Origin of the sequence: Micromonospora sp. NPDC007230 (genome assembly GCF_042869115.1) — a bacterium.
In the GTDB taxonomy this organism is placed as follows: Bacteria; Actinomycetota; Actinomycetes; order Mycobacteriales; family Micromonosporaceae; genus Micromonospora.
The window spans coordinates 1-51,054 of record NZ_JBIAFE010000037.1 but is presented as its reverse complement, the minus strand read 5'-3'; the positions used below and the strand labels follow the sequence as shown (position 1 = coordinate 51,054).

At 72.4% G+C, this 51,054-nt stretch carries 49 protein-coding genes, 1 tRNA gene, 1 rRNA gene and 1 pseudogene; 33 read left to right on the top strand and 19 right to left on the bottom strand.

Features of this window, described 5'->3' with window-relative positions:
* Positions 1-82, top strand: a 5S ribosomal RNA gene (rrf, locus tag ACFYML_RS33545); the annotation flags it as partial.
* A 92-nt stretch (positions 83-174) separates the two neighbouring features.
* Here the strand turns inward: rrf and ACFYML_RS33540 are convergent.
* A complete protein-coding gene (locus ACFYML_RS33540; protein ID WP_387424456.1) occupies positions 175-1,755 on the bottom strand; it encodes a hypothetical protein in 1,581 nt (526 codons plus the stop codon).
* Here ACFYML_RS33540 and ACFYML_RS33535 point away from each other — a divergent pair.
* Positions 1,732-2,439: pseudogene (locus tag ACFYML_RS33535) on the top strand (hypothetical protein); the annotation flags it as partial. The gene ACFYML_RS33540 and the pseudogene ACFYML_RS33535 overlap by 24 nt on opposite strands.
* 446 nt (positions 2,440-2,885) lie before the next feature.
* Entirely contained in the window at positions 2,886-3,905 is a 1,020-nt protein-coding gene (locus ACFYML_RS33530) for an HAD-IIA family hydrolase (RefSeq protein ID WP_387424455.1), read from the top strand.
* Between the two features lie 28 nt (positions 3,906-3,933).
* On the opposite strand, the gene ACFYML_RS33525 is transcribed toward ACFYML_RS33530, so the two are convergent.
* A complete protein-coding gene (locus ACFYML_RS33525; RefSeq protein ID WP_387281245.1) occupies positions 3,934-4,269 on the bottom strand; it encodes an alkyl sulfatase C-terminal domain-containing protein in 336 nt (111 codons plus the stop codon).
* 113 nt (positions 4,270-4,382) lie between these two features.
* Between ACFYML_RS33525 and ACFYML_RS33520 the strand changes: the two genes are divergently transcribed.
* The 5 genes from ACFYML_RS33520 (at position 4,383) to ACFYML_RS33500 (ending at position 11,232) form a co-directional block, all read left to right on the top strand.
* Positions 4,383-4,907: a hypothetical protein gene (locus ACFYML_RS33520; RefSeq protein ID WP_387424454.1), complete on the top strand. Its 525-nt coding sequence runs from the start codon at positions 4,383-4,385 to the stop codon at positions 4,905-4,907.
* Complete coding sequence (locus ACFYML_RS33515) at positions 4,904-5,116, top strand: hypothetical protein (RefSeq protein ID WP_387281247.1); 213 nt, start codon at positions 4,904-4,906, stop codon at positions 5,114-5,116. Before ACFYML_RS33520 ends, ACFYML_RS33515 begins: the two co-directional genes overlap by 4 nt.
* A gap of 23 nt (positions 5,117-5,139) precedes the next feature.
* Complete coding sequence (locus ACFYML_RS33510; RefSeq protein ID WP_387281248.1) at positions 5,140-6,000, top strand: TlyA family RNA methyltransferase; 861 nt, start codon at positions 5,140-5,142, stop codon at positions 5,998-6,000.
* Positions 5,997-6,881, top strand: a complete 885-nt coding sequence (locus ACFYML_RS33505; protein ID WP_073833321.1) for an NAD kinase — start codon at positions 5,997-5,999, stop codon at positions 6,879-6,881. The genes ACFYML_RS33510 and ACFYML_RS33505 overlap by 4 nt, the downstream gene beginning before the upstream one ends.
* A gap of 610 nt (positions 6,882-7,491) precedes the next feature.
* Positions 7,492-11,232, top strand: a complete 3,741-nt coding sequence (locus ACFYML_RS33500) for a S8 family serine peptidase (RefSeq protein ID WP_387424453.1) — start codon at positions 7,492-7,494, stop codon at positions 11,230-11,232.
* Between the two features lie 45 nt (positions 11,233-11,277).
* Here the strand turns inward: ACFYML_RS33500 and ACFYML_RS33495 are convergent, their stop codons facing one another.
* Positions 11,278-12,264 (bottom strand): helix-turn-helix domain-containing protein, encoded by a 987-nt coding sequence (locus tag ACFYML_RS33495; RefSeq protein ID WP_387424452.1) that lies wholly within the window; start codon positions 12,262-12,264, stop codon positions 11,278-11,280.
* 90 nt (positions 12,265-12,354) lie between these two features.
* Here ACFYML_RS33495 and recN point away from each other — a divergent pair, with 90 nt between their 5' ends.
* The 9 genes from recN to ACFYML_RS33450 all read left to right on the top strand — a co-directional run bounded on the left by recN (position 12,355) and on the right by ACFYML_RS33450 (position 25,214).
* Positions 12,355-14,112: a DNA repair protein RecN gene (gene recN, locus ACFYML_RS33490; protein WP_387424451.1), complete on the top strand. Its 1,758-nt coding sequence runs from the start codon at positions 12,355-12,357 to the stop codon at positions 14,110-14,112.
* 118 nt (positions 14,113-14,230) lie between these two features.
* Entirely contained in the window at positions 14,231-15,409 is a 1,179-nt protein-coding gene (gene steA / locus ACFYML_RS33485; RefSeq protein ID WP_387424450.1) for a putative cytokinetic ring protein SteA, read from the top strand.
* A 27-nt stretch (positions 15,410-15,436) separates the two neighbouring features.
* Entirely contained in the window at positions 15,437-16,390 is a 954-nt protein-coding gene (locus ACFYML_RS33480; protein ID WP_387424449.1) for a copper transporter, read from the top strand.
* Positions 16,391-16,448: 58 nt separating this feature from the next.
* Entirely contained in the window at positions 16,449-17,312 is an 864-nt protein-coding gene (locus ACFYML_RS33475) for a hypothetical protein (RefSeq protein WP_387424448.1), read from the top strand.
* A gap of 1 nt (position 17,313) precedes the next feature.
* Complete coding sequence (gene murJ / locus ACFYML_RS33470) at positions 17,314-18,996, top strand: murein biosynthesis integral membrane protein MurJ (RefSeq protein ID WP_387424447.1); 1,683 nt, start codon at positions 17,314-17,316, stop codon at positions 18,994-18,996.
* 176 nt (positions 18,997-19,172) lie between these two features.
* Positions 19,173-20,306 carry a glycosyltransferase family 4 protein gene (locus tag ACFYML_RS33465; protein ID WP_387424446.1) on the top strand — a complete coding sequence of 378 codons (1,134 nt, stop codon included), beginning with the start codon at positions 19,173-19,175 and terminating at the stop codon, positions 20,304-20,306.
* Complete coding sequence (locus ACFYML_RS33460) at positions 20,306-22,633, top strand: hypothetical protein (RefSeq protein ID WP_387424445.1); 2,328 nt, start codon at positions 20,306-20,308, stop codon at positions 22,631-22,633. The genes ACFYML_RS33465 and ACFYML_RS33460 overlap by 1 nt, the downstream gene beginning before the upstream one ends.
* A gap of 150 nt (positions 22,634-22,783) precedes the next feature.
* Positions 22,784-24,541 carry a CTP synthase gene (locus ACFYML_RS33455; protein WP_387424444.1) on the top strand — a complete coding sequence of 586 codons (1,758 nt, stop codon included), beginning with the start codon at positions 22,784-22,786 and terminating at the stop codon, positions 24,539-24,541.
* A 67-nt stretch (positions 24,542-24,608) separates the two neighbouring features.
* Positions 24,609-25,214: an NUDIX domain-containing protein gene (locus ACFYML_RS33450; protein ID WP_387424443.1), complete on the top strand. Its 606-nt coding sequence runs from the start codon at positions 24,609-24,611 to the stop codon at positions 25,212-25,214.
* 69 nt (positions 25,215-25,283) lie between these two features.
* Here ACFYML_RS33450 and ACFYML_RS33445 read toward each other — a convergent pair whose 3' ends face one another.
* Positions 25,284-25,538, bottom strand: a complete 255-nt coding sequence (locus ACFYML_RS33445) for a TM2 domain-containing protein (protein WP_083673085.1) — start codon at positions 25,536-25,538, stop codon at positions 25,284-25,286.
* 288 nt (positions 25,539-25,826) lie between these two features.
* Between ACFYML_RS33445 and ald the strand changes: the two genes are divergently transcribed.
* From ald to ACFYML_RS33400, 9 genes are all read left to right on the top strand, one after another.
* Positions 25,827-26,942, top strand: coding sequence for an alanine dehydrogenase (gene ald / locus ACFYML_RS33440; RefSeq protein ID WP_387424442.1), 1,116 nt, complete (start codon positions 25,827-25,829; stop codon positions 26,940-26,942).
* Positions 26,939-27,946, top strand: a complete 1,008-nt coding sequence (locus ACFYML_RS33435) for a site-specific tyrosine recombinase XerD (protein WP_387424441.1) — start codon at positions 26,939-26,941, stop codon at positions 27,944-27,946. The genes ald and ACFYML_RS33435 overlap by 4 nt, the downstream gene beginning before the upstream one ends.
* Positions 27,947-28,136: 190 nt before the next feature.
* Positions 28,137-29,060: a ParA family protein gene (locus tag ACFYML_RS33430; protein WP_073838671.1), complete on the top strand. Its 924-nt coding sequence runs from the start codon at positions 28,137-28,139 to the stop codon at positions 29,058-29,060.
* A 41-nt stretch (positions 29,061-29,101) separates the two neighbouring features.
* Positions 29,102-30,079, top strand: coding sequence for a segregation and condensation protein A (locus tag ACFYML_RS33425; RefSeq protein ID WP_387424440.1), 978 nt, complete (start codon positions 29,102-29,104; stop codon positions 30,077-30,079).
* Between the two features lie 31 nt (positions 30,080-30,110).
* Positions 30,111-31,235 (top strand): SMC-Scp complex subunit ScpB, encoded by a 1,125-nt coding sequence (gene scpB / locus ACFYML_RS33420; protein WP_387424439.1) that lies wholly within the window; start codon positions 30,111-30,113, stop codon positions 31,233-31,235.
* Positions 31,222-31,992 carry a pseudouridine synthase gene (locus ACFYML_RS33415; protein ID WP_387424438.1) on the top strand — a complete coding sequence of 257 codons (771 nt, stop codon included), beginning with the start codon at positions 31,222-31,224 and terminating at the stop codon, positions 31,990-31,992. The genes scpB and ACFYML_RS33415 overlap by 14 nt, the downstream gene beginning before the upstream one ends.
* A gap of 189 nt (positions 31,993-32,181) precedes the next feature.
* Positions 32,182-32,862, top strand: coding sequence for a (d)CMP kinase (cmk, locus tag ACFYML_RS33410; protein ID WP_357441599.1), 681 nt, complete (start codon positions 32,182-32,184; stop codon positions 32,860-32,862).
* Complete coding sequence (gene der / locus ACFYML_RS33405; RefSeq protein WP_387424437.1) at positions 32,859-34,265, top strand: ribosome biogenesis GTPase Der; 1,407 nt, start codon at positions 32,859-32,861, stop codon at positions 34,263-34,265. Before cmk ends, der begins: the two co-directional genes overlap by 4 nt.
* A gap of 170 nt (positions 34,266-34,435) precedes the next feature.
* Positions 34,436-34,509, top strand: a tRNA-Pro gene (locus ACFYML_RS33400).
* Between the two features lie 69 nt (positions 34,510-34,578).
* Here the strand turns inward: ACFYML_RS33400 and ACFYML_RS33395 are convergent.
* The 6 genes from ACFYML_RS33395 to ACFYML_RS33370 all read right to left on the bottom strand — a co-directional run bounded on the left by ACFYML_RS33395 (position 34,579) and on the right by ACFYML_RS33370 (position 38,694).
* Positions 34,579-35,712 carry a tyrosine-type recombinase/integrase gene (locus tag ACFYML_RS33395; RefSeq protein ID WP_387424436.1) on the bottom strand — a complete coding sequence of 378 codons (1,134 nt, stop codon included), beginning with the start codon at positions 35,710-35,712 and terminating at the stop codon, positions 34,579-34,581.
* On the bottom strand, positions 35,709-35,927 hold the full coding sequence (locus tag ACFYML_RS33390) for a helix-turn-helix domain-containing protein (protein WP_387424435.1): 219 nt from the start codon (positions 35,925-35,927) through the stop codon (positions 35,709-35,711). Before ACFYML_RS33390 ends, ACFYML_RS33395 begins: the two co-directional genes overlap by 4 nt.
* 68 nt (positions 35,928-35,995) lie before the next feature.
* On the bottom strand, positions 35,996-37,558 hold the full coding sequence (locus ACFYML_RS33385; RefSeq protein ID WP_387424434.1) for a replication initiator: 1,563 nt from the start codon (positions 37,556-37,558) through the stop codon (positions 35,996-35,998).
* The gene (locus ACFYML_RS33380; RefSeq protein WP_387424433.1) at positions 37,548-37,841 is read right to left on the bottom strand and encodes a hypothetical protein; all 294 of its coding nucleotides are present in this window, start codon (positions 37,839-37,841) and stop codon (positions 37,548-37,550) included. The genes ACFYML_RS33385 and ACFYML_RS33380 overlap by 11 nt, the downstream gene beginning before the upstream one ends.
* A complete protein-coding gene (locus ACFYML_RS33375) occupies positions 37,841-38,227 on the bottom strand; it encodes a hypothetical protein (RefSeq protein ID WP_387424432.1) in 387 nt (128 codons plus the stop codon). The genes ACFYML_RS33380 and ACFYML_RS33375 overlap by 1 nt, the downstream gene beginning before the upstream one ends.
* A gap of 35 nt (positions 38,228-38,262) precedes the next feature.
* On the bottom strand, positions 38,263-38,694 hold the full coding sequence (locus ACFYML_RS33370) for a hypothetical protein (protein ID WP_387424431.1): 432 nt from the start codon (positions 38,692-38,694) through the stop codon (positions 38,263-38,265).
* Between the two features lie 205 nt (positions 38,695-38,899).
* Between ACFYML_RS33370 and ACFYML_RS33365 the strand changes: the two genes are divergently transcribed.
* From ACFYML_RS33365 to ACFYML_RS33350, 4 genes are all read left to right on the top strand, one after another.
* Positions 38,900-39,742, top strand: coding sequence for a sigma-70 family RNA polymerase sigma factor (locus ACFYML_RS33365; RefSeq protein ID WP_387424430.1), 843 nt, complete (start codon positions 38,900-38,902; stop codon positions 39,740-39,742).
* 59 nt (positions 39,743-39,801) lie between these two features.
* Positions 39,802-40,548 carry a hypothetical protein gene (locus ACFYML_RS33360; RefSeq protein WP_387424429.1) on the top strand — a complete coding sequence of 249 codons (747 nt, stop codon included), beginning with the start codon at positions 39,802-39,804 and terminating at the stop codon, positions 40,546-40,548.
* A gap of 593 nt (positions 40,549-41,141) precedes the next feature.
* Entirely contained in the window at positions 41,142-41,531 is a 390-nt protein-coding gene (locus ACFYML_RS33355) for a hypothetical protein (RefSeq protein ID WP_387424428.1), read from the top strand.
* Positions 41,532-41,749: 218 nt separating this feature from the next.
* Positions 41,750-42,250 (top strand): hypothetical protein, encoded by a 501-nt coding sequence (locus ACFYML_RS33350; RefSeq protein WP_387424427.1) that lies wholly within the window; start codon positions 41,750-41,752, stop codon positions 42,248-42,250.
* Between the two features lie 212 nt (positions 42,251-42,462).
* On the opposite strand, the gene ACFYML_RS33345 is transcribed toward ACFYML_RS33350, so the two are convergent.
* Both ACFYML_RS33345 and ACFYML_RS33340 read right to left on the bottom strand, forming a co-directional pair.
* On the bottom strand, positions 42,463-42,663 hold the full coding sequence (locus ACFYML_RS33345) for a hypothetical protein (protein ID WP_387424426.1): 201 nt from the start codon (positions 42,661-42,663) through the stop codon (positions 42,463-42,465).
* A gap of 214 nt (positions 42,664-42,877) precedes the next feature.
* Complete coding sequence (locus ACFYML_RS33340; RefSeq protein ID WP_387424425.1) at positions 42,878-43,339, bottom strand: hypothetical protein; 462 nt, start codon at positions 43,337-43,339, stop codon at positions 42,878-42,880.
* A gap of 874 nt (positions 43,340-44,213) precedes the next feature.
* On the opposite strand from ACFYML_RS33340, the gene ACFYML_RS33335 reads away from it, so the two are divergent.
* Positions 44,214-44,609: a VOC family protein gene (locus ACFYML_RS33335; protein ID WP_387424424.1), complete on the top strand. Its 396-nt coding sequence runs from the start codon at positions 44,214-44,216 to the stop codon at positions 44,607-44,609.
* A gap of 271 nt (positions 44,610-44,880) precedes the next feature.
* Here the strand turns inward: ACFYML_RS33335 and ACFYML_RS33330 are convergent, their stop codons facing one another.
* The 6 genes from ACFYML_RS33330 to ACFYML_RS33305 form a co-directional block, all read right to left on the bottom strand.
* Complete coding sequence (locus ACFYML_RS33330; protein WP_387424423.1) at positions 44,881-45,309, bottom strand: hypothetical protein; 429 nt, start codon at positions 45,307-45,309, stop codon at positions 44,881-44,883.
* 20 nt (positions 45,310-45,329) lie between these two features.
* On the bottom strand, positions 45,330-45,962 hold the full coding sequence (locus tag ACFYML_RS33325; RefSeq protein WP_387424422.1) for a TetR/AcrR family transcriptional regulator: 633 nt from the start codon (positions 45,960-45,962) through the stop codon (positions 45,330-45,332).
* Between the two features lie 454 nt (positions 45,963-46,416).
* The gene (locus ACFYML_RS33320; protein ID WP_387424421.1) at positions 46,417-46,917 is read right to left on the bottom strand and encodes a hypothetical protein; all 501 of its coding nucleotides are present in this window, start codon (positions 46,915-46,917) and stop codon (positions 46,417-46,419) included.
* Positions 46,918-47,502: 585 nt separating this feature from the next.
* Positions 47,503-47,883, bottom strand: coding sequence for a VOC family protein (locus tag ACFYML_RS33315; RefSeq protein WP_357444831.1), 381 nt, complete (start codon positions 47,881-47,883; stop codon positions 47,503-47,505).
* A 359-nt stretch (positions 47,884-48,242) separates the two neighbouring features.
* Entirely contained in the window at positions 48,243-48,509 is a 267-nt protein-coding gene (locus ACFYML_RS33310) for a transposase (protein WP_387424420.1), read from the bottom strand.
* A 126-nt stretch (positions 48,510-48,635) separates the two neighbouring features.
* Complete coding sequence (locus tag ACFYML_RS33305) at positions 48,636-48,797, bottom strand: hypothetical protein (RefSeq protein WP_387424419.1); 162 nt, start codon at positions 48,795-48,797, stop codon at positions 48,636-48,638.
* Positions 48,798-49,635: 838 nt separating this feature from the next.
* Between ACFYML_RS33305 and ACFYML_RS33300 the strand changes: the two genes are divergently transcribed.
* Entirely contained in the window at positions 49,636-50,172 is a 537-nt protein-coding gene (locus tag ACFYML_RS33300; RefSeq protein ID WP_387424418.1) for a hypothetical protein, read from the top strand.
* Positions 50,173-50,419: 247 nt separating this feature from the next.
* Here ACFYML_RS33300 and ACFYML_RS33295 read toward each other — a convergent pair whose 3' ends face one another.
* Positions 50,420-50,584: a hypothetical protein gene (locus tag ACFYML_RS33295; RefSeq protein ID WP_387424417.1), complete on the bottom strand. Its 165-nt coding sequence runs from the start codon at positions 50,582-50,584 to the stop codon at positions 50,420-50,422.
* A gap of 141 nt (positions 50,585-50,725) precedes the next feature.
* Here ACFYML_RS33295 and ACFYML_RS33290 point away from each other — a divergent pair.
* A partial coding sequence (locus ACFYML_RS33290) for a hypothetical protein (protein WP_387424416.1) occupies positions 50,726-51,054 on the top strand: 329 nt, incomplete at its 3' end.

Here is a 51,054-nt window from a genome sequence, read left to right as displayed (position 1 = left end):
CATTCCGAACCCGGAAGCTAAGCCCTCCAGCGCCGATGGTACTGCACTCGGGAGGGTGTGGGAGAGTAGGACACCGCCGGACAAACATTCCAGTCGAGGGGCGCCCCAGCAGGGTCGGCCCTCGACTGCGTTAGCGTCCTTGGCGACGCACTCAGGAAGGATGTACCTGTGAGTTCAGGACCGCACGGCGGAGATCGCCCCCGTCGTTACGAGGACCGCGCCGAGCGTGGGCAGGGGCGCGATGACGCCCGCCGCGACGACCGTCCCTCGTACCGGGGCAGCCGCGACGACCGCTCGGGCGGCTCGCGCGGCGGCTACGGCGGTGACCGCCGCGAGGGTGGCTCCCAGTCGGGTTCCCGCGACGGCGGCTTCCGCAGCGGCCAGCGCGAGGGCGGTTCCCGCCGTGACGACCGTGAGGGCGGCTTCCGCGGCGGTGAGCGCCGCGAGGGTGGCTTCCGCAGCGGTGACCGTGAGGGCGGCTTCCGTGGCGGTGAGCGTCGCGAGGGCTTCCGCCGCGACGACCGGAGTACCGGCTTGCGCCGCGATGACCGCCAGGGCGGCCTCCGCGGTGGCGACCGTCGGGATGACCATGACGGTGGCCCGCGCGGCGGTGACCGCCGCGAGGGGGGCTTCCGCCGGGACGGCGGAGCGCCGCGCGAGGGCGGTTTCCGTGGCGGGGACCGTGAGGGCGGTCTCCGTGGCGGGGAGCGCCGTGAGGGCGGCTTCCGTGGTGGCGAGCGCCGTGAAGGTGGTTTCCGTGGTGGCGAGCGCCGTGAGGGCGGTTTCCGTGGTGGCGACCGTGAGGGTGGCTTCCGCGGCGGGGAGCGCCGTGAGGGCGGCTTCCGCGGCGGGGAGCGCCGCGAGGGCGGCTTCCGTGGTGGCGACCGCGAAGGTGGCTTCCGTGGTGGCGAGCGCCGTGAGGGCGGTTTCCGTGGTGGCGACCGTGAGGGTGGCTTCCGCGGTGGCGAGCGCCGTGAGGGCGGTTTCCGTGGTGGCGACCGTGAGGGTGGCTTCCGCGGTGGCGAGCGCCGTGAGGGCGGCTTCCGCGGTGGCGACCGTGAGGGCGGCTTCCGCGGTGGCGACCGCGAGGGTGGCTTCCGTGGTGGCGAGCGCCGTGAGGGCGGCTTCCGCGGCGGCGACCGCGAAGGTGGCTTCCGTGGCGGCGAGCGCCGTGAGGGCGGCTTCCGTGGTGGCGAGCGCCGTGAGGGCGGCTTCCGTGGTGGCGAGCGCCGTGAGGGCGGCTTCCGTGGTGGCGAGCGCCGCGAGGGCGGCTTCCGCGGCGGCGACCGCGAGGGCGGCATCCGGGACGGCGAGCGCCGTGAGGGCTTCCGCCGTGACGGTGGGGCGCCGCGCGAGGGCGGCTTCCGTGGCGACCGCCGCGAGGGCGGTTTCCGGGGCGGGGAGCGCCGGGAGGGCGGCTACCGGGGCGACCGCCGCGAGGAGCGCGAGGGTGGGTTCCGTCGCGAGGACAACCGCGAGGGCGGTTTCCGGGGCGGCCGGGAGCGTACCGAGCGGGACGGGGAGCGCCGGGGCTACGGCGGCGACCGGCCGCGCCGGGACGACGGCCGGCAGGGCGGCTACGGGCCGCAGCGGGAACGGCGGGACGACCGGTTCGAGCGCGCCGAGGGACGTACGGGCGAGCGGGCGGCGGAGCCGGCGCTGCCGGACGAGGTGGTCGCCGGCGACCTCGACTCCACCGTCCGGGCCGAGCTCCTGTCGCTGGCCAAGCCGGTGGCGGAGACCGTCGCCCGGCACCTGGTCGCGACCGGCCAGCTGATCGACGACGACCCGGCGGAGGCGCTGGCGCACGCCATGGCGGCCCGCCGGCTCGCCTCGCGGATCGCGGCGGTGCGGGAGGCGGTCGGGCTGGCCGCCTACCACGCCGGGGAGTGGCAGACCGCCATCGCCGAGCTGCGCACGTACCACCGGATGACCGGACTGCAGAGCCACCTGGCGGTGCTGGCCGACTGCGAGCGGGCGCTGGGCCGCCCGGAGCGGGCGATCGACCTGTTCCGTGGCGCGGACCGGGAGAAGCTCGACCAGGCCGTCGCGATCGAGCTGCTGATCGTGGCCGCCGGGGCGCGGGGTGACCTCGGGCAGAAGGACGCGGCCGTGGCGATGCTCCAGGTGCGCGAGCTGACCACCGACTCGACCGAGGCGTGGGCCGGGCGGCTGCGCTACGCCTACGCGGACGCGCTGCTCGCCGTGGGCCGCCGCGAGGAGGCACGGGAATGGTTCTCCCGGGCCGCCGACGTGGACGCCGAGGGCGAGACCGACGCCGCGGAGCGGCTGCTGGAGCTCGACGGCGTGATCATCGAGGGCGACGACGAGGACGACGAGGAGTTCGCGGCCGGACCGGGTGCTCCGGGCGGCGTGCCGGCCCAGCCGGACGCCGACCTCAGCGGCGGCTCCGCCGAGGACGCACTGGACCGCCGGGACGACGACGCGGACGACCTCGACGACGACGAGGACGACGAGTTCGACGAGGACGAGGACGACGAGTTCGACGAGGACGACGACCTCGACGGTGACGCGGACGAGGACGCCGCCGGTGGCGACCGGGACGACATCGCCGACGACGAGGACGACGACCTGGACGACGACGACCTCGACAGCGACGCGCGGCTGCGCGGCGGGGACCTCGACGGCGCGGACCTCGAGGGCGAGTCCGCCGGTTACCGCGACCGCAACGCCGCCGACCTCGGCGACGACGAGCTGACCGACGCCACGGCCCGGTCGCTCGCCGCCGACACGGCGACCGGGGATGCCACGACGGCCGACCCGGCTGACGGACCTGGCGAGGGCTCGCCGGCCCGTTCCGCCGAGGCGGGCGGTACGGCGGAGGCGCCCGCCGAGACGGACCGCAGCGCGGAGGCGGACCGCCGGTGACCGAAAGCGTCGGGGAACGGCTGGTCGACGGGTACACCCTGGTCGTCTTCGACCTGGACGGGGTGATCTACCTGATCGACCGGCCGATCCCCGGCGCGGTCGAGGCGGTCGCTCGGCTGCACGCCGAGGGCCGGGCGGTGGCGTACGCGACGAACAACGCCTCGCGCCGCTCCAGTGAGGTGGCCGACCTGCTCACCGGCATGGGCGTGCCGGCCCGGCCGGAGGAGGTGCTCACCTCCGCCGCCGCGACCGCCGAACTGCTGCGCGACCGGCTGCCGGCCGGCGCACCGGTGCTGGTCGTCGGGGCGGAGGCGCTGCGTGCGGAGCTGCGTGCCGTCGGCCTGCGTCCGGTGGCGACGGCCGACGAGGAGCCGGCCGCCGTGGCCCAGGGCTACGGCCCGCAGGTCGGGTGGGTCGACCTGGCCGAGGCGTCCCTGGCGGTCCGGGCCGGGGCGCCCTGGTACGCGACGAACACCGACCGGACGCTGCCCAGCCCGCGTGGCCCGTTACCGGGCAACGGTTCCCTGGTGGCGGTGCTGCGTACCGCCCTGGGCCGGGACCCGGACGTGGTGGTGGGCAAGCCGGAACCGGCGCTCTTCGCCACCGCCGCCCGGCGCGCCGGCGAGGGGCGGACCCTGGTGGTCGGCGACCGGCTGGACACCGACATCGAGGGTGCCCGCCGGGCCGGGCTGGACAGCCTGCTGGTGCTCACCGGCGTCAGCGGCCTGCCCGAGCTGCTGGCCGCCCCGGAGGAGCGCCGACCGGCGTACGTCTCCGTCGACCTGGCCGGGCTCTTCAACCCGGCGGCGGTGGTCGGGGTGCCGGGCGCGCCGGACGGTGGCAGCTGGTCGGTGAAGGTGGCCGACGGCGGGCTGATCCTGGACGGCGCGGGACGCCCGCTCGACGCGCTCGCCGCGCTCTGCGCGGTGGCGTGGTCGACGGGCGTCGGCCCGCGGGTGCGGCCCGCGTCCCCGGCGGCGGCGGAGGCCCTCGCCGCGCTGGGCCGGCCCGACTGACCTCCCCGGGCGGCCGGGTCCGCTTGGGTCAGAGCAGCTTGCGGAGCTTCATCAGGTCGAACGGGTTCGCCTTGATGGACACCCGCCGGGCGGCGAGCGCCTTGGCGAGGTCGAGCTGGCCGTGCACCAGCGCGACCAGGTCGTCGCTGGTGGCGTTCAACGCGATCTTCGCCTTCGGGTCGTCGCCTTCGGTCAGGTCGACCAGCCGGCCGCCCTCCAGCTTGCCGTGGAACGCCGTGTCCAGGTCGGTGATCCGGCACACCAGGGTGCGGTCCAGGTCGATCCGCTCCTGCGCCTCCGCGTGGCCGTTCAGCCGGGCAGCCAGCTCCTGCAACGCCTGCCGGCACTCGTCCACGCTGGCCACATCGTCTCCTCACCACGCCACGCCGTTCTCCCCGGCACCGTACCGCAAGGGGACGTCCGGGGTGCCCGGTAGCGTGAACACCTGCACACCCCGCCCCGTGGAAGGACTCAGGCATGCAGGACGCGTGGCGCGCCTATCTCGAGCTGGCCATGGGCCTGACGGAGGCGCCCCGGAAGAAGGCCCAGGACACCGTGCGACGCGCGGTCGGCCAGGGCGGCGCCACCGCCGCCCAGCTCCAGGCGCTCGCCGAGGAGCTGGTCTCCACCGGCCTGGCGAACCGGGAGGCGCTGACCAAGCTGATCCGCTTCGAGGTGGACCGGGCGCTGGGCGCGGTCGGGCTGGCCACCGCCGACGAGGTCGCCGAGCTGACCCGCCGGGTGCACGAGCTGGAACGGCAGCTGCGCGAGGCGAGGACCGCCCCGACCCCGGCCGAACCGACCGCCGCGGCCCCGGTTTCCGCCCCGCCGGACCGGCCGGCGCCCACCCCCGGCAAGGCGGTGGCGAAGAAGGCCGTGGCGAAGAAGGCGATCGCGAAGAAGCCGGCCGCGACGGTGTCGCGTACCTCGGCCGAGGAGGCGCCGGTCAGGCCGGCGAAGAAGGCGGCCGGCCGCAAGCAGACCGGCGGTGCCGCGTCGTGACCGCCCCGTACCGCCCCGGGCCACCGCCGGGGGCACGGCCGGCGCCCGCCCCCGTCGAGGACGTGGGGGATGCCCGGCACCCGGCGGTGGACGCCGCGGTGCACGCCATGATCAACGCCGAGGCGCTCTCCCCGGCGGACCAGATCGCCCAGTACGAGGCGGCGTACGAGACGCTGCGCGAGACCCTGGCCAGCATCGACCAGGCCTGAGGAGAGGCGGAGAAGAACCACCCATGGCACGTCGTACCCGGCTGGATGCCGAACTCGTCCGCCGCGGCCTGGCCCGCTCCCGCGAGCAGGCCGCCGCGCTGGTGGAGGCCGGCCGCGTCCAGCTGCGGGGGGTGCCGGCCCGCAAGCCTGCCGCGATGGTCGACCCCGCCGACCCGCTGCTGGTCACCGGTGCCGATCCCACCGCCGAGTACGTCTCCCGCGGCGGCCACAAGCTGGCCGGGGCGCTCGCCGCGTTCGGCCGGGACGGGCTGACCGTCGCCGGCCGGCGCTGCCTGGACGCCGGCGCATCCACCGGCGGCTTCACCGACGTGCTGCTGCGCGCCGGCGCCGCCGAGGTGGTGGCGGTCGACGTCGGGTACGGGCAGCTGGCCTGGTCGCTGCGGAACGACGACCGGGTGCGCGTGCTCGAGCGCACCAACGTCCGTACCCTCACGCCGGAGGCCGTCGGCGGCGAGGTCGACCTGACGGTGGCGGACCTGTCGTTCATCAGCCTGCGGCTGGTGCTGCCGGCGTTGGCCGGCTGCACCACCCCCGCCGGTGACCTGGCGCTGATGGTCAAGCCGCAGTTCGAGGTCGGCAAGGAGCGGGTCGGCGCCGGTGGCGTGGTCCGCGACCCGGAGTTGCGTGCGGAGGCGGTGCTCGACGTGGCCGCCGCGGCGGCGCAGCTCGGCCTGGGGCTGGCCGGCGTCGCGGCGAGTCCGCTGCCGGGGCCGAGCGGCAACGTCGAGTTCTTCGTATGGTTACGCCGGGACGCGCCCGCCGCGGACCCCGAGCGGGTCCGCGCGGTGGTGGCCGCCGGCCCGCAGGGCTTCCCGCCTCCGGCCGACGCGCCGGAGCCCACGACGGAGGAGGTGTCCGGGTGAGCCGAACCGCTCTGCTGGTGACGCACACCGGGCGTCGGCGCAGCACCGAGCACGCCCGGGCGGTGGCGGCGGACCTCATCGCGGCCGGCTTCGAGGTGCGGGTGGTGGCCGAGGAGGCCGACGATCTGGACCTGCCCGGCGTGGTGCCGGTGACCGGACTGGAGGCCGCCGAGGGCGCCGAGATCGTCTTCGCGCTGGGCGGGGACGGCACCTTCCTGCGCGCCGCCGAGCTGGCCCGACCGGCGAAGGCGCCGCTGCTCGGCATCAACCTCGGCAAGGTCGGCTTCCTCGCCGAGGCGGAGATCGACGACCTGGACAGCGCGGTACGCGACGTGGTCGGGCGCAACTACACCGTGGACGAACGGCTCACCCTGGACGTGACCGCGGAGTTCGACGGCGGCCCGACCATCGAGTCGTGGGCGCTGAACGAGATCAGCGTGGAGAAGGGCGAGCGGGCCCAGATGCTGGAGCTGCTGGTCGACGTGGACGGCCGGCCGCTGTCCCGGTACGGCTGCGACGGCGTGGTCTGCGCGACCCCGACCGGCTCCACCGCGTACGCGTTCTCCGGTGGTGGCCCGGTGGTCTGGCCGGAGGTGGAGGCGTTGCTGCTGGTGCCGATCAGCGCGCACGCGCTGTTCAGCCGCCCCCTGGTGACCGCGCCGACGTCCACCTTCGCGATCACGGTGGACCCGTTCACCACCCTCGCGGTGCTCTGCTGCGACGGTCGGCGGGTGTACGACCTGCCCCCGGGAGCCCGGGTCACCGTGCGCCGGGGTGCGCTGCCGGTGCGCATCGTCCGGCTCAAGGCGCGGCCGTTCACCGACCGGCTGGTCGCCAAGTTCGACCTGCCGGTGCAGGGCTGGCGGGGCAGCCGCCGCTGAGTGCGGGCTCAGCGGTCGGGGCGCACCGGCATCGTCCGGTCGGCGTACCCGTGCCGCGTCGCCAACGGGTTACCGTAGGGGCCTACCCCGACGGCGGTGTGCCGCCGCCGGGGCCGGCAGCGACCGTCGAGTGGGCGGTCATCGGGGCGTACGGGCTGCGCTGAGGTGGAGTCCGGGCGGGGCGGTAGGCCCGTGTCCGCCCGGACGCGCGGCCCGGCGGCCGTGGGCCTGGCCAGGGGGTGGTCGGGACCGCGGCGGTCGGGGTGCCGGAGGAGTCGCGGGCCGGCCGCGGCGGGCGGACCGGTTGAGCCGGACCCGATCGGGTGTCGACCCCGATCAGGTCGGTGGATCGGCGAGCCGTCGCCGGAGGAAGCGACGGCTCACGAGCCGAGCGGCGAAGCGCTCGTCCGGCACCCCGGCCATCAGCCATACGGTCCCCGATCGGCAACCCGCCGGCCATCCGGCGGTCCGACCCCGGCCGGCCGTTGTCCACCTGGCGACATGTCGCCGATGCGGCAGGCCGCAGCTAGTGACCTTCCGATGATCTCCGTCGCAGACTCCGAGCGGTCGGTCTCCTGGGACCGGCCCTCGGAGTAGAGGAGCGCATCGCATGCACTGGCCCCCACGCTGGCTCGCCGCCGGCGCGGTCGGCGCGCTGGTGGTCGGGTTCGCCGCACCGGCGTCCGCCGACCCGCCCGCCCGGACCACCGCCCCGGCACCGGCCGCGTCCATCCCGGGCGCCGCGCCCGCCCGCATTACCCTCATCACCGGCGACCGGGTCGAGTTGGCCCAGGCGGCCCCCGGCCGGGTCGCCGCCACCGTCCAGCCCGGCCCCGGCCGCGAGCGGATCACCTTCCAGACCGTGTCGGCCGACGGTGGGCTGCGCGTCCTGCCCAGCGATGTCGTGCCGTACGTCTCCGCCGGGGTGCTCGACGCCGACCTGTTCGACGTGCAGAAGCTGGTCGCCGAGGGGTACGGCGACGCCGCGCAGGGCGCACTGCCGCTGATCGTCCGCTACCAGGAGCCGGCCGCCGGCCGGCTCCGACCGCTGTCCGGGGCCACCGCCGCCCGGCCGCTCGAGAGCATCAACGGCGCGGCGCTGCGCGTCGCCAAGGGCGACCTCGGCCAGCTGTGGAGCACGCTGAAGGTCGCGCCGGCCGCGCGGACCGCCGCGAACGGGCCGGTCCGGCTCGGCGCCGGCATCGCCCGGGTCTGGCTGGACGGGCGGGTCCACCCGGCGCTGGAGCACAGCGTGCCGCAGATCGGGGCCCCGGCCGCGTGGGCGGCCGGCCGGGACGGCGCGGGCGTCCGGGTCGCGGTCCTCGACACCGGAGTCGACGCCACCCACCCCGACCTGGCCGGCCGGATCGCCGAGACGCAGGACTTCACCGGCGGCGGCAGCGCCCGTGACGGGCACGGCCACGGCACCCACGTGGCGGCCACCATCGCCGGCAGCGGCGCCGCGTCCGACGGGCTGCGCAAGGGCGTCGCGCCCGGCGCGAAGCTGCTGATCGGCAAGGTGCTCGACGACGGCGGCAGCGGCTACGACTCGGGGATCATCGCGGGCATGGAGTGGGCCGCCCACTCCGGCGCGAAGGTGATCAGCATGAGCCTCGGCGGCCCGGCCACCGACGGCACCGACCCGATGAGCCAGGCGGTCAACGACCTCACCGCCGAGACCGGCGCGCTTTTCGTGATCGCCGCCGGGAACGAGGGCGAGGCGGGCACGGTCGGGACGCCGGGCGCGGCCGCCGCGGCGCTCACCGTCGGCGCGGTGGACCGCGACGACAACCTGGCCGACTTCTCCAGCCGTGGTCCGCGTCTGGGCGACAACGGCCTGAAGCCGGAGATCACCGCCCCGGGCGTCGGCATCGTCGCCGCCCGCGCCGCCGGCACCGCCATGGGTACGCCGGTGGACGACGCGTACACGCGGGCGTCGGGGACGTCGATGGCGACCCCGCACGTCGCCGGCGCGGCGGCGATCCTCGCCCAGGAACACCCGGACTGGACCGCCGGGAAGCTCAAGGACGCGCTGGTCAGCACGACGAAGGCGAACCCCGCGCTGACCGTCTTCGAGCAGGGCGGCGGCCGGGTCGACGTGGCCCGCGCGCTGAGCCAGCGGGTGTACGGCTCAGCCACCGCCGACTTCGGCCGGATCGCCACCGGCGGCGCGGCGGTGGAGCGGACCGTGACGTACACCAACGGCACCGGCGCGGCGCAGACCCTGCGGCTGGCGCTGCAGCTGCGCAACCTGGACACCGGTGCGACCGAGCCCGACGGGGTGTCGCTCGACGGCGCGGAGGTGACCGTGCCGGCCGGCGGCAGCGTGAACGTCCCGCTGCACGCCGACCCGGCGAAGCTGGACCGCGGGGTGTACGGCGGGTGGCTGGTGGCGACCGGTGCGGACGGTGTCGCGGTGCGGACCGCCATCGGCCTGACCCTCAGCGGCCCGCTGCACACCGTCACCATCAAGGCGCTGGACATGCAGGGGCAGCCGGGCGGCGCATCGGTGGTGACCCTGTTCGGCGAGCACCGGGAGTCCGACCGGCTCGGCTACCTCTTCCGCGGGATGCAGTGGCAGGTGCAGGTCGAGGAGGGCCCGTACCTGCTGCAGGGGCTGATCGAGCACGGCGTCCCGCTGGACGAGCAGCTCACCCTGGTCACCGATCCCGAGCTGACCGTCGACCGGGACCTGACCCTGGTGCTCGACCCGCGCAAGGGCACGCCGGTGCGCATCGAGACGCCGAAGCCCAGCGAGCAGCGGGACACGCTCAGCTTCTACGAGCACCGCGTCTTCGGCAACGGCCGGCAGGTCGACCACGGCGTGATGACGTTCAGCACGGTCCAGCAGGTGAACGTCACGCCGACCCGGCCGGTGCGCCAGGGCGAGTTCGAGTTCGCCTCCCGCTGGCAGCTCGTCGCGCCCATGGTGGACGCCCAGGTCAGCAACGTCTCCGGTCCGCTGGACATCAACCTGCTGGGCCGGTCGCCGGCCCCGGCCGGCCGGCGGAAGCTGCCGCTGGTCTGGGCGGGTGACGGCAGCGCCGCCGAACTGGCCCGGGCCGGGGTCCGAGGTGCGGCCGCGCTGATCGCCGGTAGCTACGACCGTGCCGAGGGGGACCAGATCGCCGATGCCACGGCGGCCGGCGCCGCGATGGTGCTCATCGTCCGCGTGGCGGACGAAAGCGCGTGGACGGTCTGGCGTCCGGACGGGGACCGGCTGCCGATTCCGTCGCTGGTGGTCGCGTACGACGACGGGCAGCCGATGATCGCGGCGGCGAAGAGCGGCCGGGCCACCCTGGACGTGACGCTGACCGTGGACAGCCCCTACCTGTACGACGTGTGGCAGGTGTCGCAGGGGCGGGTCCCGGATCGGATCCTGCACCGGGTCACTGCGGACAACACCGCCGAGGTGACCGCCCGCTACGCCGACACCGGCGGATTCGACTGGGCCAGCGAGCAGCGGTTCGGGTGGCGTCCCTGGCAGCAGTACTCGTGGAACGACGACCAGCGGATGGTGCGTACCGGCACCGTGCGGCAGGAGTTCGTCAGCGCCGGGGACTCCTGGTGGCAGCAGCGGGTGCTGCACCGGCTTCCCTGGTCCGACTGGGGCCCGCTGGTCGGCGGGCTCGTCCAGCCGCCCCGCCGGTACGCCGCCGACGACCGGGTCACCGAGACCTGGCACGGCGCGGTGGTCCGGCCGGCCGTGCCGGCGGGCGGCGGGGTGCCGGTGCCCGCGCGTACCGGCGACACCCTGAACCTGCGGGTGGCCGAGTTCGTCGACGCGGACGGCCACTACGGCGCGGCCCGGTTCAGCGAGGAGTGGGACAGGGTGCAGGCCCGGCTGAGCCGGGACGGGGAGCAGCTCGCCGACCTTTCCAGCGGCTGGGCACCGGTGCCGACCACCCCGGGTGCGGCCCGCTACCGGCTGGACCTCAGCACCGAGCGGTCCTCCGAGGAGTGGCGCTGGGCCACGCGTACCGACACGGCGTGGCAGTTCACCTCGGCCCGGCCGGCCGGGGACGCCGCCGAGCCGCTGCCGCTGCTGCAGGTGGACTACCAGGTCCCCGCCGACCTGCGCGGCGAGGTGCCCGGCGGCCGACCGCACCAGCTCGGGCTGACCGTGCGCCAGCCGGCCGGCGTGCCGGCGCCGACGGGCGTCGGGATGCGGGTCGAGGTGTCCTTCGACGCCGGGCGGACCTGGCAGTCGGTGCCGGTCCACGGCTCGGGCACTCGGTTCACCGCGATGGTGCCGGCCGGGCACGGCACGGTGTCGTTGCGGGTGCACGCCGATGACCGTGCTGGCAACAGCGTCGACCAGACCGTGCTCGACGCGTACGGGCTGCGCTGACGGGGGACGGGGCGGGGCGGCTACCGGCCGTCCCGCCCCGTCGCCTCAGATCCAGCCCCGGCGGGCGGCCTGGAAGGCAAGCCCCGGCCGGGTGTCCACGCCGGCGACGGTCATCAGGTCGGCCAGCCGCCGCTGCACGGTACGGCGGCTCACCCCCAGCTGGGAGGCGATGGACTTGTCCGGGACGCCGGCCACGAAAAGGGCGAGCAGCCGAACCTCGTCGGGGTCCGGCCGGTAGCCGTCGACGGCCGGCCCGTCGACCGGCGGGGCGGACGAGCGCAGCGGCGTGGATATCCGCCAGTAACTCTCGAAGAGGGCGATCAGCGCGTCGAGCAGTTGGCTGCGGCCGATCACCGCGGCGCTCGGTTCGCCGCTCTCCCGGTCCGGCACCAGCGGGCAGATCGCCGTCCGGCCGTCCACGATGGCCAGCCGCACCGGCAGCCGGTCCAGCACCCGGGCCTGCTCTCCGGCGCGTACGCCCCGCTCGATGTCCTCGAGCCCGCCCGGTTCGAGGAGCATCTCGCGCTCGTAGATGGCCCGGTAGCGCACCCCGCGGGCCAGCGCGTCGAACTCTTCGACGTTGTCCTGGCCGGGCATGGCCAGCGGGTTGGCCCGGCAGAACCAGAGCACCTCGACCCGGGCGCCGTTCTGCGCGTCCCGCAGGCGCTCGCGGAGCACCCGCGCCCCGGTGATCACCTCCACCAGGTGGTCGGCGTCGTGCCGCCGCATCCCGGCGCGGTACTCCTCGGTCAGCTGGGTGACCGCCGACCGGGCCGCCTCCAGCGCCTCCTGCCGGCGCAGCAGCGCCTCACCGAGCGGGACGTCGGGGGCCAGCGGCCGCAGCGGCGCGTCCGGCTCCGGCCCGATCGGCAGCACCAGCCCCTTGCCACGCAGGGCCTCGAGCTGCGCGACGACCTCCGCACGCGGCCGGCGGAGCCGCTCGACGAGCTCCTCGACCCGGGCCGTGGTGAGCTGGACGAGGGAGCGGTACAGCTGCTCCTCGCCGGGGGTCAGGCCGATCACGTCCAACACGGGGCAGAACTGTACGACGTCAACCGCCATGCCCCGATGCGGCGTCGCCGGCTGGTCAACTGTCGGGGGCCGCGTCTACTGTCAGGTGCTGTGCTGGAAGAGCTGCGCATCACCGGACTGGGCGTCATCGAGGACACCACGCTGCCGTTGACCGGCGGGATGAACGTCATCACCGGGGAGACCGGTGCGGGCAAGACCATGGTGGTGACCGGCCTCGGCCTGCTCTTCGGCGGTCGGGCCGACGCCGGTCGGGTGCGCGCCGAACCGGGCCGCGCGGTGGTGGAGGGGCGGCTGCGCCTGCTCGGCCGGGTGGCCGGGACGGTGCACGCCCGGGTCACCGACGCCGGCGGCGAGCCCGACGAGGACGGCTCGCTGCTGCTGAGCCGTACGGTCACCGTGGAGGGCCGTTCGCGGGCGCATCTGGGCGGCCGGAGCATGCCGGTGTCGATGCTCGGCGAGGTGGGCGAGCAGGTGGTGGCGGTGCACGGCCAGTCCGACCAGCTCCGGCTGCTGCGCCCGGCCGAGCAGCGGGCCGCGCTGGACCGGTTCGCCGGCCCGGAGCACGAGAAGCTGCTCGACGCGCTGCGCGAGGCGTACACCCGCTGGCGGGCGGTGGTCGACGACCTGGCCGACCGGCGGCGCAACGCCCGCGAGCGCAACCAGGAGGCCGACCTGCTCCGCCTCGGCCTCGACGAGATCACCCGGGTGGACCCGCAGCCCGGCGAGGACGACGAGCTGAAGGCGGAGGCGCAGCGCCTGGAGCACGCCGAGGGGCTGCGCACCGCGGCCCAGCTCGCCCAGCAGTGCGTGGCCGGCGGGGTCGAGGCGGCCGACGACACTCCCGATGCCACCGCGCTGCTCGGCACCGCCCGGCGCACCCTGGAGGCGCAGGCCGGCACCGACCCGGCGCTCGGCGAGCTGGCCGTCCGGCTGGAGGAGGCGGCCACCCTGGTCGCCGACGTCGCCGCGGAGCTCTCCGCGTACCTGGCCGCGCTGGACGCCGACCCGGCCCGCCTGCAGGCCGTCTACGAGCGGCGGGCCGCGCTGCGCGGGCTGACCCGCAAGTACGCCGACGACGTCGACGGGGTGATCGCCTGGGCCGAGCGGGCCCGCACCCGACTGTCCGACCTGGACACCTCCGACGAGCTGCTCGACGAGCTGGAGAAGGAGTCGTCCCGGCTGGCCGGGGAGGTGGCCGAGCTGGCCGGGCGGGTCGCCAGCTCGCGTCAGGAGGCGGCGGTCCGCTTCGCCGGGCAGGTCACCGTCGAGCTGGCCGGGCTGGCCATGCCGCACGCCCGGATCGAGGTGGCGGTGCTGCCGCGCCCGGTGGGGCGGGCCGAGCCGAGCCTGTCGATCAACGGGGTGGAGGCCGGCGTCGGCCCGGACGGCGCCGACGAGGTGGAGTTGCGCCTGCTGGCCCACCCGGGCGCGCCCGCGCTGCCGTTGCAGCGGGGCGCCTCCGGCGGTGAGCTGTCCCGGGTGATGCTCGCCATCGAGGTGGTCTTCGCCGGTTCCGGTGGCCCGCCCACCCTGGTCTTCGACGAGGTCGACGCGGGCGTCGGCGGCCAGGCCGCGGTGGAGATCGGCCGGCGGCTCGCCCGGCTGGCCCGCAGTCACCAGGTCCTCGTGGTCACCCACCTGCCGCAGGTCGCCGCGTTCGCCGACCGGCACCTCGTGGTGGCCAAGGACACCGGGGGAGCGGTGACCACCAGTGGGGTACGTGTGGTGGAGGACACCGAGCGGGCCCGGGAGTTGGCCCGGATGCTCGCGGGTTTGCCCGATTCCGATCTGGGTATCGCCCATGCCGAGGAACTCCTGGCCGTGGCGGCCAAGGAAAGGCGCCCGTGATCCCCGGATTGTGAGCGCAAGCACACCAGCGTGCGCCGTGGTGTGCTTCCCTGGGTAGGCGGCCCTGCTCAGGCATGTCGCGACAGCAATACCTGCCTCACATGCCAGGATGGTCACGATGCGTCTACCCACGTTGCGCCGGACCCGGAACGCGGAACCGGGCTCAGTCCTCGGCACCGCGCGCCTCGACCGCCGGACGAAGCGCCTGGTCGGCCGGCTCCGTCCCGGGGACATCGCGGTCATCGACCACGTCGACCTGGACCGGGTGGCGGCCGACTCGCTGGTCGCCGTCGGGGTCGCCGCCGTGCTCAACGCCAAGCCCTCGGTCTCCGGGCGGTATCCGAACCTGGGCCCCGAGGTGCTGATCTCCGCCGGTATCCCGCTCCTGGACGACCTCGGCGAGAGCGTCTTCGAGCAGATCCGCGAGGGCGACCAGGTCCGGATCGAGGGGAACACGGTCTATGTCGGCGAGGAGCCGGTGGCGCACGGCGCGCTCCAGGACGCCGAGACGGTGGCCAAGTCGATGGCCGACGCCCGGGAGGGGCTGTCGGTGCAGTTGGAGGCGTTCGCCGCCAACACGATGGACTACCTCAAGCAGGAACGCGACCTGCTGCTCGACGGCGTCGGCGTACCGGACATCGAGACCCACGTCCAGGGCCGGCACTGCCTGATCGTGGTCCGGGGGTACGACTACAAGGCCGACCTGGACGTGCTGCGCCCGTACATCCGGGAGTTCAAGCCGGTGCTGATCGGCGTGGACGGCGGCGCCGACGCGCTGGTCGAGGCGGGCTACACCCCCGACATGATCATCGGTGACATGGACTCGGTCACCGACGACGTGCTGCGCTGTGGTGCCGAGGTGGTCGTGCACGCCTACCCGGACGGCCGGGCGCCCGGCCTCGCCCGGGTGACCGCCCTCGGTGTGCCGGCGATCACCTTCCCGGCCGCGGCCACCAGCGAGGACCTGGCCATGCTGCTGGCCGACGAGAAGGGCGCCTCGCTGCTGGTGGCCGTCGGCACCCACGCCACCCTGGTGGAGTTCCTCGACAAGGGCCGGGGCGGCATGGCCTCGACCTTCCTGACCCGGTTGAAGGTGGGCGGCAAGCTGGTCGACGCCAAGGGGGTGAGCCGGCTCTACCGCCAGGGCATCTCCGGTTCCTCGCTGCTGCTGCTGGTCCTGTCGGCGGTGGCCGCGATGGCCTCCGCGGTGGCGGTCTCCACGGTCGGGAAGGCGTATTTGGGCGTGGTCTCCGAATGGTGGGACAATTTCGTGTTCCAACTCGGCCAGCTCTTCTAGCCCCCGACCGATCAAGAGGCTGCAAGCGTGATCAATTTCCGCTACCACGTGGTGTCCCTGACCGCGGTCTTCCTGGCGTTGGCGATCGGCCTGGTGGTCGGCACGGCCGCCCTGAACGGGCCGGTCGCCGACTCGCTCAAGGAGAACGTCAACGCGCTGCGCAAGGACAACCAGCAGATGCGCCAGACGGTCAACAGCCTCCAGAAGGAACTGGACATGGAGGAGGACTTCGCCGCCGAGACGGCGCCGCTCATCCTCCCCGGCAAGCTGGCCGGCCGCCGGGTGCTGGTGGTCAGCCTGTCCACCGGCCGGGAGCACACCGAGGGCGTGGTGAAGATGCTCCAGCTCGCCGGGGCCAATGTCACCGGCCGGATCGACATCCAGGACAAGTTCATCAGCCCGGACAGCGCGACCAACAACAACCTGCTGGAGTTGGCCGTCACCGCCGCCCGCCCCAACAGCGTGCCCACCGGCAACCTGCCGGGCAACGGGCACGGCGTGGAGACCTCCAGCGCCCTGCTGGCCAGCGTCCTGCTGGACCGGCCGGCGGGCAGCCCGCCGGTCACCGACGCGGATCGGAAGGTGGTTCTGCAGACCTACGCGACCGCCGGGTACCTCACCTCGGAGAACAACAAGGTCGCGGGGCCGGCCGAGGCGGTCGTGCTGGTCACCGGGCAGCCGTACGTCGACAAGGACTCGGCGAAGAAGGACGAGTCGGTGGTGAAGATCGCCGAGCAGTTCGACCACAACGGGGCGCTCGTGGTCGGCGGCATGGGCTCGGCCGGCGGCAACGTGGTCGCCGTGGTCCGGGGTGACCCGGTGCTCTCGCAGACCATCTCGACCGTCGACAACGCCAACACCGTGCAGGGTCAGGTCGTGACCGCGCTCGCCCTGGTGCAGCAGCTGACCGAGAAGAAGGCCGGCCAGTACGGTGTCGGGGACAACGCCGCGGGCGGGCTGCTGCCTAAACTGCCGCAGTGACCGAGCGGACGTCCGCTCTGCACCGCGTCGCGCTGGGTATCCGGATCGGAGGAGTCGCGTGAGACTGGGTCGGCTGCTGGCCGTCGGCGCGGGGGCGGTAGCCGCCCGCTACGTGCTGCGGGCGGTGGGTACGTCGCCGGGCGCGCCGGCGCTCGAACGCACCAACTTCCGCGGTCGCACAGTCACCCTGGCCGCCGGTCCGGCCCTGGCCGTCGGGGCCGCCACCGCGGGCGCACTCGGCGCGGGCAGCGCCCCTGCCGGCGCCGCCGCCCTGGTCGCCGGCATGGGCGCCGGCACGGTCGGGCTGTACGACGACGTCGTCGGCGCGCGGCCCGAGCAGAAGGCGGCGAAGGGCTTCGCCGGGCACCTGGCCGCGCTGCGCGAGGGCCGGGTCACCGCCGGACTCGTGAAGATCGTCGGGGTGGGGGCGGCCGGCCTCGGCGCGGCCGCGCTGCTCGCCGCCGACCGCCGGGTCGCCGCCCATCCCCGCCGGCAGCGCGCCGGCGCCTTCGGCCGCGGGCTGGACGTGCTGCTCGGCGCCGGCGTGGTGGCCGGCACCGCCAACCTGGTCAACCTGCTCGACCTGCGCCCCGGCCGGGCGCTCAAGTCGGGGATGCTGCTCGGCGCGCCGCTGTCCACCGGCCCGTACGGCGGCATCGCCGCGGGCGCGGTCGGGGCCGCCGCCGGGCTGATCCGGGACGACCTCGACGAGCGGGTGATGCTGGGCGACAGCGGCGCGAACGCGCTCGGCGCGCTGCTCGGGGTGAGCCTGGCCGCGCGTACCGGGCCGCTGGGCCGGGCCGGCGTCCTCGCCGTGCTCGCCGCCCTCACCGCCGCCAGCGAGAAGGTCAGCTTCACCCAGGTGATCCAGCAGACCCCGGGGCTGCGGGAACTCGACGCGCTGGGCCGGCTCGACGACTGACGTGACGAAACCGGCCCCCCTCGCCGGCACCGGCCGGGTGGCCGGAGCGGCCGCACTCATCGCCGTCCTCACCGTGGTCAGCCGGCTCGCCGGCTTCGGCCGGACCGCCGTCTTCACCTGGACGCTCGCCCCCACCGACCTCGGCGGCGCGTACGTGGTGGCGAACAACCTGCCGAACTTCATCTTCGAGATCGTGGCGGGCGGGGCGCTGGCCAGCCTCGTCGTGCCGCTGCTGGCGGCGGCGGCCGACCGGGGCGACCGGCGGGCCGTGGCCGCCACCACCGGAGCCCTGCTCACCTGGGTGCTCGCCCTGCTGGTGCCGCTGGCCGTGCTGGTCGCGCTGCTCGCCGACCCGCTGGTCGCGCTGCAGGGCTCCGGCCTCAGCGAGGTGCAGCAGCAGGCCGGGGCGCGGATGCTGCGGCTGTTCGCGCCCCAGCTGCCGCTGTACGGCGTCGGCATCGTGCTGACCGGGGTGCTCCAGGCGCACCGGCGGTTCGCCTGGCCGGTGATCGCCCCGCTGCTGTCCAGCGTCACCGTCATCGCGGTCTACCTCGGCTTCACCGCCGTGGAGGGGCGACTGGCCACCGTGGCAACGGTGGGCGGGGGTGGTGAGCTGCTGCTCGCCGGAGGCACGACGCTCGGCGTGGTGGTGCTCTCGCTGTCCCTGCTCGTCCCGCTGCGCCGGCTGCGGCTGCCGCTGCGGCCCGGCTTCCGGTTCCCCGCCGAGGCCCGGGCCCGGGTCGGTGCGTTGGCCGTCGCCGGGCTGGTGACCGTCGCCGCGCAGCAGGTCGCCCTGATCGTGGTGCTCAACCAGGTCTCCTACGGGTCGAAGGCCAACCCGGGCATCTACAACATCGCGCAGACCATCTACTTCCTGCCCTGGTCGGTGCTGGCCGTGCCGCTCGCCGTTGCCGCGTACCCGACCCTGGCGGCGGCCCGGGCAGCCGGCGACGAGCGGACCTACCGAGCCACCCTGGCCCCGGCGGTGCGGGGGGTGGTGCTGTTCAGCCTGCTCGGCGCCGCCGCGCTGGTCGGCACGGCGATCCCCGTCGGGCACTTCTTCTTCGCGCCCGAGGCCGCCGGTACGGCCGCGGCCGGGATCGCCGGTTTCGCCCCCGGTCTGCTCGGCTACGGCCTGTTCGCCGTCCTCACCCGGGCCCTCTACGCCCGGGGGGAGACCCGCTCGGCGACCGCCGCCACCGCGGTCGGCTGGCTGACCGTGCCGGTCCTGGCGGTCCTGCTCGGGCACCTGATGCCGCTGGCCGACCGGGTGCTGGCGGTGGCCCTAGCCACCTCCGCGGGCATGCTGCTGCTCGGCGGCCTGCTGATCGCCGCCGTGGTCCGCTCCGCCGGCCGGGCCGCCCTGGCCGGCGTCGGTCGGGCCGGGGCCGCTGGCCTGCTCGCCGCTGCGGTCGCGGGGCTCGGCGGGGCCGCCACCGCCCGCTGGCTCGCCGGCCTCGGGACCCCGACGGCAGCCGGGGCGCTCGTGCAGGGCATGCTGTCCGGGGCCGTGGTCGGCGCCCTGTTCCTCGCCGTAGCCTGGCTGACCGACGCGCGGGACGTGCGGCCGCTGCTCGCGGCCGTGACCCGTCGGCTCGGGCGGCGACGACGGCCGGCCGCCGACACGCCGGAGGAGCAACGCCCCCCGGAGCGGGGCGACGGGAAGGAGACTCTTACCCGGTGAGCGCGAGGAGTGGCCGGGTTTGCGAGCCCCGTAGTCGCGAACGGAGGGGGCGCACGGTGAGCGCGAGGAGTGAGCCGGGTTTGCGAGCTCCGCAGTCGCGAACGGAGGGGGCGCACGGTGAGCGCGAGGAGTGAGCCGGGTTTGCGAGCCCCGCAGTCGCGAACGGAGGGGGCGCAATGACGGACGCCTCGTCGGCGCCGCGGTGGCCCGGCTCGGTCGCCCTGGTGCTCGCCTCCAGCACCGGCGGGGTGGGGCAGCACATCCGCTCGGTGGCCCGCGGCCTGACCGCCGCCGGTGCGTCCGTGCTGGTCTGCGGCCCGGCCGCCACGCAGGACCAGTTCGACTTCACCGGGGTGGGTGCCCGGTTCGCGCCGGTGGAGATCCCGGCCAGCCCCACGCCGGCCGACGCGCGGGCGGTCGCCGCGCTGCGCCGGGCGCTGTCCGGCGCCGAGGTCGACGTCGTGCACGCCCACGGGCTGCGGGCCGGCCTGGTCGCCGTCCTCGCCCGGCCGGCCGCCCCGCTGGTGGTCACCTGGCACAACGCCGTCCTCGCCGGCGGGCTGCGCGGCCGGCTGTCCCGGCTCGCCGAGCGGATCGTGGCCCGCTCCGTGCGGGTCGCCCTGGGCGCCTCCGACGACCTGGTGGCGCGGGCCGCCGCCCTGGGCGCCGCCGACGCCCGCCTCGCCCCGGTCGCCGCGCCGACGCTGCCCCCGCCGCGCCGCCGCCGGGCCGCCGTCCGCGCCGAGTTCGGGGTCGCCGCCGACCGCCCGCTCATCCTCTCCGTGGGCCGGCTGCACCCGCAGAAGCGGTACGACATCCTGGTCGACGCCGCCGCCCGGTGGCGTACCCGGAACCCGGCGCCGGTGGTGGTGATCGCCGGCAGCGGGCCCGCGTACCTCCAGCTCGCCGCGCGGATCTCGGCCGCCCGGGCCCCGGTGACCCTGCTCGGGCACCGCACCGACGTGGCCGACCTGCTCGCCGGCGCCGACCTCGCCGTGGTGACCAGCGACTGGGAGGCCCGGCAGCTGTTCGCCCAGGAGGCGTTGCGCGCCGGCGTACCGCTGGTGGCGACCGCCGTCGGTGGCCTGCCGGAACTGGTCGGCGACGGCGCGGTGCTGATCCCGGCGGGCGACGTCGACGCGGTGGACACGGCGGTCCGCGCCCTGCTGGACGACGAGGCCGGGCGGGCCGACCTGGCCCGCCGCGGCGCCGCCCGGGCGGCGACCTGGCCGACCGAGGCGGACACGGTGGCCACCCTGGCCGCCCTCTACGCCGAACTGGCGCCCGAGCTGCCGACGGGGACCCGGTGATGCTGCGTCGACTGACCCCGGTCCTGCTGACCCTGCTGGTGGTGGTGCTCGGCGTCACCGCGCTGACCGCCCGGCCGCAGCACGGCAGCCCCGGCCGCAGCGCCGACTTCGTGGTGCTGGCCGGGGTGGCCGGGCTGCGCTGGGACGACGTGGACCCGGAGACCACCCCCACCCTGTGGCGGATGGCGGAGGAGGGCTCCATCGGCTCCCTCTCGGTGCGCTCCGCGCACCGGCCCACCTGCCCGGTCGACGGGTGGCTCACCCTCGGCGCGGGCAACTTCGCCGCCTGGAACGGCAGCCGCCCGGCAGGTGGCTGCCCGGCCGCCGGAGTGACCGTCGAGCGGCCCGACAGCATCGGCGCCAACCTGCCCGACCAGGAGAGCGTCGTCGCGTACAACCAGGACAAGCTCGCCTGGGGGGCCACCCCGGGCGCGCTGCCCGAGTCCGTGCGCTGCTCGGTGGCGGTCGGGCCGGGTGCCGCGGTGGCCGCCGCCCGCCCGTTCGGCCGGGTCGACCGGTACGAGCCGGTCCTGCCCGCCGCTCCGGCCCGGCTACTCGGCTCGTGCGTGCTGAGCATCGTCGACCTGGGCAGCGTCGACGGTGAGAATCCGGCGACCCGGGTCGCCCAGGCGCGGCAGGTGGACGCCCAGCTCGCCCGGGTGCTCGCCGCCCGGCCGCCTCGCTCGGCGGTGCTGGTCGCCGGTGTCGGCGACACCGAGGCGCCGTCCCGGCTGCAGGTGGCCATCGCCCACGGTCCGGGCTGGGAGCGGGGCTGGCTGACCTCGCCGAGCACCGGCCGGGAGGGCTACCTGCAACTGGTCGACCTGGCCCCGACCGCCCTGGCCGCGCTGGGCCGGCCGATGCCCGAGCGGCTCTTCCTCGGCCGGCCCGCCGTCTCGGTCGGCGGCCGGCCGGACGACCTGCGTGCCGCGATCGACGCGCCGGCCGACGCGGACCGCGAGGCGGGCGCCCAGCGCCGCGTCGCCGGCTGGTTCTTCGGCCTGCTCGCGGCCGCCCAGGTGGCCCTTGCCGTCGCGGTGCTGCCCCTGCTGCGCCGGGCCCGCCGGCATGCCGGCCCGCACGGACCCGAACCGGTGTCCCGGCGGGTCGTGGCGGTCGTGGAACTGCTGCTGATCGCCGCCGCGCTCGCCGTGCCGGCCGCCCTGCTCGCCGATGCGGCGCCGTGGTGGCGGGGGGAGTACGCCGGCTGGTGGTTCGGCCTGGTGACCGTCCTGCTGATCGTCGGTGGCACGGCCGCCGTCCGGTTCAGTCCGGGCTATGAGCGCACCCTCGGCCCGCTCGGCGCGGTGGCCGGCCTGGCCGCGCTGGTGGTCGGAGTGGACGTGCTCACCGGCTCCCGGTTGCAGCTCAACGGCGTGGTCGGATACTCCGCCCTGGAGGGCGGCCGGTACACCGGGCTGGGCACCGTCGGGCTCGGCGTGTTCGTCGCCGGCTCGCTGCTCTGCGGGGGCTGGCTGGCGCAGCGCGTGCCCCGCGCCTGGCGCCTGATGGTGATGGTCGCGGTCGGCGGCGCCGCCGTGGTCGTCGTGGGCAGCCCGTACCTGGGGGCGGACTCGACCGGCGCGATCGCACTCACCGCCGGGGTGAGCGTCGCCGCCGCGATCTGCACCGGTGGCTGGCTGACCGTGAGCCGGCTGGCCTGGGCCACCATGGCCGCGCTGGCGCTGACCATCGGCTACGCGGTCGTCGACCTACGCCGCCCGGCGGTCGAGCGGGGCAGCGTCGGCCGTTTCCTGGCGGCACTCGGCGACGGCACCGGCGGGCTCACCGTGCACCGCTCCAGCGCCGCCAACCTGCAGACCCTGGTGGACAGCCCGCTCACCCTGCTGGCGCTGGCCGGTGCCGCGCTGGTCTGGCTGGCCCTGCTCCAGCCCTGGGGCGGGCTGATGCGGCTGTTCGGCATCTACCCGGCGATCCGGGCGGCGATGGCCGGCACCGGCGTGGCCGCCGGCATCGGCGGGGTGCTGGGCGGTTCGGCGCTGGACGTGGCCGGGGCGGCAGGTGCCCTGGTGGTGCCGATGGCGGCCCTGGCGGCCCTGCGAGTGCTCGACCATTCCACCGACCGCACCCAGCCGGGCAGCGGCCGGCCGGGCGACGAGAGCGGGCTGCGGCCGGCCGGCCCCGGTGACGACGGGGACCACGCCATGAGCGGGCACCCGCCGCAAACCGCCGCCCCGGGCGCCGACGACGCCGGCGGTTCCGACGCCTCGGAAACCGACGACGGCACGCGGGCCCGGGCCGACGCGCGCCCGGCCCGGGTGCCCGCCCCGGCCCGTCCGGCATCGACGGAGGTCCCCACGGCGTGAGCCGGACCCGGCTTCACGTGCGCCGACGCCGGGTGCCGCGCCGGTCCGGGCCGGGAAACGTGTTACCGTGGAATCCCGTGGATCGCGTGATCACTTCGGTGGTCGGCACGGCGGTTCGCACGACCGCTACGGACGACACGGGAGCAGGCCTTGGCCCCTTCAGCACGGACGACCAGGCACATTTTCGTCACCGGGGGCGTCGCCTCCTCGCTGGGTAAGGGCCTCACCGCCTCCAGCCTCGGCAACCTGCTGACCGCGCGCGGGCTGCGCGTGGTGATGCAGAAGCTCGACCCGTACCTCAACGTCGACCCGGGAACGATGAACCCGTTCCAGCACGGCGAGGTCTTCGTCACCGAGGACGGCGCCGAGACCGACCTCGACGTCGGCCACTACGAGCGGTTCCTCGACCGGGACCTGTCCGGCAAGGCGAACGTCACCACCGGGCAGATCTACTCGGCCGTGATCGCCAAGGAGCGACGCGGCGAGTACCTCGGCGACACCGTCCAGGTCATCCCGCACATCACCAACGAGATCAAGTCGCGGATCCTCGGCATGGGTGAGCCGGACGCCGACGGCCAGGTGCCCGACATCGTGATCACCGAGGTCGGCGGCACGGTCGGCGACATCGAGTCGCTGCCGTTCCTCGAGGCGATCCGTCAGGTCCGCCACGACCTGGGCCGGGACAACTGCTTCTACCTGCACGTCTCGCTGGTGCCCTACCTGGCGCCGTCCGGCGAGCTGAAGACCAAGCCGACCCAGCACTCGGTGGCGCAGCTGCGCAGCATCGGTATCCAGCCGGACGCCCTGGTGCTGCGCTGCGACCGGGACATCCCGGACAAGGTCAAGGAGAAGCTCTCCCTCTACTGCGACGTGGACCGGGAAGCGGTCACCGCCGCCCCGGACGCGCCGAGCATCTACGACATCCCCAAGGTGCTGCACCGTGAGGGCCTCGACGCGTACGTGGTGCGCCGGCTCGGCGTCTCGTTCCGTGACGTCGACTGGTCCCGCTGGGACGACCTGCTGGACCGGGTGCACCAGCCGCAGCACACGGTGACCGTGGCGCTGGTCGGCAAGTACGTCGACCTGCCCGACGCCTACCTGTCGGTGAGCGAGGCGATCAGGGCCGCCGGTTTCGGCCACCGGGCCCGGGTGCAGCTGCGCTGGGTGCCGAGCGACGACTGTGTCACCCCGGCCGGGGCGGCCGCCGCGCTGGCCGGCGTGGACGGCATCGTCATCCCGGGCGGGTTCGGTGTCCGCGGCATCGAGGGCAAGATCGGCACTGCCCGGTACGCCCGGGAGAACGGCGTCCCGCTGCTCGGCCTCTGCCTCGGCCTGCAGTGCATGACCATCGAGGTGGCCCGCCACCTGGCCGGTCTGGACGGGGCGAACTCGCTGGAGTTCGACGAGGAGGCCCGGCACCCGGTCATCGCCACCATGGCCGACCAGGAGGACATCGTCGCCGGCAAGGGCGACCTGGGCGGCACCATGCGGCTCGGGGCGTACCCGGCGAAGCTGGCCGAGGGCTCGCTGGTCGCCGAGGCGTACGGCAGCAGCGAGGTCAGCGAGCGGCACCGGCACCGGTACGAGGTGAACAACGCCTACCGCGACCAGCTCACCAAGGCCGGCCTGCAGATCTCGGGCACCTCGCCGGACGGGCGGCTGGTCGAGTTCATCGAGCTGGACCGGAAGCTGCATCCGTTCTTCGTGGCCACCCAGGCGCACCCGGAGCTGAAGAGCCGGCCGACCCGGCCGCACCCGCTGTTCGCCGCGTTCGTCAAGGCCGCCGTCGCGTACTCCCAGGCCGACCAGCTTCCGGTCGACCTGGCGACCGCCCCGCCGGAGGCCGCGGCCGCGAAGGCGAGCCGCAACGGCGCCGCCGCCGCGGCGAAGGCGACGTCCGCGTCGTGAGCGAGCGAGCCATCAGGTGCAGCAGCGCGGCGCCTCGCGCCGCCGTGGGGCGGAGCGAGGGGGCGGCGTGAGCGCGGTCGAGCACCGGTACGAGGTGACCGCGCACCGGGAGATCTGGTCCGGCCGGATCTTCCAGGTGGTCAGCGACGACGTCAGCATGCCGGGCGGCGGCACCGCGGCCCGCGACTACGTCACCCACGTCGGCGCGGTGGCCGTGGTGGCGCTCGACGACGCCGGCCAGGTGGTGCTGATCCGGCAGTACCGGCACCCGGTCGGCCGGCACCTGTGGGAGCTGCCGGCCGGGCTGATGGACGTCAGCGGCGAGGACCTGGCGGCCGCGGCGGCCAGGGAACTGGCCGAGGAGGCCGACCTGACGGCCGGGACCATCGACGTCCTGGTCGACCTGCACTCCTCTCCCGGCTTCTCCAACGAGGTGGTTCGGGTCTTCCTCGCCCGCGATCTCGCCGACGTGCCCGCCGATCAGCGGCACGACCGGCGCGACGAGGAGGCCGACCTGCAGGTGGTCCGGGTCGGGCTCGACGAGGCGGTGCGGATGGTGCTGGCCGGCGAGATCACCAACGCGGCCTGCGTGGCCGGGGTGCTCGCCGCCGCCCGGGCCCGGGAGACCGGCTTCACCGAGCTGCGCCGGCCGGGGGCGCCGCTGCCCCGCTGAGCCGGATCGGACAGACAGCGGGGCCGCGCGGTGGTGACACCGCGCGGCCCCGCTCGTCGATGTCGGCGCTCAGTCGCGCAGCGGGCGTCCCTGGCCGTCGACACCGCCGTTGACCAGGATCAGGATGCCGTCGACGAGGCCCCAGATCGCGCCGAAGCCGCAGGTCACCAGGGTCACCACGAGCTGGATCACGCCGATCTTGACATCGCCCATGTAGAACCGGCCGATACCGAAACCGCCAAGGAGGATCTGCAGGATGCCGGCGACGATCTTGCTCTTGTCCGAGACACCCTGCGGGGGGTACTGCTGGTAAGGAGTGGTCATGAGCGGACACCCTAGTGATCCACAGGCGTCCTGTCCGCACTGGCACTCCATCGGTGGGACGATTTTTATCCAATAGTGTCCTTACGGCTGAGCCGGTCTTCACCGCCCGGCCCGGTTCATGCCTGACACATCGTCAGGACCACCGGGCACCGGATATCACTGTGCTGCCCTCCGTGGAGTTCGCACGGGCCTAGACTGCCGCCGGCGGGACCGGTGGACTGCGTCGGCAAAGGGGCCGCCGCGGCGCCGCAGCCGGGGTGAGCAGCCCCGAAGGAAGGTGTCTGCATCGTGAAGGTCGGAATCCCCCGCGAGGTCAAGAACCACGAGTACCGGGTGGCGATCACGCCCGCGGGCGTCAACGAGTTCACCCGCCACGGCCACGAGGTGTTCGTCGAGTCCGGCGCGGGCGTCGGTTCCAGCATCACCGACGACGAGTTCACCGCCGCCGGCGCGAAGATCCTGCCCACCGCCGACGAGGTCTGGGACGCCGCCGAGCTGGTGCTCAAGGTCAAGGAGCCGATCGCCGAGGAATACCACCGGATGCGCGAGGGGCAGGTGCTCTTCACCTACCTGCACCTGGCCGCCTCCCGGGACTGCACCGACGCGCTGCTCGACCGCAAGGTCACCGGCATCGCGTACGAGACCGTCGAGCTGCCCGACCGCTCGCTGCCGCTGCTCGCCCCGATGTCCGAGGTGGCCGGTCGGCTCGCCCCGCAGGTCGGCGCCTTCTACATGATGCGCACCGGCGGTGGCCGGGGCGTGCTGCCCGGCGGCGTCTCCGGCGTGTACGCGGCCAAGACCGTGGTCATCGGCGCCGGCGTCTCCGGCATGAACGCCGCCGCCATCGCGCTCGGCATGCAGTCCGAGGTGCTGCTGCTCGACAAGAACGTGGCCCGGCTGCGCCAGGCCGACGCCATCTACCGCGGCCACCTGCAGACCGTCGCCTCCAACGCGTACGAGATCGAGCGGGCCGTGCTCGACGCGGACCTGGTCATCGGCGCGGTGCTGGTCCCCGGCGCGAAGGCGCCGAAGCTCATCTCCAACGAACTGGTCTCCCGGATGAAGCCGGGCAGCGTGCTCGTCGACATCGCCATCGACCAGGGCGGCTGCTTCGAGGACTCGCGTCCCACCACGCACGCCGACCCGGTCTACAAGGTCCACGAGTCGATCTTCTACTGCGTGGCGAACATGCCCGGCGCGGTGCCGAACACCAGCACCCACGCGCTGACCAACGTCACCCTGCCGTACGCCCTGGAGTTGGCCAACCGCGGCTGGCGGGAGGCGCTGCGGGTCGACCCGGCGCTCGCGCTGGGCCTGAACACCCACGCCGGTCACGTGGTCTACGGCCCGGTCGCCGAGGCGCACGGCATGGACGTCCTCCCGCTGGCCGACGTCATCGGTTGAGAGGCGACAGCCTGACCAGCACAGTGGACGGGGCCGGCCCGGGCGAACAGCCCGCGCCGGCCCTGCGCCGTGCCGTCCGGGGCTACCTGGACCATCTCACCGTCGAGCGGGGGCTCTCCGCGAACACCCTCGCGTCCTACCGCCGCGACCTGGAGCGCTACCTGGCCACCCTGGCCGCCGCCGGGGTGACCGACCTGGCCGCCGTCGGCGCCGCCGAGGTGGAGAGCCATCTGGCCCGGCTGCGGGCCGGTGACGCCGAGCACCCGCCGCTGGCCGTGTCCTCCGCCGCCCGCGCCGCCAGCGCCGTCCGCGGCCTGCACCGCTTCGCGCTGCGCGAGGGCCTGGCCGGCGCCGATCCCAGCCGCGACGTCCGCCCGCCCACCCCGCCCCGCCGGCTGCCCCGCGCCCTGCCGGTCGAGGACGTGCTCCGGCTGCTGGAGACCGCCGGCCCGGTCACCGCCGCCGGCGACGCGGCGCCCCGCGCGCTGCGCGACCGGGCCCTGCTGGAGTTCCTGTACGGCACCGGGGCCCGCATCTCCGAGGCCGTCGGCGCCGCGGTGGACGACCTGGACCTTGACGAGGGCACGGTGCTGCTGCGCGGCAAGGGCGGGCGCACCCGCCTGGTCCCGATCGGCGGGTACGCCGTCGAGGCGCTGCGCGCCTGGCTGGTCCGGGGCCGTCCGGCGCTGCTCGCCGCCGGGCGGGGCACCCCAGCCGTCTTCGTCAACGCCCGCGGTGGACCGCTGACCCGGCAGGGCGCCTGGGCCGTCCTGCGCCGCTCGGCCGAGCGGGCCGGCTTGCCGGTGGACGGCCCCGGCGCGGTATCCCCGCACACCCTGCGCCACTCCTACGCCACCCACCTGCTCGACGGCGGCGCCGACGTCCGGGTGGTGCAGGAACTGCTCGGTCACGCCTCGGTGACCACCACCCAGGTCTACACGTTGGTCACTGTGGACCGGCTGCGTGAGGTGTACGCGACCGCCCACCCGCGGGCCCGCGGCTGACCGGTGGCGGGCGGCCCGGAGCCGCCGGCCGGCCGACACGCCGACCCGGTACCGAACGCGCTGCTGGCGGGTGGCGTACAGTCGGCATCGGCGCGGACCTCATGGGGCGACACCGGGGTGCGCAGCGGCGCCGCGAAGGACGTCGGACGGCTCCGACACCGGGTGGTCGTCGGGAGGGGGCAACGAGGACATGGCTGGCAACGAGAACCGTGCCGAGACCTGGACGTCGGAACTCCGCGAGCAGCAGGCGACGCTCGGCTCCGACCTCGGCCCCGCCGACCCGGCCGCGTACACCATGCGCAAGCCGATCCCGGAGCCGATGCCGACCGACCGGCACGGGCCCGCGCGGATCATCGCGATGGCCAACCAGAAGGGTGGCGTCGGCAAGACCACCACCACCATCAACCTGGGTGCCGCGCTGGCCGAGTACGGCCGCAAGGTGCTGCTGGTGGACTTCGACCCGCAGGGCGCCCTCTCCGTCGGCCTCGGCGTCAACCCGCACAACCTCGACCTGTCGGTCTACAACCTGCTCATGCAGGACGACGTCACTGCCGACGACGTGCTGATCAAGACCGACGTGGCCGGGCTGCACCTGCTTCCCGCCAACATCGACCTCTCCGCCGCCGAGATCCAGCTGGTCAACGAGGTCGCCCGGGAGATGGCCCTGGCCCGGGTGCTCAAGACGATCCGCAAGGAGTACGACTACATCCTGATCGACTGCCAGCCCTCGCTGGGCCTGCTGGCGATCAACGCGCTGACCGTGGCGCACGGCGTGCTCATCCCGCTGGAGTGCGAGTTCTTCAGCCTGCGCGGCGTCGCGCTGCTGCTGGACACCATCGACAAGGTGCGCGAGCGGCTCAACTTCGACCTGGAGCTCGAAGGCATCCTCGCCACCATGTACGACAGCCGCACCACCCACTGCCGGCAGGTGCTCCAGCGGGTGGTGGAGGCGTTCGGCGACAAGGTCTACCAGACCGTGATCACCAAGACCGTGAAGTTCCCCGAGTCGACCGTGGCCGGCGCGCCGATCACCACCCTCGACCCGGCCTCCTCCGGCGCCCGTAACTACCGGCAACTGGCCCGTGAGGTGATCGCCGCCCAGGCGGAGCGGTAGGCCGAACGGCGGGTGTCCGGAGCGTGGACTACGGTTTTCCGGTGACCGCACCGCCCCTCGACCCGCCGGCGCCACCCGACGCCGGCGATTCCGTGGCCGCCGCCGAGCTGGCCGCCGAGGTCGACGGCGTGCTGCCCGCCGCCCCGGCCACCGTCGAGGCGGCCGCCGCCGGGGAGGGCAGCGGCTTCACCGTCCGGCTGGCCAACTTCACCGGCCCGTTCGACCTGCTGCTCCAGCTGATCAGCAAGCACAAGCTCGACGTCACCGAGGTGGCCCTGCACAAGGTCACCGACGAGTTCATCGCGTACATCCGGGCCATGGGCGACCAGTGGGACCTGGACGAGACCAGCGAGTTCCTGCTGATCGCCGCCACCCTGCTCGACCTGAAGGCGGCCCGGCTGCTGCCCGCCGCCGAGGTGGAGGACGAGGAGGACCTGGCCCTGCTGGAGGCCCGGGACCTGCTCTTCGCCCGGCTGCTTCAGTACAAGGCGTACAAGGAGGCGGCGGCGCACCTCGCCGAACTGGAGGCGGTCGGCGGCCGCCGCTACCCCCGGGCCGTCACCCTGGAACCCCGGTACGCCGACGCGCTGCCGGACCTGGTGCTCGGCATCGGCCCGGAGCGGCTGCTCAAGCTGGCGCTCAAGGCGATGACCCCGAAGCCGGTGCCCGAGGTGTCGATCGCGCACGTGCACATGGTCCGGGTCAGCGTCCGGGAGCATGCGGAGATCATTTCGGCGCGGCTGCGCCGGGCCGGCACGGCCACCTTCTCGTTGCTCTGCGCCGACTGCGAGATCACCCTGGAGGTGGTGGCCCGCTTCCTCGCCCTGCTGGAGCTCTACCGGCAGGGGCTGGTCGCCTTCGTCCAGGAGCAGGCCCTGGAGGAGTTGACCGTCCGCTGGACCGGCTCCGCCGACGGCGACACCGAGCTGACCATCGACGAGTACGCCGGCTCCCCGGAGCCGGCCGCCCCGGCGGCGCCCGCGACCGCCGGCGACGACCCGGCGACGACGCAGGAGTGACCCCGATGAGCGAGCGAAGCGGAGTGCCGACATGAGCGACGAGGAGTCCCGCGACTCCCTGGCCGACCAGGCCGCCGCCTGGGTCCCGCCCTGGGAGCGCCCCGCACCCGCGAGATCCGCCCCCGCCGAGGCGGATCCGGAGTTCGCCGCGGCGGCCGAGCCTGCCGCGACCGCAGCGCCGGCGGTGGCCGAGCCCGCCACCCCGGAGCCCGAGCCCGCCGCAGAGCCCACGCCCGCCACCGCAGAGCCCACGCTCGCCACCGCGGAGCCCGAGCCCGCTGCGGAGCCCACGCTCGCCACCGCGGAGCCCGAGCCCGCCGCAGAGCCCACGCTCGCCACCGCGGAGCCCGAGCCCGCCGCGGATCTCCGCGGGGACGGGTCCCCGGAGTATCCGCCCCCTGCCAATTTCTCCACGCCGCCCGACCCAGCCGCCGATCTTGGTGCGGAGGTGCCCCTGGAGGGGCCGGGCGGTACCAAGATCTCCGAGGCGCCGACAGAGGCGGCCGGTGCGGGCGCGTTGGCGGGGGAGAGCGGCAGCGCGGGCGAACCGCTGAAGCAGGCGGTGGGGCGGCGGCGGGTGACGGTGGCGCCGGAGCCGGCGCCGGAGCTCAGCGACGCCGAGCTGCGCGGCGCGCTGGAGGCGATCCTGCTGGTGGTGGACCAGCCGGTCAGCGAGCTGACCCTGGCCCAGGTGCTGGAACAGTCCCCGGAGCGGATCGGCCCGATGCTCGATGACATCGCCGCCGGCTACACGGCCGCCGGGCACGGCTTCGAGCTGCGCCGGGCCGCCGGTGGCTGGCGTCTCTACACCCGCCCGGAATACGCCACCTACGTGGAGCGGTTCGTTCTGGACGGGCAGTCCGTGCGGCTCACCCAGGCCGCGCTGGAAACCCTGGCGGTGGTCGCCTACAAGCAGCCGGTGACCCGGTCGCGGATCTCCGCCATCCGGGGCGTCAACTGCGACGGGGTGATCCGTACCCTGGTCTCCCGGGGCCTGGTCGAGGAGTGCGGCACCGAACCGGACAGCGGGGCCTTCCTCTACCGGACCACCACCATGTTCCTGGAGAAGCTGGGGTTGAACTCGGTGGACGACCTGCCGCCCCTGGCCCCCTTCCTCCCCGACGACGTAGAAGAGCTTGCCGATGCGACGCGATGACCGTGCCCCCAAACCCGACGCCCCCGTGTACGAGGGCGCCGAGCGCCTGCAAAAGGTGCTCGCCGCCGCCGGGGTGGGTTCGCGGCGCGCCTGCGAGGACCTGATCTTCCGGCGCCGGGTCACCGTCAACGGCCGGGTCGCGCAGCTCGGCGACAAGGCCGACCCGGCGCACGACGTCATCCACGTCGACGGGGAGCGGCTCCAGGCCGACACCCGGTTGGTCTACCTGGCCATGAACAAGCCCCGCGGGGTGGTTTCCACCATGGCGGACGAAAAGGGACGCGCGGCGCTGTCGGACTTCCTCGGCAACCGGGTGGAGCAGCGGGTCTACCACGTGGGGCGGCTCGACGCGGACAGCGAGGGGCTGCTGCTGCTCACCAACGACGGCACCCTCGCCCACCGGCTCATGCACCCGTCGTACGGGGTGCAGAAGACCTACCTCTGCGAGGTCACCGGTCCGATCCCGCGCAACCTGGGCAAGCGGCTGGCCGCCGGGGTCGAGCTGGAGGACGGGCCGGTGAAGGTCGACTCGTTCAAGGTGGTGGACACCCTGGGCAAGACCGCTCAGGTGGAGGTGGGCCTGCACGAAGGGCGCAAGCACATCGTCCGGCGGCTGCTGGCCGAGGTGGGGCACCCGGTGAGCCGGCTGGTGCGGACCGCGATGGGGCCGATCCGGCTGGGTGACCTGCGCGCCGGGCGGACCCGGCGGCTGACCAACGCCGAGGTGGCCGCCCTGTTCAAAGCGGTGGGCGACTGACCCCGGACGTTCCGGGTACCGCTGACGGTAGGCTTCGTCGCGGTCCAGCGGGCCGTCGTGGCGCGGATCGCGCCCGGCGGCACCGTGCGCGGGCCGTCCCGCGACGGCGGGCATCATTGACGATGGACAACCGCTCAACGGCGCCGGAGGAACCGGCGACCCGCGAGATACGGGCTGAGGAGGAACACGGTGGGGCAGAACGAACGGACCGGACGGTGCGTGGTCGCGGTGGACGGGCCATCCGGTTCGGGTAAGTCCACCGTCTCGCGGCGGCTCGCCGTCAGCCTCGGCGCCCGCTACCTCGACACCGGCGCCATGTACCGGGCGGTCACCTGGGCGGTGCTGCGCTCCGGCGTCGACCTGACCGACGTCGAGTCGGTGGCCAAGGTCGCCGGCGAGGTCGACCTGCGCATCGGCACCGACCCCCAGGGGTACGGCGTGATCGCCGACGGCGTGCACGTGGAGAAGGAGATCCGGGGCCCGGAGGTGACCGCCGCGGTCTCCGCGGTGGCCGCCGTGCCGGCCGTCCGCGAGCAGCTCGTCGCCCGGCAGCGGGAGATGATCACCAACTCCGACCGGATCGTGGTCGAGGGCCGCGACATCGGCTCGGTGGTCGCCCCGGACGCCGACCTGAAGGTCTACCTGACCGCCTCGGAGTCGGCCCGCGCCCAGCGCCGCAGCGCCGAGGACGCCGCCGACGTCGCGGCGACCGCCGCCGACCTGGCCCGCCGCGACCGGCTCGACTCGACCCGCGAGGTCAACCCGCTGCAGCAGGCCCCCGACGCGGTCGTGCTGGACACCACCGAGCTGGGCATCGACGAGGTCGTCGCCCGGCTGCGGGCGCTGCTCACCGAGCGGGGCGTGGCGTGACCGAGGAACTTGGCGGCTGGGTCGAGCTCCGCGACCCCGAACTTGAGGCCGGCGAACCGTCCGGCCCGCAGCCCGTGGTGGCCGTGGTCGGCCGGCCCAACGTGGGCAAGTCGACGCTGGTCAACCGGATCATCGGCCGCCGCCAGGCGGTCGTCGAGGACATTCCCGGCGTCACCCGCGACCGCGTCCCGTACGACGCGCAGTGGAACGGTCGGGCGTTCACCGTGGTGGACACCGGCGGCTGGGAGCCGGACGCGAAGGACCGGGCCGCCGCGATCGCCGCGCAGGCCGAGATCGCCGTCGCCACCGCCGACGTAGTGCTCTTCGTGGTGGACGCGACGGTCGGCGCGACCGATGTGGACGAGGCCGCGGTGAAGATGCTGCGGCGCAGCGCCAAGCCGGTGATCCTGGTTGGCAACAAGGCCGACAACACCGCCGTCGAGATGGAAGCGACCGCGCTGTGGTCGCTCGGCCTCGGCGAGCCGTACCCGGTCTCCGCGCTGCACGGCCGCGGCTCCGGCGACCTGCTCGACGCGATCATGGAGGCGCTGCCCGAGGCCCCGAAGGTGGTTGAGCACCGCCCCCGCGGCCCGCGCCGGGTCGCCCTGGTCGGCCGCCCCAACGTCGGCAAGTCCAGCCTGCTCAACCGCTTCTCCGGCGAGGAGCGGGCGGTGGTCGACTCGGTCGCCGGCACCACCGTCGACCCGGTCGACAGCCTGGTGGAGATCGGCGGGGAGACCTGGCAGCTGGTGGACACCGCCGGCCTGCGCAAGCGGGTCGGCAAGGCCAGCGGCACCGAGTACTACGCCAGCCTGCGGACCGCCTCCGCGATCGAGGCGGCCGAGGTGGCGGTGGTGCTGCTCGACGCCGGCGAGGTGATCAGCGAGCAGGACCAGCGGATCCTGTCCATGGTCGTCGAGGCCGGGCGGGCCCTGGTCATCGCGTTCAACAAGTGGGACCTGGTCGACGCCGACCGCCGGTACTACCTGGACAAGGAGATCGACCGGGAGCTGCGCCGCATCCCCTGGGCGATCCGGCTCAACCTGTCCGCGAAGACCGGCCGGGCGGTCGACAAGCTCGCCCCGGCGCTGCGCAAGGCCCTGGCCAGCTGGGAGACCCGCATCCCCACCGCGCAGCTCAACCAGTGGCTCACCGCCCTGGTCCAGGCCACCCCGCACCCGGTGCGCGGTGGTCGCGCGCCGCGCATCCTGTTCGCCACCCAGGCCGGGGTGGCCCCGCCACGGTTCGTGCTCTTCACCACCGGTCCGCTGGACGCCGGCTACCAGCGGTTCGTCGAGCGCAAGCTCCGCGAGGAGTTCGGCTACGAGGGCACCCCAATCGAGATCTCGGTACGCCCGCGCAAGAAGGTCGGCCCGGGCGGGCGCGGCAAGGCCCACGGCTGAGTCTCCGCCCGTCCTGAAGCCGCCGGGGCCTCCCCGGCGGCTTCTCCATTCCTAGGACGCTTTCGGGGGAGTGGGGTCGGGCAGCCGCGACGCGGGAGGGGCCTCTGCGCAACCGCGAAGATCCTGCGCTAAGCTGTACCGGCTGCCGCGGGCACGACCAGCGGGAGCATCGGGACGTGGCGCAGTTTGGTAGCGCACTTGACTGGGGGTCAAGGGGTCGTCGGTTCAAATCCGGCCGTCCCGACGCAGCTCAGAGGGCACATCCAATCGATGGATGTGCCCTCTTTTTGTAGCTGGGTGTCTAACTGAGTGACTATGCCTCAGCGCCGAAGATCCGATCCATGGCGACCGCGCCGCTCAGGAGCACCGGCCGTAGTTGGTGCCGGTAGACGCTCTCGGTGACGGTCGTGCCGGAGTGGCCGCAGAGGTCGGCGATCTGCTCGATGCTCATGCCGCTGTCGGACAGCAGGGACACGAAGCTGTGCCGCAGCTCGCGTGGGGTCCAGTCGCGCGGGTCAAGGCCCGCTTTGGCGACGACCGGGCGGAAGGCCCGCAGCACGTTGTGCCGGTCGAGGGCCGTGCCGGCGGCGGAGGGGAAGACGAGGCGGTCGGCGGCCGGCCGGCCTTGGCGCTCGCGGTGAATGGTGAGCGCGGTGACGCACCGGGCCGGCAGAGCCAGGGTGCGACGCGACTTCTTGGTCTTGGTGTCCCCGTCGACGCGGACCGAGCGCCAGACTTGAATGGACGGTGGCGCGGGCGGGTCGTTGTCCGGCTTGCCGGTGAGGTCGACGTGTGCCCAGATGAGAGCGCGCAGTTCTTCCGTGCGCGCGCCGGTCAGCAGAGAGAGCACGATGTAGGCGTGCAGGGAGCTGTCTTCGGCAGCGACCAGGAGCATCTTGGCCTGGTCAAAGGTCAGTGACTTGGACGGTCGCCCGGTGCGACCGGATGGAACGGCGCAGAGCGCTACGACGTTGCGTTTGACCTTGTCTCGCGCCATGGCCCGATTGACCGCGCGGTTCAGCAAGGAGTGGAGCAGACGCAGGGTGCGGGTGCTCAGGTGCCGGGACTTGTCCAGGAGCCAGCGGTCTACGTCGGTGGCGGTGAGGTCCCGCAGCTTCCTCGCGCCGAGGTCGCTGATGATGTGGGAGCGCACGAGGGTGGTGTAGTTCGACTTGGTGTTCTCGGACTGGTTGCTCAGGCCGTAGGTGAGCCAGTCGGTGAGAGCATCGGCCACGGTGTGCCCGTCTTGGACCAGGGCGAGGCCGTCTTCGTAGTCGCGGATCTTCTCCCGCAGTTTGGTGCGGGCTTCGGTCTTGGTTTTGCCGCTGCCTTTGCGCACGATGCGCTTGCCGGCCGGGGTGTAGCCGACGGTGATGGTGGCGATCCAGCGTTGCCGGGACTCGTCCCAGTGCAGGCCGCCCTCTCCTCGGGCACGGCGTTTCGTCATGCGGTGCCTCCTTTCTCGGCTTCGTGTTCGAGCAAATCGACGTAGGCGGTGATGGCGGCGGCGGAGATGAGGCGAGTGCGACCCTGCCGGACGGTGCGCAGCCGGCCGGCGCGGATCTGTTCGTAGATCACGGACCGGGAGAGGCTGAGCAGTCGCATCGCCTCGGTGATGCGGTAGAGCGCCTTGGGAGGGACGTCGAGGGCGGGTGCGGTCAAGCGGTGCTCCTTCCGTGCGGGGACAGGTTGGCCGTCAAGGCTGCCTTGACGGTGGATCGGTGGCCCGGTCAGGCGGCGGTGAGGACTTCATCTCGGGCGACTTCATGTCTCTCGCGGGCCATGGCGGCGGCGGTGTTGGCTAGGAGGGCGTCTCCGGTGGTGCGCCAGCCGGAGCCGGCGTAGCTGAGTAGGCCGACGATCAGGGTTGTCTCTTCCGGCTGGTCGGCGTACTCGTGGCCGGTTTCCGTGCGTCGCCAGATGATCCGGGCGTCGCGGAGGATGCGGAAGGTGACCGAGTAGCGGCGGCTTTTGGTGAGGAAGTGACCGCCGAAGCCGAGCATGTGCGCCCACCGTCGAAGCATCTGCCAGTCGCGGTGGCCGCCGAGGGTCCAGCAGGCGTCGATGAGCCGTTCGGGGTGGGTGCCGTGCTCGTTGGCGTAGAGGTCGATGACTTCGCCGTCGAGGCGGCGGGACACATGGCCCGTGGCCTCGGTGGACTTGGTGGCGTACTTGGCGAGGTAGCCGGGGACTTTCCCGTCGGTGATGTCGTCGTCGGCGTTGACTGGTCGCACGTCGATGCCCTTGTCGGGGTCGCCCCAGGTGATGTGCCAGCCGGCGGGCTGGGCGGGGTGGGGGCGGGTGGTGAAGGCGACGGTGGCGGCGGCGTGTTCGACGGCGGCGACCAGGTCGTCCACGCCGAGCCCGGCCGGGGGCGGCACGATGGCGTCCGGGTCGTGGTCGACGCCGTCGAGGCGGATGACGGCGTGGTAGTGCACGACGGCGCGGCGTTGCATCTCGGCGACCTTGCCGAAGGACGGTTTGACCGGCGGCACGCGGCGGACCCGGCCGGAGGCGGTGACCTGCTCCACCGGGGGCAGGCCGAGATGGCGGGCGCGGGCGCGCAGGTGGCGGGTGGTGGCGATGGTGGTGCGGCGCCACAACTCCGGGGCGGAGTGGTTCCACACGATCTGGGCGTCGTAGTCGTAGCAGTCCAGGCACAGTGGCTGACCCAGCCGGGGATCGCCTTCCTCGTGCCGTGCCCAGCAGACGGTGGACTGGCCATGCTCGCACGGCCGGGCGGTGGGGTCGGATGCGCGGCGCGGGTGGCACGGTTCGGCGCGGCAGTCGCAGCGGCGGCGGTTGCCGCACGTGTGCCGCTTCACGACCCGCGTGTGCACAGTGCCGAACGACGGCGCTGTGAAGGTGACGAACACCGCCGGGTGTTGGGCGACCGACGCGGGGATGCCTTTGCCGCCGGCGAGGCCGGCGCGCAGGAGCTGGTAGGCGTCGCGCTGGTAGGTGCGGGCGCAGGACGGGCAGACGGCGTGGCGGCGGTTGCCGCACGGCTTGTAGATCTCCCCGTCCGGCAGGTCCGCCGTCGACATCGAGCGGAGGAGTTGGCCGGTGGCGCGGTCGAGGGTGGCGACTTCGCCTGAGAGGCGGATGGGGTGGGAGCAGCCCGCGGCTGCCTTCACGTGGTCGAGCCAGTCGAAGACGCCAGGGTCGCAGGCCCGGTGGAAGGCGGATTCGTCGCGGCCGACGAACGAGCCGACCGGGGTGGGGGTGGGCCGGTGCCCCGGACCAGACGGGTGTGCCTGGTCCGGGACTCCGGTGGTGAGGTCAGCGGCCACGGGTGCGGGCCGCCTTCATCGGTAGGTGGGTGATGGGGCCGGTGCCGAACGGGTTCGGGTGCTCGAAGATCCGGCCGAGTAGGGAGGCCACAGGTGCGGGCAGGTCGGCCCGGTGGTGTTCCCACAGGTAGATGTCGCGGACGAGTTGGTAGGTCTTCGGCAGCTCGATCCCGTCGCGGGCGGCGAGGATCTTCATGCGGCCGATGAGCTGGACGGGTTCCCAGCCCCGGGCAAGCCGGGGTTGACGCCAGCGGTAGGCGATCGGGGCGGGGGTGGTGGTCATCAGGCGACCGCCCGACTGGCGGTCATGCCGCCGCTCAGTGCGGCGTGCCACCGCTGAGTGAGCGTGTGCACCGTCAGGAAGGACGGGGTCTGCGTGATGGTGTGACGGAAGATCCGGGTGGCCGTCCCGGCGTCCTCCCACCGCTTGGTGTCGGGGAAGACCTGATCGAGCAGCGTCCAGTTGCTCGTCGCGTTGATGCAGTCGGCCAGGGCGGCGACCTCACCGATGAGGTCAAGCCCGATCTGGTTGACGGCCTCGGAGATGGCCTGAGTCATCCGGCCGACATCACCGGTCGGGGACACCAGATCCCTACCGGTGCGCCGGTAGTTCGCGGCGTAGAAGACGACCCGAAGTTCCGCTTCGGTCAGGGCTTCCACATACACCACAGAGGCGGTGTGGGGACGAATCGGCGTGACCGTCATCAGGCCACCACCAGCGCCTCGGAGTCGACCTGGGTCAGGCCGCCCCAGCAGGAGCACTGGATCGAGGACACGGGGTCCGCTCCGGCCCCGTCGCACTGGTTGCAGACCGCCCACGCGGTCTGTGCGAAGTCAGCGATGCACTCCGAGGACTGGCAGCCTCGGTGGCCGCACATGATGCAGTAGCCGGCGAAGTTGTGACGCGGCGGTCGGGTGAAGGTGTCCGGTGCGGGGACAGTGGTGGGGTTCGTGGTGAGCACGGACAGGCAGGCCAGCAGAGCAGCCCGATCGAGGACTGCGGGCAGGTTCAGCGCCTTCCCAGGGGCCAGCGCGTCCCGAAGCGTCGCCAGAGCAGACAGCAGGCGAGCATCGGACAGCGCCGAGGAGTTGCCCGAGGCGCACAGAGCAGGGTGAACGGTAGGCTGGACAGGCATCGTGTTTCCTTTCGCAGAGGGCCGATGCACCGGGCCTCGACGGGGCGCAATCCCGTCGGGGCCTTCTCTTTGCGCTCCCCGTATCCCCTGTAAAGGGGGGTTGCGCGTCGATGTGTGCTGAGGTTACGCAACCCCCCTTGCTGGGGTCAAGCCCTGTTCTCCGGTAGAGTGCGTTGAACGACTAACGCACCAGGCGGGAGGGGCCGTGGAGATCGCTCCGCAGGTCTTGGCCGAGATCCAGGACCCGGGAGAACGGGCACGCAAGGCCAGCGACCTGATCGACGAGCATCAGGCGGCGGTCAACGAGCTGTCCCGGCTGCGCCGGGAGGCGTTGGACGAGATGGTGTCGCAGGGGATGACCCATGCGCAGATTGCTCAGGTCGTCGGGATGACCCGCGCCCGAGTCGGTCAACTCCTGTCGTCCGGACCCCGGCCGGAACGGGCGATGCTCGGCACCGGACCGCTCACCGTGGCGGTCGGTGGCAAGTTCGAGGCGGACAAGAAGGACCCGTACGCGGTCGTCTCCGCCGAGATGCTTGCCGCCTACGAGAAGCTGTCCAACCTCGCTCGGGGACTCGGGTTGAAGACCGAGTACGAGGTGGTGCCACCACCGGGCATGGTCGACCTAAACCGCACCAACCTGGTCGTCGTCGGCAGCCCCCGCATTCTGCCGTTCGTCGGGCAGGTGCTCGCCTCTGACTCGAAGCTGGGCTTCGGCAAGGACGACGGCGGCCTGTACCTGGTGAACCACCAGACCGGCGAGGAGTTCCGTTCCCCGTCGGACAGCGGCGAGCCGGTCGACTACGGGTACATCGGCCGACTTCCCCGGCCCGATGGCCGAGGCACGTTCCTGTACCTCGCCGGCATCCACGCCATGGGCACCGTCGGCGTCGCCCAGTTCCTCGAAGACCACCTGGACGAGCTGTACCGCGAGGTGAAAAACCGCCGATTCTCCCTGCTCGTGTCCTGCACCTACGACCCGGCCAAGCGCACGATCAAGAAGGTCGACGCCCTGACGCCGATCTACCGCAGCGAGGGCGTGGCCTGATGCGCGTCGCGACCGCCTCCGAGGCAGGCAACCCCAAGTCGTCCAACGAGGATTGGGCCATGGCCAGCGAGAACCTGATCGTGGTTCTCGATGGTGCCACCGCCCGCACCGGCACCGGATGTGTCCACGGCATCGCCTGGTATGCGGCCAAGCTCGGCTCAGCTCTCGCCGGGCTGGCCGCCGACCGCGACTCCGAGCTGGCCAACGCGCTGATGTACGGCATCAGGTTCACGGCCGACCAGCACCGGGACACGTGCGACCTCAGCCACCCCGGGACACCCTCTGCGGCAGCGGCCATGCTGAGGCTCAAGGACACCGCGCTGGAGTACCTGGTGCTCGGTGACGTTACGGTGCTCATCGACACCGCCGATGGCATCCAGGTCATCACCGACGACCGGGTGGACAAGACCGCCCGCGCCGAACGGGAGGAAGCCGACCGCCACCCGTTCGGGTCGGCCGAGAAGCAGGCGGCGTTGCTGCGGATGAAGCACGCCGAATTGGCTGCCCGTAACCAGCCCGGCGGGTACTGGGTGGCAGCCGCGGACCCGTTCGCCGCTCAGCACGCCATCACCGGAGAAGTCCCACTCGACAGTGTCCGACGGGTCGCCGTGCTCACCGACGGAGCCGCCCGCCTGGTGGCCCTGTTCGGCCTGCTCGACTGGCCCGATGTGCTCGACGTCCTGGAGCAGAACGGCCCGACCGAGCTGATCAGCCGGGTACGCGCCATCGAGGCCGCCGACCCGTCCTGCATGAAGTGGGCACGCAACAAGCGCAGCGACGACGCCACCGCCGTCTACGCGGCCTGAGCAGCCATCTCGCAGTTCGACCGGCCGGCTGCCGGCTGCCGGCGAAGTGGTGAGAACTTTCTGTACGTCTTCAAGGCGGCCCTGAACGGGCCGCACGCGCCGCCGCCTGGGCGCGCGTCCGACGCTCCGCTGTCGCTCCACGCCGGCCACGCAACACGCCCGGCGGCTGGCGCGGAGAGCGGGGAGCCCGGGGCCGCCGCAGACGGGAAAGCGGGGACAGTGGTGGAGGTTGGTCGCCGGCAGCCGACCGCGCCGCGCCTGAGCAGCGCGGCGCAGGAAAGGGCACGCCGGGTCCGCGCGGCGGGTCGCGGTGGTGGACCGGTCGCGGTCACTGCGCCTCCGGCGGGGGCGCAACGACTCCAGGATGGCCGGGGCTTCGTCGGCGCGTTGCGGTCCGTGGGTGGTTGCGCAGAGCCATCCCGCCAGCCGACGACCCGGGCAAGCCGAGCAGACCACCGCCCGGCCCGCCAGCGTCCGTACGTACGTCAAGGCCGTCTTGACGTGGCGGACCGGGCGGCGGCCCGCTCCCCAGGAGGGCGGGTCGGCGGCAGACGGGATGGGAACACGGTCGGACTCATACTGGGGGTGTGGAAATGAGCTCGTACGCGGACGTGAACGTGGTCTGGGCGGGAACGTCGCCGGCCTCGGGGCGGTTCCACCCAGCCGAGATCAAGTCGACTGCGGCTGAGCTGTTCGACCGCTTCGGGGAACTCAGGTCCCGAGGGGAAGGGTATCTGGAGGTCCGGATGCCTGATCAAGACTTCCCGCTGCTCACCGTGGGCTTTCGGGGAAAGTATGCAGTGATCCACCGTGCTGATGCGCCAGATTCAATGTCGCTCCTCCAGGGAGACAACTCGATGCCCTTCGACGAGGCTGTCGAGGTCCCGGTCATGGACGATCCTGTCGAGTTCACCGGCGATTTCGTGTCATCGGTGGACCACGCATGCCGGACCTTGCAGGAGTTCGTGCGAACCAGTGAGTGACCAACTGGGTGACGACCGGGGCGGCCAACGCCGGACGCCCACGGACGATGTTGGACTGTTCCGGCAGCTCGCCCCGGCTGCTCGCCCAGCTCAGCGACGGCTGATCATTCTTTCACACCGAAGCGGTCGGTTTCCGGCACGTCGTCTCTTGACGGCATCCAGGGACACCGCGCCGAGCCGGGGTTGGCTAGCGGACGAGGCAAAGGCATGATCACGCTGTGACTTTCTGGCCTACGTGGGGCGAGTGGCTGGCGACTCTACCGCCGGATGTCCGCGATTCTGCTGTATCGCTCGCGGAGAGGTTCAGGGAGCTTGGAGCCCAAGACCCGGAGGAGTGGGCCAGGTCAGAGATCAGCGAGAACATTCCGCAGCTGGCTCGGTTCATGGTTCTGCGCGCCCTGTGGCGAGAGGCGATATCTCCCTGGATGGATGCCAGCAATCTGAGCGAGGTGGCGGCCGCCCAGCGGCTGATTGACGCAGGCGCGGATCCCCACGATGTGCTGCTGGTCGCACGAGCTGGAGCGTACGAGGCGGTCGTTGCCGCAGTGGGCATTATCGACGGGTGCGGGGACCCGAACGCGCGAGAGAGCGACCCCGGCTGGCACCTGGTCGAGACGGACGCGGAGTGCAACCCGACGGGCCGCGAGATCGGGGGGCTCCATGAGTCTCTGGGGGAGACGGACCCGTCCGGCAACGAGGGTGCCGACTTGTGGGAGTGACACGGCCGGGCGTCAGCGATCGGCACCCCGGCGTCCCAGGTCCAGACCGAGGCGGTCGCCGTGCCCGATGCGTGCCCGAACCAGCAGTCAACAACGGCCACCACCAGCACATCGACAGCCGCAAACCCTGACGCTCTCCGCTCATTCACCAGCTGGCTTGGCTGCTTGTACCGGAGATCAATCCGATTCCCAAGCTGACGGTGCCGCCCGCCTCAGCCATCTTCGTTGTGTTGGAAGTAGCGTTCGTTGATCCGTGCGGCACCTCCGGGCTTGCCGGCCATGATCTGACGCCCCTGCCACTCGACAGTCCGCTCGTCACTCCAGCCCACGCAGAAGTGCAGGCGTCCTCCGGCAGATAGGTTGCCGGGCTGCCACAGCTTCATCGGCAGCAGGTCGACCAGGAGACTGAGCATGGCGTGAGGGTAGCCCTGGGGCTGCCGGGAAGCCGTCGGCCAGGACGGGGTGACGAACTGAGTGACGACGAGGGCGACCAACGACGGACGGCTACGGACGTTGACGGAACGTCTGAGCAGTTCAGGACGGCTGTAGTCCCTGGTTGCCACCGTCTGATCGTTCCTTCACGCCGAAGGGGGCGACCGACGGTTGGCCGTACGTCTCGTAGCTGTTTTACATGCACAGCAGACGAGGAGTTGAGTCCGGCCGACCTGAGTTGAGCACTCGGACCAAGCCGCGTTTGACCATCTGTAGCTGACTGTCGGGAAGGCGAAGGGTGAAGTAGACCTCCGTGGGCAGACGAAGTGTCGCTGCGGCCTGTTCAGCAAGCACCAGCCGCAGCTGGCTCATGTCGCTCGGCGGCATCTTCGGCAGGGTTGGCTGTGCAGAGGCACGGATCTCGCATTCCACGACTCCCCCGTGGCAGCCTCGCTGGCTGTCCACGCCTGCCCCAATCCAGTACGTGTCCAGCCCCAGCGCCCGGTCCTGCTCGTCAGGCTCGCCGCACTCCTGGAAGATCAGCGACCACGATTCCCGATCCGGATCCTCCCGAAGACCCAGAATGTAGACGCAATCCTGCGCCTCAGCCGCACCGCGCAACACGGCCGGTGGGTAGTCGCTCTCGGGGTAGCCCATCCCCCTCCTTAATCTCGGTCGTAGCACCGGTCAAGTGGTCGGACCCGGCCGCAGCCAACGACCGACAACATGCCCGACACGTGCCCGATCTAGCGGTCAACACCGGCCAACAGCGGCACCCGGCGTCGTCTCAAACGTGATGGCACTGTCCTGCGTGACCAAGTCTCACGGCTGCTCAACGGTAGATCAACCTATTGACTGGAGGCCCAGGCAATGCTCCTTCCAAACTGACCGTGTCCGCCCCTGTTCGGAGTCGATGGGGACCAGGTCCAGGCCGTCGGTAGGCCGTCCGAAGTCCACTCGGTCGAACTTGAACGCTACCGTGATCATATGGATCTGAATGATCAAGAGCCGGAGAGTGGACGTCAGACCGCCCTACCCGTGCCGGAAGCTGCGGCATCCAGCGGCTGGGCACTGCTGGCCGTCGCCGTTGGCGCGGTGGCCAGTCTCCTGATCACATGGCGTCGCAGGCGGCAGAGGGACCAGCGGGGTTGAAGTGGGGACATCGCCAACGCATCCGATCGTGAGTGTCGCGAGCTGATCCGTCTGATGCATCGTCAGCTCAGCGACGCGCGCCGGACGGGCGACCAGGCTGGGTGACTATCTGGGTGACGATCGTGACGGACACCGGTGGACTGTTGCGGACACTGGGGGACCGTCCTGGCAGCTCAGCGGCTTCAGAGCCGCAGCTCAGCGTCCCGTGTTGGTTGCCTGGGGGTCAAGGGGTCGTCGGCTCAAATCCGGCCGTCCCGACGCAGCTCAGGGGCCATTCGGAATCTTCCGGATGGCCCCTTTCGATCTTGTACAGCAACGAAGTACAGCAACGGCTCATTGGCCGATTCTCCGAACCCCGTCCGCACTATCTGGGAGAGCCATGACAAGTCGGTTCACCGAGTTGGTCGTTGATTGCCGCGACCCGGAGATGCTTGCGGCCTTCTGGTGCGAGGTAATGGACTTCAAGGTGATCGACCGGAGCGAGGGCAAGGTCGAGATCGGCTCCTGGGTGCCGACCGTTGAAGATGTTCGGGCCCGCCAGATGCCGCCCACCCTGCTGTTCGTCCAGGTGCCCGAGGGCAAGGCCGTGAAGAACCGACTCCACCTCGACGTCAGCCCAATCGACGGCAGCACCGAGGACGAGGTGACCAGATTGCTCGGCCTCGGTGCCACCAAGACGGATGTGGGCCAAGGCTCAGACCGAAACTGGGTGGTCATGGCAGACCCCGAGGGCAACGAGTTCTGCGTCCTACGCACCCTGGCACCGCAGAGCTAGACCGTGGGTGGTCACCCCCGCCCCGTCAAACACCACAACCATCAGGTTGGCGACAAGACCTCATTGGCCGAGGCTTCCGCAGGGCTTCTCGGGTGGCCTTGGACGAACACGACAGTTTGTCGGGTCGGGTCGTTCGGTGCCTGTTGTCTCGGTGCCTGTTGTCTCGGTGCCTGTTGACTGCCGAATTCCCCTCTTAAGGATCAAGGCGGTCCGCAAAGCGGGCCGCGCCCGGCCCGGCCCCGGCCTGCTGGCGACCTCCGGCCGGCATCGGCTAGCCGGCTGAGGGCCTGGCCCCGAGCCGGCTGACCGCGAATGCGGCCAGCAGCAGCACGGTCAGGCCGCCGTCCCAGGTGATGATCGGGCCGGTGTCCGCGATTCCGCCGTGGGCCTGGTAGGCGAGGCCGGTCACGGTCAACGCCAGCTTGTTCATGATGACCAGCAGCCACACCGTGAGGTTGCCAAGGGGTCTGACGGTCAGGAGCGCGAACAGGCCGGCGAAGACCACGAACCCGTACAGCCGCCAGGTCTCCACCACCTTGGTCGCACCGCCCGCATCGAACACGACCTGGATCTGGGTCACCGCGGCGCCAACCGCACTGACCGTGGCGATGATCAGCAGGATGCGGGCAAGGCGTAGTCGCCCGGGCGGAATCGAGGACTGGACGGTGGATTGCTGTGCGGTAGCGACGGGCGTGGACATGACTTCCTCCAGGGTGATGCTCAGGCTGGGTGGGCGTGGGATGGTCGGGCACCGCGAAGGGCGCCGTCGATGATCAGGTCCAGGTAGGGATGGTCGACCGGCTCGCCGGTAACCAGGATCCGGTAGTACAGCGGGCCGACCAGCTGATCGAACAGGACGGCGATGTCGAGGTCTGCGCGTAGTGCGCCGCGTCGGGCTGCGGCGGCCAGCAGTCCGATGGCCATTGCGTTACGGCGGGCGAACACGGCCCGAATCAGCGTGCCGAGGTCGGCGTGCCGGGCCGCCGCCGCCGCGATTTCCGCGACAACGCCAGCCGAGCGGTCGTCCGCGCTTTCGGGCAAGCCGGCCCGGCGCATGGTGTTCAGGCCGTCGGCCACCTGACGTAGGTAGTCGGTCAGATCGGCCCGGATGTCACCGGTATCCAGGATCGGCACGTCATCCTGCATCAGTGCAACAACGGCCACGATCAGGTGGTCCTTGGTCGGCCAACGCCGGTAGAGGGTGGTCTTGGCGACGCCGGCCTGGTCGGCAACCTCGTCGATGGACAGTGCAGCGTAACCATTGACCAGCAACAGATCCCGGGCGGCGATCAGGATCCGCCGGTCAGCGTCGATGTCTCGGGGACGGCCCCGAGAGGGGCCACGTTCGGGCATGGTTACCACCTTTCCGATACCTGGGTAGCGGAAGTAAGGCTAGATGAGGGCAAACCAATTGCGCAGCCCAGGTAGCGATATTGCCCATGTTGGCGGGCAGGCGGGCAGAAAGGGTGTTGGCAGGGCCGCGTTACCCGGTACCACCGAGCGATGACGGCAGTCGTGGGCCAACGTGACGGCATGCTGTGCGTGGCCGGCTCCCTGGTCGCGAACCGCGTGCACGGCTAGACGCGTCGCCGGCCTTATACCGGGTTCCAGGTCTTTGCGTTATACCGCAACGGCTTCGGCTATCGCGATGACGGCTTCAAGCTTGTCGTCTTCGATGTCGTCGAGGGCCAGCGCCTACAGGCACCGCGCTGGTGCGCGCTGAGCGACGCTGACGTTGATCTATTGGTCGGCCAGGCCGTCGATCGGGAGGGCGGGATTGGCTATGAGCCGTGGCCCAAGAAGCAGGTCAAGGACACTCGACGGTACGCCGCGGCACGGGTCGCCGATTTGCCCCGCCCGCGGCCGTTCCGCGTGGCCTGTATGTCGCGGGGAAGCCAAGGCCGCCTGCTCGCGGGTGGGGCGGTGTCGCTTCGTGGTGGTCGAGACTGCTGCTGGTACCACGGTGGTGACTGGCCTCGCAGTCGAGCAGGTAGCGGAGTGCTTCTGCGGCGTCCTCCGAGCCGTCGGCGCGAAGGTGCGCCTTGGTGGCGTCCAGTCCTGCTCCGCAGAGCAGTTGGACATCGATCGAGCAGTGGGCATGCCAGCTCGATTCCTTGGCCTGCCAGATGACGAGCACGTCGCTGAGCTGGCCGGCGTTGAACAGCTGCAGACAGCACAGCTTCATGAGCTCTGTGTCCTGGTCATGCTGCTCAAGGTCGGCCTGGGCTTGGAGTATCTCCCGGATGTGGGGCAGGTCGGCGGAGGACGGCTGTAGGCCGTAGCAGCGAAGGCTTTTGTCTTCGTTCACGTGTCTCCCTTGCTGGATGCTGCTTGCCGTTGAGTTCCTAAGCGATGTCAAGTCCCGTCAGCGGCTGCGGGTGGGTTTGTCGCCCCTTCCTCGGCCGCTTGGTGGGCCAGCATCTGCTGGACCTCGCGCGATCCGGTCAGGCCTCGGTCAGCCAGCCAGCCAGCCAGCCAGTCGGTCAGGCCAGGGCCACCACGGAGGTCCGCATTGCAACTTCCGAGGCCTCTGATGCCGGTCTCGCGATGCAGCGTCCAGCGGGCGGGGTCGCGGTCCGTGGGTGGTTGCGGTAGCGCCATCCCACCGCCGAAGACCCGGTGCGAGCCGAGCAGAGCGCCGCCGGGACCGCCAGCGTCCGTCCGTGCGTCAAGGCCGTCTCGACGTGGCGGCCCCGACGGCGGCCCGCTCCCACAAGGGCGGGTCGACGGCGACGCGATGGCGAGGTTCCGCTGGCTGGGTCAATGCCTCACCAACCGCATGCGACACGGGGCGGTCGAGCGTCCACCCGGCCCCCCAGCTCTTGAGTGGGGTCGCCAGATCTTGTCGGCGGCTGCGGGGTGGCGGCTGCGTCGATCGTTTGGGCGAGGGCCGTCAGAGTGGGTCGAGGCGGCGTTTGAGCAGGCAGAACTCGTTGCCTTCTGGATCGGCGAGGACGTGCCAGGACGCATCCGCAGGCTGACCGATGTCGACGAGTTTGGCCCCGGCGGCCAGGAGGCGCTCGAGCTCGGCGTCCTGATCGCGGTCGGTGGGGTTGACGTCGATGTGCAGCCGGGCATGCCCGTTCTTCGGCTCGTCGTTGCGGATGAGGAAGATCGTCGGCTGCGGGCCGCCGAACCCTTCGCGCGGGCCGATCTCGATGTAGACCCCTTCTTCGCGATCGAGCACTATGAAGTCCAGGATCTCGCACCAGAACCGCGCCAGCACCTCGGGGTCGCGGCACTTGAGCACGAGCTCACTGATACGGCATGCCATTGACGAAACCTACTCTCAGCATGGGAACTGCCGGGGCGGCCGCGGGCGGATCTCATCGGCTCCCTGCAGTGAGAACAAGCTCGCGATCGTACCGGGCGAGGCGAGCGGGCTCGAATTGATTTCAGGCCCTCGCCTGGCCAGATCGCCAGGCGGGGGCCGAGGAACACACCGGACGCGTGCCCAGGGGTTCCATCGGCCATGCGGCCCATTCCCCGGCTCCTTTCCCTGGCAAGGGACGTGAACAGCATCCCAGGGCTCGGGGCGTGCCCGCTGCGTGCCCGACAGTCGGGTCAACAGAGGTCAGCAGCGGCATCTCCCTGCCCGGTACGGGTACCGCCCGCCAGGCCAGGAGTCCTCCATCACCGAACTGGAATACCGTGAGGCCCTCTGCGCAGTTCAGCATTCTCCTTGCGGAGCCGGCGCACTTCCTCGGCCTCGGTGGTCGTGGGCCGGTCGAAGCGCTCGCCGTGATCAGCCTCGTCCTGGCCGATCCAGTTGCGCAGCGCCTCGGGATGCACGCCGAGTTGCTCGGCCAGACGCTTGATCACCGGCTTGGAGTCAGACTCCCGGTAGAGCCGCACCGCACGCTGGCGCAACTCGTCCGGGTACTTACGAGGGGCAGGCACGAAAACCTCCTGGTCAGGGCCTATCAGACCACGATCGAAAGTCTCCGAGCTATCAGGGGAACCCTCAGATCGTGGAGGCGCCGATTCGTGCCCGGGGCCGCGCAGTTCGCCTTGGTTGCGCTGGTGTCACCAGCAGGGATTGTCCCGGGCCATCTGCTCGACCAGCCTGGCCACGATCGGGTCGATCGGTGGGCGCCCGCGTCGGTGCGGGTAAGCCCAGTGGCGGGCGAGCAGGCGACGATGCCAGCGCAGGATCGTGGCCGGAGTGACGAGGCGATGTGCCTTCAACGTGCGACCGACGGTGTGGTGCTGGGTGTGACGGAACGGGTGACCTTCGGTGTGGTCCTGGGCGTGGCGGAGGAGTAGCGCGGTCTTCCCGACTGGTCTCACCCACACGGCTTCAACACGTCCGCCGATTCACAACGCAACAGCACCCCGGGTGGCCGGAGGCGTAGGGCGCGGCGGCATGGGATCTGCTTGCCGCGCAGCGGGAACGCGCGGCGCCGACCGGGGCCCGGGCCTGGCCCCGCGCCAGCCGGGCGAACCAGACGGCCGACGCGGACGCGTCATCGGCCACGGGCAACGGCCGTCCGACCGCGACCAGGCCGTGTATCAAAGCAGCGTTCGACATGAACGCCTCTCGATCGCCAGTCGTCCATACGATATGTATGCTTGCTGACCGAGACCTGCCCCTCCAACTCATGCCATCCCACCCATCCGCCGGGTGAGCTGGTCAGATCGGAGCGACATGGGCTGCTCACACGCTCAGGACTGCCCCCTCTTCCCGCTGCTCAACGCAAGCTTGAGCGCCTGGCGTAAGAACTACTGCGACAGTGCGGAGGGTTGGCTGACATGTGCTCGGTACCAGCTGTACAGGACAGGCCAACTCGTGTCGATCACGCTCCTGCCGAATGGTGTCGACGTGTTCAACCGCCGGCGGCCCGTACCTGCGGCAGTACCCGGGTCCACTCAACCGGTGAACGCATGCCGCCCGTGGACATCAGCAACATCGCAAGAGGTATCGGATGGATTACCGGCTGTGGAAAGCGCAGGTGCTACGGAGCCGACTCCACCGGTAAACCACCCGGATGGCTCAGGCGCGCGAGACAAGGTCAGCGATGCCTGGGTGCTTGCCGTCGCCGATGATGCGAAAAGGCGCGGCGGTGAACGGCTGCACGTGTGGGTGACGAGCCAGGAGAAGCCGTGGGCTGCTGCTCCTTTTCCTATCCCGCAGCCAGGGGAGCCTTCTCACGCCGACGGACCGGTGGTGGTCGCCGTCGCCTGGTTCGAGTCAGCCAGCGCCGCGTGGACGGAAACCCTCACTGGCTCGCGGTGCGAGGCGCAGGTGGAGGCGGCGATCTTGTTGGGCCTGCCGCGCTGGACATCGGCGACACATCCGGCGAGGGTGACCACCTGGGGTGTGAGTCCGCACGCTACGGGTCTCGCGTTGCTTGACCCGACCGGTCACGTATTCGCCTACGGCGTCGGCGAGATACCGTCCACTTGGACGACCGCCGCGAGGGCGCTGGGTGCCGTCGCCGCCGTCTACGGAGTCGGTCCCCTGCAGCAGGCAGAGCACCCCGAGCCGCTTCCGGCTCAACGGCTCACCGAGGCGCGACGCGACGGAACCGTCGCCGCCGCATGGGTGCCACTGCTCGAGTGACAGGCCGAGGCCGCCCCTTTACCCGGCCAGCGTGCCGCATCTCGCGGTCGCCGTCCGCGGTATACGGGTGCTGAAGACGCGTTCACGTGGATGAGGCCCTGTACCTTCCCGACTGGTCTCGCCCACACGGCTTCAACACGTCCGCCGATTCACAACGCAACAGCACCCCGGGTGGCCGGAGGCGTAGGGCGCGGCGGCATGGGCTCTGCTTGCCGCGCAGCGGGAACGCTCGGCGCGCGGCGCCGACCTAGGCCCGGGCCTGGCCCCGCGCCAGCCGGGCGAACCAGACGGCCGACGCGGACGCGCCGTCGGCCACGGGCAACGGCCGTCCGACCGCGACCAGGCCGTTGTAGGGCGCGACCAGGCCTTTGTAGGGCGTGACCAGGCCGTGTATCAAAGCAGCGTTCGACATGAACGCCTCTCGATCGCCAGTCGTCCATACGATATGTATGCTTGCTGACCGAGACCCGCCCCTCCAACTCATGCCATCCCACCCATCCGCCGGGTGACGCTGGCCGGATCGGAGTGACATGGGCTGCTTACAGGCTCGGGAGTGCCCCTCTTCCCGCTGCTCAACGCGGGCTTGCGCGACTGGCGGGACTACTACTGCGACAGTGCGGAGGGTTGGCGGACGTGTGCTCGGTTCAAGCTGTCCCGCACGGGGCGGCTCGTGCCGATCACGCTCCTGCCGAATGGAGCCGACGCGATCTATCTGGGGCGCATACCCGCCGGTGACGGGTCGGACACGGCCAGCCAGGCACCCCCGTCACGGCTCGATCCGGGTTTCTCGCAGCGGTTTGAGCCGGTGCCGGTCCGGGAGTCCAACCCGGTACCGGCAGCCGCTCAAGGCGTCAACACCGGGTCACCCGCACCGGGTCCGCA

Bases quoted from the DNA above. Each gene is read 5' to 3' on its own strand.
- ACFYML_RS33360 (WP_387424429.1), top strand. From the start codon at position 39,802: ATGGCCAGCGAGAACCTGATCGTGGTTCTCGATGGTGCCACCGCCCGC.
- ACFYML_RS33370 (WP_387424431.1), bottom strand. From the start codon at position 38,694: ATGCCTGTCCAGCCTACCGTTCACCCTGCTCTGTGCGCCTCGGGCAAC.
- ACFYML_RS33510 (WP_387281248.1), top strand. From the start codon at position 5,140: ATGGCACGTCGTACCCGGCTGGATGCCGAACTCGTCCGCCGCGGCCTG.
- ACFYML_RS33325 (WP_387424422.1), bottom strand. From the start codon at position 45,962: ATGCCCGAACGTGGCCCCTCTCGGGGCCGTCCCCGAGACATCGACGCT.
- ACFYML_RS33340 (WP_387424425.1), bottom strand. From the start codon at position 43,339: ATGGGCTACCCCGAGAGCGACTACCCACCGGCCGTGTTGCGCGGTGCG.
- ACFYML_RS33500 (WP_387424453.1), top strand. From the start codon at position 7,492: ATGCACTGGCCCCCACGCTGGCTCGCCGCCGGCGCGGTCGGCGCGCTG.
- ACFYML_RS33395 (WP_387424436.1), bottom strand. From the start codon at position 35,712: ATGACGAAACGCCGTGCCCGAGGAGAGGGCGGCCTGCACTGGGACGAG.
- scpB (WP_387424439.1), top strand. From the start codon at position 30,111: ATGAGCGACGAGGAGTCCCGCGACTCCCTGGCCGACCAGGCCGCCGCC.
- ACFYML_RS33445 (WP_083673085.1), bottom strand. From the start codon at position 25,538: ATGACCACTCCTTACCAGCAGTACCCCCCGCAGGGTGTCTCGGACAAG.
- ACFYML_RS33355 (WP_387424428.1), top strand. From the start codon at position 41,142: ATGAGCTCGTACGCGGACGTGAACGTGGTCTGGGCGGGAACGTCGCCG.
- ACFYML_RS33465 (WP_387424446.1), top strand. From the start codon at position 19,173: ATGACGGACGCCTCGTCGGCGCCGCGGTGGCCCGGCTCGGTCGCCCTG.
- ACFYML_RS33415 (WP_387424438.1), top strand. From the start codon at position 31,222: ATGCGACGCGATGACCGTGCCCCCAAACCCGACGCCCCCGTGTACGAG.
- ACFYML_RS33345 (WP_387424426.1), bottom strand. From the start codon at position 42,663: ATGCTCAGTCTCCTGGTCGACCTGCTGCCGATGAAGCTGTGGCAGCCC.
- ACFYML_RS33430 (WP_073838671.1), top strand. From the start codon at position 28,137: ATGGCTGGCAACGAGAACCGTGCCGAGACCTGGACGTCGGAACTCCGC.
- ACFYML_RS33460 (WP_387424445.1), top strand. From the start codon at position 20,306: ATGCTGCGTCGACTGACCCCGGTCCTGCTGACCCTGCTGGTGGTGGTG.
- ACFYML_RS33330 (WP_387424423.1), bottom strand. From the start codon at position 45,309: ATGTCCACGCCCGTCGCTACCGCACAGCAATCCACCGTCCAGTCCTCG.
- ACFYML_RS33335 (WP_387424424.1), top strand. From the start codon at position 44,214: ATGACAAGTCGGTTCACCGAGTTGGTCGTTGATTGCCGCGACCCGGAG.
- ACFYML_RS33315 (WP_357444831.1), bottom strand. From the start codon at position 47,883: ATGGCATGCCGTATCAGTGAGCTCGTGCTCAAGTGCCGCGACCCCGAG.
- ACFYML_RS33520 (WP_387424454.1), top strand. From the start codon at position 4,383: ATGCAGGACGCGTGGCGCGCCTATCTCGAGCTGGCCATGGGCCTGACG.
- ACFYML_RS33295 (WP_387424417.1), bottom strand. From the start codon at position 50,584: ATGTCGAACGCTGCTTTGATACACGGCCTGGTCACGCCCTACAAAGGC.
- ACFYML_RS33380 (WP_387424433.1), bottom strand. From the start codon at position 37,841: ATGACCACCACCCCCGCCCCGATCGCCTACCGCTGGCGTCAACCCCGG.
- steA (WP_387424450.1), top strand. From the start codon at position 14,231: ATGCGTCTACCCACGTTGCGCCGGACCCGGAACGCGGAACCGGGCTCA.